Source organism: Pedobacter gandavensis (assembly GCF_032678745.1).
In the GTDB taxonomy this organism is placed as follows: Bacteria; Bacteroidota; Bacteroidia; order Sphingobacteriales; family Sphingobacteriaceae; genus Pedobacter; species Pedobacter gandavensis_C.
The window spans coordinates 346,029-403,699 of the sequence record NZ_JAVTST010000002.1 but is presented as its reverse complement, the minus strand read 5'-3'; the positions used below and the strand labels follow the sequence as shown (position 1 = coordinate 403,699).

The window sequence follows — 57,671 nt, the reverse complement described above, 5'->3', positions numbered from 1 at the left end:
GGGTGCAAAAGTTAAAAATCTCAATACCCTTGGCGAGCGTTCTGCAACAGGTATGGCTACCGAAACAGGTGTGTTGGTGGTAGAGGTGCCAGAGAAAAGCGTATTGTATGGATTGTTAAAGGCTAACGACGTATTGTTGATGTGCAATGACAAAGAGATTAAAAACTGGAAGGATCTGGCTACAGTTCAATCAGGATTCCAATTGGTACAGCGGGTTCCGGTATCAATATTTAGAAACCAGAGCTTGAAGAAAATGGAAATTCCAGTAAAATAAAAGGTAACAATATGATTCGGTTTTAAGGATACCTGAATGGCTTTCTTTAAGTTTGGGTGTTTAACCAAGCACCCAAACCCGGATTCCGATGTCAGATTTTCGCTTAGAAGTATTCTATACCGTAGCCAAACGCCTCAGCTTTACAAAGGCCGCCGAGAGTTTATTCATTACCCAACCGGCAGTGACGAAACACATCCATGAACTGGAGCAGCAGTATAATAATAAGTTATTTGTGCGTAAAGGAAATCGGATTGAGTTAACAGCCGCGGGGGAATTGTTATTGCATCATGCTGAAGAGCTATTTGCCATTTATAGGAACATTGATTTTGAGATGAATGCCCTGGTGGATAAAAAAGAAGGCTTGTTGAATCTTGGTGCCAGTACTACTATTGCCCATTACATTGCCGCTCCGCTACTTGCAGGTTTCAGGAAGAAGTTCCCGGAAATTAGACTAAACCTGATCAATGGAAATACAGAGCAGATTGAAAAGGCTTTGATTGATAAAGAAATTGACCTGGGCATTGTAGAAGGTAAATCCAAAAATCAGGAAATCAGTTATACGGAGTTCATTAAGGATGAAATTGTTCTGGTTTGCGGGAAGGATCACCCCCTGGCAAAAAAAGACCTGCTGAATCCGGAAACCTTAAAAGATTATGCTTTCCTCCTGCGGGAACAGGGATCTGGAACAAGGGAAGTGATCAGCCATGCGCTAAAATCTGTAGGCTTAAAAATGTCCGATCTGAAATTGGAAATCCAGCTAGGTAGTACGGAGAGTATGAAGTCTTACCTCATGAACTCCTCTTGTCTGGCTTTTATTTCTATCCATGCCTTAACCAAAGAACTCCAAAACGGCAGCCTGAGCGTGATTGATGTGAATGGATTGAGCATTGAGCGCTATTTTTACTTTATCCACCTTCAAGGTAAGCTGGATGGTTTGTCTGAAGTATTCTTACGTCATGCACAGTTTGCTTATAACCTAAAGTAATATCGGATCAGATTTTTCAATTTGACCAGTAGTTCCATTCTTCTCAATTTTGTGTCAGAAACAAGGGTGATTATGGAACTTAATGAGCAAAAAAGGAAGATTATATTTTTAATAGCAGCATTGTTTTGTCTGTTGCCATTTATGTCAGCACCATTAGCTTTATTACTAGGGTTAATAATGGCGCAGCTAATGAAGCATCCTTATCCTGAACTCAATCACAAGGCAACCAATTGGCTGTTAAAAGTTTCTGTTGTCGGTCTAGGCTTTGGAATGAACGTATTTGCCGCCATGAAAGCCGGAAAGGAAGGTGTAATGTTTACTGTTGCTTCCATAGTTGGTGTGCTGATCCTAGGTTATATCCTGGGGAAAGTTTTCAAAATCGGAGATAAAACATCTTACCTGATTTCTGCCGGAACTGCCATTTGTGGTGGTAGTGCCATTGCCGCATTATCTCCGGTTATGAAAGCAGAAGAAAAAGATATCTCTGTTTCTCTAGGGATTGTTTTTGTCCTGAACTCTATAGCCCTGTTTCTTTTTCCTATGGTTGGACATGCACTAGGTTTAACACAAAGTCAATTTGGAATGTGGTGTGCCATCGCTATTCATGATACCAGCTCTGTAGTAGGAGCCGCCAGTAAATATGGTACGGAAGCCTTGCAAATTGCGACCACAGTGAAACTCGCCCGTGCTTTATGGATAGTCCCACTAGCATTTGGAACCGCTTTTCTCTTTAAAAGCGACCGCTGTAAGGTACAACTGCCTTATTTCATAGGCTTATTTATCCTGGCAATGTTGGCCAATACTTACTTGCCTTTTATGGCAGCCTTATCGCCTTACCTTGTGAGTATTGCTAAATCAGGCTTGACCCTTACACTTTTTCTAATCGGTTCTGGCTTGTCATTTAAAGTAGTTCGGGTAGTTGGTGTAAAGCCATTCCTGCAAGGGCTGATCCTCTGGCTGGCCATATCTGCTGCTTCGCTCTGGGCGATTATGACACTATGCTAAATCTCTTGTTTTTTTTAAATTAATATGAGGTAAGATCAGCTGTTTTGACGATTTTTGAAGACATACCTAAAGATATCATGACAAAACAATACTATACCCATCTTTACGAAAGAGACCTTCAAAGATTGATTACAGAGATAGAGGCCTATCCTCAGTCAGAACAAATGTGGTTAACTGCTGCCGGAATTAGTAATACCTCAGGCCACCTGGCACAGCACCTGATCGGAAATTTAAGAACCTTCGTATGTGCGCCAATGGGCGGATTCCCTTACGAACGCGACCGCGAAGCAGAATTTAAAGCGGTAAGGTTTACTGATGAGGAATTACTAAAAGAACTTTATGCTTTAAAAGCAGATGTAAAGACGAGTATTGAAAAGCTGGAAGACCTGGATGCGGCGTATCCGATACTGATCAAAGAGGTATATGAAGGCCAAACGAACGATTTCATGTTGTGTCATTTATTAGCGCATTTGGCCTACCATACCGGTCAGATCAATTACCACAGGCGATTGCTGACTAGCCCTGTTATTCCAGTTCAAAAATAGCCTGAATCTCTACAGAAGAATTCATAGGGAGAGAGGAAGCGCCAACAGTAGCCCTGGTGTGCATGCCATTCTCTCCTAATATTTCTACCAGCAAATTAGAAGCCTCGTTCATCAATACGGCATGTTTGGTATAACCGGCAGCAGTGTAAAAGAATCCGGTTAGCTGTACCGCTTGTTTCACGTTATCCAAATCACCACCAGCAGCTTGTTTTAATACTGCAAGGACGTTCAGTAAAGTCTGGCGCGTAGCTAACTTTGCTTGTTCTTCTGTTACTTCAGTACCCACCATTCCCGGGTGATCAACTTTTCCAGCATTTAAAGCAATCTGGTTAATGAATACTTGTTTCCCTGAAAGGCGGAAAGGCTTGTAGTTTCCAACAGGAGCTGGCGCATCAGGTAAAGTCAGGTTCAATGCTTTCAAACGGGCTTCAATTTTACTCATTTTTGGGGCTAGGGAAATGGCTTTGTCAGTTGCGATTGGCCTGCTGTCTTTGGTTAGTTGGTAACCTTTAGCAGCTTTAGCAAGTGCATAGCCTTGAAGCGTCGCAATATGTAATTCTCCTTCAGAAGGTCTGCTTACTGCTGTTGCACCGGCAACTGAACTTGCGCCAAAAACAGTGTTTCCCTGAGGGATGGTTTTATCAATTTCGGATGTTCCCATAATTCCGGTTGGCACGATGACCATACCATGGACTGCTAGCGTACTCCAAAAAGATAGAATTGCAGCCTCACGTCCTGCACCACTTCCTGCCGACATAAACACGGTGGAAGGAATGCCTTCTAATTTATGAGCCGTCCAGATACCTACAGACTGGTCTAGGAAATAACGCATATCTGCCGACATATTTCCAAAATGAACTGCTGATCCAAATGCAATACCATCATAATCAGGTAATTCGGAGATGTTGGCATAAGGAATATTACCAAATATTTGTTTATCCTCGTTAGCAAGGGCTTTAATCCTCGGTACTTGTTTTAGTACGGCAGTTGCGCCAGGAAATTTTTCTATACCAGCAGCAATGGCTTTTGCCATTTTATAGGTACCGCCGCTTTCTGTATTAAATAAGACCAGAATTTTCATAGCTGAAGGTTTTTGGTTCATTTTAGGCTGTGCTTTTAAGATCGCGCTGCTCAAGAGGCTCAACAATACTAATAGACCTGTTTTTACGCGGATTGAATTTATGAAATTCATTGAATATCGATTTAATGATGTAATAAGAGCCCAAAGGTCGGTAAACCTGCTTGTCTTTAAATGTCTATATTTGCCAATAACATGTCATTTTACGACACATGAATAAAGCAAGATTTTGTCATCTAACCGTTGATTCGGTTAAAAAGGAAGCCTATGTATGGCACGAAGCAGATTGGAAGTTTTCTGACGAATGGCATACCCACCAGATGGGGCAATTGATTTTTGTAGAAAAGGGCTTGCAATATCTCCATACTGCAGAAAGAACTTATTTATTGCCCAGCCAGCATTGCGCCTGGATTCCTCCAGGCTTGGCGCACCGGACTTCAAGTCCGATCAAACAGGTGTATCTCCGTTGCATATTTATGAGTAAAACCAGCGACCACCAGTTTTTTAAAGAACTGAATATCTTCCATACTTCCAAAGTCTTAAGGGAGATGATTTTGTTTACGGAACAATGGTCGAGACTGGAAGAAGAAGAGCCTCTGGAGCAAGATTTTATAAAGGCACTCGTAGGAATTTTACCACTCACTTTTAATACGGCATTGCCTTTAGTACTCCCTGTACCCAGAGATCTAAGAATTGCCAATATGGTTGATTACCTAACCGCATGTGTGGACAATGGCGGGACAGAGATTAATGAACTCAAAATTCCTGAAGTAGCGGCAAAATTTAACCTCTCTGCAAGAACTATGGAAAGACTATTTAAGCAGGATATTGGAATTACGGTGGCCGGATACCTTAAATTGTATAAAATGATCAAGGCGGTAGAGTTACTATCAACCTCAGGTGAAAATGTGAAAAGCGTATCCATGAAAGTCGGATATGATAGTGTTTCTACTTTTAGCAATACCTTTCAGCAGGTTTTGGGACTTCGTCCACAGGAGATGATGTTGCCTTAGGATACCAATTCAATGATGAAATTTTGTCCTTTTTTTAAAATTTAAGGCTCAGCAGAGTGATCTGTGAGCCTTTATAAAGAGGGGGGTATTAACGTATTGAAATGATAGCAACCGATCTTTTAGACTTTGGAAGGGTCGTAATGTAATCCCGGAGATAACCAGTATAAAAGAACCATTCTGGAGTACCTGTAATTGAATGGCGAGAATAGAAACACACCTACCAGAAGGATGGCAACATAGTACCATAGATTTTCATAGGTTAAAGGCAAGCCTAAAACATAAGCCGCAACGCTCATAGAAATCATTTGTGCCACATTCATCGCATAACTCACAAACATCGCTACATAGAAATATCCTGGTTCGCGTTCAAATTTTAAACCGCAATGTGGGCAAAATTCATTCATTTTTTGCACTTTGAAGCCGTAAGTAGCGCCTGTGAAAACATTACCTGTGCGACATCTTGGGCATTTAGAATGGGTGATGCCATACCATTGGGAAACATGCGGTGTATGATTTAATTGGTCTGTGCTGCTCATATCTGTGTGTTTTATTTATCTTGTTTTCTAAATTTATCTGGGGTTGAACCCACTTGTTTTTTAAAGAATTTTATGAAATAGGAGGGGTCGCTAAAAGCCAGTTTCTCTGAAATTTCCGCAATGGAAAGCTCCATATTGATCAACAAACGCTTGGCCTCTAAAATCACCCGATCCCGGATGAGCTGACCTGCAGAAATTCCCAAAAGATCATTGCATAATGCGTTTAAATGATTTGGAGTGATATATAACAGTTCTGCATATTGTTTAGGAAACCTCAATTCTATAAAATTAGTTTCAATTAATCGTTTAAAACTCTTCAGCAGGGTCTGGTTATAGGAATTCGTTTGTGGTTGTTGTTTTAAACTCAATCCCCTGGACACCTGAATAAAAATGTTCAGCATTAATAACTTTACTAAATCCGCATCAAATGGCCTTGGTTCTTTTCCCTCATGTAGGATCTCCTCAAAAAGAGATACCACTTTTGCCATAGTCAGCTCTGGTAATACCAGCACTGCATCACCGGAATGCTCATCAAAGAAACTGAAATTCTCCAGGTATAGTGGATTGTATAAAAATGACTTGAAGTAACTTTCAGAAAAATTGATGATATATCCTTCTACTTCCGATTCAAAAGCCCAGCTGTGTACTTGTCCGGGGGTCATGAAATAAATCATTCCTGGTAATACGGGGTAGTTTTTGAAATCTATCGTCTGATGGCCACTTCCTTTAGTGAAACAAACCATGTGATAAAAGGAATGACGGTGTGCCGAATGTAAGTGTAAGTACTGTTTTGAATAATGGCCAAACCTGCTGACAAGAATACCTGCATTTTTGTATTCTTCAAAAGTACTGATGTCATATACAGGGATGTCATTCTTCATATACAAAGATACTGCTTCCCCTTGATTTCCAAGAGGTACTAATTCTTCATAAAATGGTACTTTTTACTGATTGAGATTCTGAGGCTGAGCTTCGATTGCTCAAATTAGCCTTTTACTTCCAGCCCTTGTGGTGTTTTTGAATCACCAGTCGTTTTTTTAAAGACCCAATACTTTTGTAGGGTGTAATTGAAACCTAGAGAAACCAAAATGTCTACCATGATCCGGGTTATTTTATAATCCAAACGCAGCAAGTTGGTGAAAAGATAGGTTCCTGATGATTTTAAAAGGATGCTTCCGGCAACAACAAAAACAAATTTTATCAATTGCTTACCTACTGGAAGCTGATTGGCCTGGTTGGCATTGAAAGTCCAGTAACGGTTGATAGAAAAGTTTACGATGGCACCAATGATGCCACCAATAGCTATAGAAATGGTATAATGAATGTGCAGTAATTCGGTGCAGGCGATCATGATCAGGTAATCAAGAACACCGCCTGAGAAAGCGGAAACCTGCGCTTTTCCAAAAACGTATACAGATTTCTTAATGCTCATTAACGCGCCTTTTGTTGTTTTGCCTCACGCTCTGCATTGTCCCTGATGTCGCCCAGTTTTAATAGTTTTCTAGTGTCAATGAAGTTAATGATGAACAATACCAAACAGATACCTGTAGCAAAATATTCAATTAAATGACCAAAAATGACTTCTAAAATAATGATGATGGCAAGAATAATACGGATCTCTGTAGGACCTACTACACCTGCATCAATGCTATAGATATCTGTAATTTTATAACGCAGTTGCGAGATAATCATAGCCCAGCCATATAAAGCTACAAATATAAAGGCAATCAGTTCATACTCATTTCTGGCATAAACAAGATAGCCCAAGCCAATCAGAACTGTACTTACCCAGTCCATAATAATGTCTAATGAAAAACCGTACCATTTACGGGGAGTATTTCTATAATAAGCCATTCTCCCATCTAAGGAATCACCAAACCAATTTATTGCTAAACCAATTGGACCTAATAATAGGTACTCTCTACCAAGGTAAGTACCGAGAATAAAGCCTAAAAGTACAATCACAGAACCTGCAGTACCTATAAACGTTAGCATATCTGAACTGATAAACGTAGGAATACGCTTTACCAGCCAGGAGATTGTGCTTTGCTCTACACCGCTTAAAATATTGGTTCTTTTTCTATCCTGGAATATTCTTTTTAAAATACTGTTGTCGCCAGTTACTTGATGCGCCTCTTCTCTCAATTTATTTTCTTCCATTCAGGTTGTGTAATTATACTCTTGTTAGAATATGCTGCAAAAATATGGAATTGAAACTTCAATTGAAGGGAAAATTCGTTATTTCTTAGGTAGAATTAGCAATTGTATGACTGAACATCTAAAATAGATAATAATTTCAATAAAGACTATTGAATTAGTAGACTTTATTGTATCTTTGCTGGCAGTAAAAGTTCATACATTTATTTACTTATCCAGAAAGACTGAGGGAAAGGCCCTGTGATGTCTTAGCAACCTGTTAAATTAATAAGGTGCTAATTCCTGTCCGCCATTGGCGGAAGAGATAAGTTGTTAGAAAACTATGTTTTTGATTTTCTAGGAAACTCATCCAATGCCTTATTCTTGTAAACTGATTAAGTAGGTTATTTTTTAATCTATTAAACCAATTCGCATGAGAATTTATTTAGACAATGCCGCAACCACACCTTTAAACAGAGAAGTATTCCTGGCAATGGAACCATATTTCTTTGAAAACTTTGGAAATCCATCCTCATCACACCATCACGGGAGAGGGGCGAAAGTAGCCATCGCTCAAGCCCGGGGAATTATTGCCGACCTGCTCAATGCCAGTCCAGACAATATTGTATTTACCTCCGGTGGATCCGAGGCAGACAATACCGCCATCATTTCCGGTATTCGTAGTAATGAAATCAAATTGGCCATCACTTCTGCTTTTGAACACCATGCCGTACTACATACTTTACAGGCGCTGGAAAAAAAGGGAGAAATCCGAATTGCCTATCTTCAACATGATGCTCAGGGAAACCTTTCCCTGTCGCATTTAGAACAATTGTTGAGTAAGAATGAAAAAGCTTTTGTTTCAGTAATGCATGGGAACAATGAGATTGGAAACCTGAATGACCTCGGGGAAATTGGTCTCCTCTGTGAAAGATACGATGCTGTTTTTCACTCTGATACAGTCCAATCTATGGGGCAATATCGTTATGATACCCCTAAACTGAACGCTGATTTTTTGGTGGGTTCAGCACATAAGTTCCACGGACCGAAAGGTGTCGGGTTTTTATATAGAAACACCAGACAGACGCTTTATCCTTTAATTAATGGTGGCTCCCAGGAGCAAAAGCAACGGGCAGGTACAGAAAATGTAACCGGGATTGTTGGGTTAGCAAAAGCATTAGAACTAAGTTATAGAAACCGGGAAACCTGCCAGCAGCATCTGATCCGCTTAAAGGAGCGCTTGATTTTTAAGCTTAGAGACAGGATTACTGATGTTGCTTTCAATGGGAATTCTGCAAATACAGAATTGAGTTTAAATAGCGTATTGAGTGTCTCATTACCAGATCCAAATAACGGAATTGATCTTTTATCTTATCTCGATCAACATCAAATCTCAGTATCTGGAGGAAGTGCCTGTAATAGTCGGTCTGCTGCGGGTTCTCATGTACTCAGTGCCTTGGGGACCCCTTTTGGCAGGTCAACAGTTCGCTTCTCTTTTAGCCGCTACAATACAGAAGACGAGATTGATTATGCGGTTGAAAAGCTAGCTAGATGTTATACAAAAGTAACCACGCCTGATTATGAGGCTGCATATTCCAGTTAATATTGCCTTCAGTTCCTAAAATATTACTGCTAGAATTAAAGAAAATGAAATTTACCTGTTCGTTTTCTTTAATTCTATAACGGTAATTTCTGGCCAGATGCCCACTCTCCCTGAAAAACCAAGGAAGCCAAATCCTCTATTGATATTCAGGTATCTACCGTTAGCACTGGTGATTCCTGCCCAGTGTGCATAACGGTATTTTACAGGACTCCATTTGATGCCAAAAGCTTCTATACCAAATTGCATCCCATGTGTATGACCTGATAAGGTGAGTTGTATTTTTGATGGCCATTTTTTTACTTCCGCATCCCAGTGTGTGGGATCATGCGAAAGCAAAACTTTAAAATCTTCCGGATTTACATCCTGTAATGCCTTTTTAAGATTGCCACGCTCCCCAAAACCAATCCCCCAGTTTTCTACTCCAGCAAGGATAATGTGTTGCCCGTTTTTTTCAATACGTACATGCTCATCTAAAAGCAAGCGGTAACCCATTTCCGCATGGTATTTTTTTAGCATCTGTAGGTTGGCTTGTTTGGCTGATTCGCTTTCCCATTTAATATAATCCCCATAATCATGGTTTCCAAGAATTGAGAATTGTCCCTGAGGGGCTTTTACCTGCGAAAAATGGCCCATCCATGGTACAATTTCTTCCGCTTTATTGTTCACCAGATCTCCAGTGAAAACAAAAAGATCCGCATTTTGAGCTTTGATGAGGTCGATGCCTTTTTGTACCGCTTTTGCATTTTTAAAGCTGCCAGCATGTACATCTGAAATCTGGGCTATGCGGAAACCCTCAAACTGTGCTGGCAATTCATCAAAAAATAAAGTGTGTTTGATCACGCGGTAGGCGTACTTCCCTTTAATAATGCCGTATAAGAAAATAAAAATGGTGATAAGGAATAAAATCAGTCCAAATTCCACCCAGTAAACACTTCTTGGACCACCGGCAATTAACCGATAACCATCTCCAATCATTAAAATTAGAATGAAGATCAGCTCGCTGCTGATCAATACAAGAAAAGTATGTGTACTGATCTTGAAAAAGATGTCCATACCATTTTCGCGCATACGCTGGATCGCATAACCGAGCGAGGCTATGATGAAAATGATAAAACCCCAGAACACCGGACTTAACCAACTGCTATTGGTTAACGTTTCAATTCCTGATAGGACATACCAATTGATCAAAAAGATAAAACTAATGATGATGGCAAAAGGTAAAAGGTTGATTTTTCTTTTCATAGTTGACTTACCTTATAAATGTAGGTTTTCATGTGGGATTTTGTTTTGATCCCAATCAATTTGACATTTTCAGGATGATTCGGAAATAGCATATCGCACCGAAGATCGCGTATTAGGAATGAAAATATGGCTGTAAAAGCTTTCGTGTAATATCTTTATAATCAGATGAATATAGGTTTTTGTAATTAATTCCATAGGATTGGTAGTAAATTAATTCATTGAAAAACAGCTACTTATATATTTTTTACTGAAGGTATGTACTACTAATCCTATATACTTTATATATTTGTTTTATGAACCAAACAACTTACAACGGAAATCTGATGTTAATCCACTGCATGTGTGGTTAATGATTTCGGCTGTAAAGAGTAAAAATATTTAAAAGCTTCTTCAGTCTCCCCGACAGAAGAAGCTTTTTTCAAATAAGACCAAACGTACTATGCAAAGTTTTAGAACAGAGTTAGAAAATCCTGTTGTTGAAAAGGATATTATTGATCTTGAGAAAAAGATCAGAGCCTTTCGCGAAGGAAAAATCCATGAGGAGAAATTTAGAAGCCTACGCCTTGCCCGTGGTGTTTACGGACAAAGACAGCCTGGGGTACAAATGGTGCGCATTAAATTGCCTTTCGGAAAAGTAACCTTCAAACAACTATTACGCATCGCAGATGTATCTGATGAGTATGGAAGTGGAAACCTTCACTTAACCACCAGACAGGACATCCAGATTCACTATGTAAGTCTGGACAGAACTCCTCAATTGTGGGAGGAACTGGAACGCGATGATGTAACGATCCGTGAAGCTTGTGGAAATACGGTAAGAAACGTAACCTCATCGCCTGATTCAGGAATCAATCCAAACGAACTGTTTGATGTTTCACCTTATGCTCATGCATTTTTCACTTATTTTCTGCGCAATCCAATTTGCCAGGAGATGGGAAGAAAGATTAAATTCTCTTTCTCTTCCGATGAAAAAGATACGGCTTACAGCTATATCCATGACCTTGGTTTTATCCCAAAAATCAATGAAAATGGCGAACGTGGTTTTAAAGTGATGCTTGGTGGTGGATTAGGTGCGCAACCTTTTCTAGCTAGTTTGGTACATGATTTTCTTCCGGAAGATCAGATTATTCCTTATGCTGAATCAGTATTGAGGGTATTTGATCGTTACGGAGAACGTACAAATAGAAACAAAGCACGTCTTAAATATTTAGTGCAAAAATTAGGATTAGAAGAATTATTGAGATTAATCGATGAAGAAAGAATCGCCAATAAGTCAAAATCCTTTAAAATAGATAGAGATGCAGTTCTTTCTCCTGAGCCTCCTGCTTTACTGGAGTACCCGGAATTAGACGTGGTTAATACCTTAGACTACCAACATTGGCGTGCTACAAACGTTGTGGAGCAAAAGCAATCAGGTTTTTATGGCGTGTATGTTAAGGTGCCCGTAGGAGATATTAAAACTGATCGTGCCCGTAAATTGGTAGCAGGCATTAGTCCATATGTAGCAGATGAAATTCGCATTACCCAAAACCAGGGTTTACTCTTGAAATTTGTTAGAGCAGGTGCTTTACCAGCCTTGTATGTTGAATTAAAGGCATTAGATTTTGCTACCCCCGGATTCGACAGCATTGGTGACGTAACCACCTGCCCTGGAACAGATACCTGTAATCTTGGGATTTCTAACAGTATGTCACTTTCTGTGGCACTGGAAGAAGTGATCTACGAAGAGTTTCCAGAATTGATTTACGATAAAGACATCAAAATCAAAATCAGTGGATGTATGAATTCTTGTGGTCAGCATGGTTTGGCGCACATCGGATTCCATGGTAGTTCAGTGAAAGCAAATGGAAAAGTAGTACCGGCAGTACAAGTTATGTTGGGTGGTGGTACGGTAGGAGATGGCGCAGGTAGAGTTGCAGAAAGAGTGATTAAAGCACCTTCTAAGCGTGCAACAGGAGTACTAAGAACATTATTAAATGATTTCAGTGCCAACAGCAGTACCGAAGAGAGTTTCCATAGTTATTACGACAGACAAGGGAAAGATTATTTCTACCAGTTGTTAAAACCATTGGCCGACTTAACAACCCTTAAAGATGAAGAATATGTAGATTGGGGTCATGAAGAGATCTTCAATACTGCGATTGGAGTTGGAGAATGTGCAGGTGTGGTGATCGACTTAGTAGCTACTTTACTTTTAGAAGCAGAAGAAAAGTTGGGTTGGGCAAAGGCTTCTTTCGAAGCAGGAGCATGGTCTGATTCTATTTACCATACTTATGCGGTATTTGTGAACGCTGCAAAAGCATTGTTACTGGATAAAGCGGTAAACAGCAGTACACAAATCGGTGTGATCCGTGAGTTTGATACCCATTACGTGGAAACAGGAGAATTTGAGCTGAAAAGCACTTTTAATGAACTGGTACTACAAATCAATAAGCATGAGCCTACAGCCGAATTTGCTGCCGCTTACCTGGCTGATGTAACAGCGTTTTTTAATCAGATTAATGCAAAAAGAGAGGAGAAAATCTAATGAGTACTAAAAATATAAATAACAAAGAGCCAAAGATTACTTTGGTAGGTGCTGGCCCTGGTGATCCTGAATTGATTACCATGAGAGGTGCAAATGCATTGAAATCTGCAGATGTGGTTTTATATGATGCTTTGGTGAATGAAGGTGTGTTGGATTATGCCAATCCTGAGGCCATCAAGGTATATGTAGGAAAACGCTCAGGCGAACACTCTTACTCACAAGATGCTGTGAACAAGCTGATGATTGATTATGCCCTGAACTACGGTCACGTGGTACGTTTAAAAGGCGGTGATCCTTTTGTATTTGGAAGAGGTTATGAAGAATTGGATTTTGCTGCGGGTTATAGCATCCCGGTAACGGTAATTCCAGGCTTATCGAGTTCTATCTCTGTTCCTGGCTTACAACAAATTCCGGTTACACATAGAGGCTTAAGCGAAAGCTTCTGGGTGGTTACAGGAACTACTGCTTCTGGAAAGATTTCTAACGATTTGTATGAAGCAGCAAGATCTAAAGCTACTGTTGTGGTATTAATGGGCTTAGGGAAATTGAAAGAAATCGTAAAACTTTTCCAAAATGAGGGGAAAGGAAAATTACCTGTTGCAGCGATTCAAAGTGGTTCTACTCAAAATGAAAAACTGGCAATCGGTGTGGTAGATACGATCCTGGAAACTGTAGAAGAAAAAGGAATTGAAGCACCGGCACTATTGATTTTTGGTGAGGTTGTATCCTTACATCCTTCTTTTCAACCCATCAAGGAGTTTTTCAATGCACTTAAAGAAGAACTATAATTAATATGGAAGGCAACCAGTTATTTCCTGTCTTCATCAAATTGAATACCATTCGCACTGTGCTGATTGGTGCAGGTCCTGTTGGACTGGAAAAATTAGCAGCCATCTTGTCAAATAGTCCGGAAGCCCGCGTTAGGGTTATAGCAATTGATGTTTTACCGGAACTGAGAACACTGGCAGCGGCTTATCAGGGAGTGGAAATTATCCAAAGGGAATTTATTCCTGAGGACCTGGATGATGCGGATCTGGTGATAGCCGCCACAAATAATGCGGACTTAAACCAGCAGATCCGCGCCGAATCTGATCAGCGGAATTTATTAGTAAACTTTGCCGATAAGCCGGATCTGTGTAATTTTTACCTGGGTTCAATCGTGAAAAAAGGTGACTTGAAAATTGCGATATCAACCAATGGAAAGTCGCCAACAATTGCGAAACGCTTAAAAGAAGTACTGAATGATAGTCTGCCGGAAGAACTGAATGATACTTTAGGAAACATGGAGGCTTTAAGAAGCACTTTAAACGGTGATTTCGCAGCGAAAGTGAAAAGACTGAATGAGGTAACATCTATTTTGGTGACTGAAAAGAAGGTCGACAAAGTGAAAAAGAACTTCAAATGGCTGATCTGGACCTCAATTGTTCTTTCTTTTCTAGTAGTGATTACAGCATTCTGGCATAAAGAACCTGAATTTCAGGCCTACCTGACGCAATTGGATCCGCTATTTTACTGGTTCCTGATTGGTGGATTTGTGTTTGCAATGATTGATGGTGCAATAGGAATGTCGTATGGAGTTACCTCCACCTCATTTTCTCTGGCAATGGGCGTTCCCCCGGCCTCAGCGAGTATGGGTGTCCATTTATCAGAAATCCTGAGCAATGGTATTGCCGGTTGGATGCATTACCGTTTTGGAAATGTAAACTGGAAGTTGTTCCGGATGTTGTTATTACCGGGGATTGTAGGAGCGGTAGTGGGTGCTTACCTGCTGTCTTCTCTGGAACATTATAACCATTATACAAAGCCAATCATATCCTTGTATACCCTGATTCTGGGTGGGGTGATCCTGTCCAAAGCCTACAAGATCAACCGTAAGGTGAAAAATCCGAAAGGTAAAATCAAAAAGATCGGTCTTCTAGGCTTGTCCGGTGGTTTTATTGACGCTGTTGGTGGTGGTGGATGGGGATCAATTGTATTGTCGAGCTTAATTGCCGGTGGAAGAAATGCAAGGTTCTCTTTAGGAACGGTAAAAATTACCCGTTTCTTTATCGCTTTGATGAGTTCCCTGACCTTTATCACCATGTTAAATGGTGCCCATTGGGAGGCTGTAGCAGGTTTAGTAATTGGTAGTGCATTGGCATCGCCGATTGCAGCAAGGGTATCCAACAAGATCTCTGTGAAAACAATTATGGTATCGGTAGGCGTGTTGGTGGTATTGGTTAGCTTACGTAGCATCATCAACTTCGTCCTTAATGAATTTTAGTTATGAAAGAAGATTTAGCAGCAATAGCCGCACAAATAAAAGATAAAGATCCGGTAGAGGCACTACGATATTTCGCAGCTACCTACCCCGGAAAGATTGTGTTCTCTACCAGTTTCGGTTGGGAAGATCAGGTGATCACGCACATGATATTTTCAAATGATATTCCCATTGAAGTGTTTACCCTGGAAACAGGCAGGCTCTTCCCGGAAACCTATTACGTATGGAACAGAACTTTAGAAATTTATAAAAAGCCAATTCTGGCCTACCATCCACAAGCAGAAGCTTTGCAGGAAATGGTGAATGCCAAAGGACCAAACAGCTTTTATGAATCAGTAGAAAATAGAAAAGAATGTTGTCATATTCGTAAGTTAGAGCCTTTAAAAAGAGCAATTGCCGATAAAGATTGCTGGGTAACGGGCATCCGTTCCGAGCAATCGATAAACAGAACTGATATGACCAATCTGGAATGGGATGAGCAGAATAATCTGCTGAAATTTCACCCCATATTTTTCTGGTCGCTGGAAGAAGTAAAGGCTTACATAAAGGAACATAATATCGTATACAATACCCTGCACGATAAAGGCTTTCCGAGCATCGGATGTGCCCCTTGTACCAGAGCGGTACGCGAAGGGGAGGATTTCAGAGCCGGACGCTGGTGGTGGGAAGATCAATCAAAGAAAGAATGTGGTTTACATGCCACCAAGTAAAAGATAAGAAAATGAGTAAGTATAATTTAGATTATTTAGACGAACTGGAGGCCGAAGCGATTCACATCTTACGTGAAGTAGCAGGGCAATTTGAAAAGCCAGCATTGCTATTCTCCGGAGGAAAAGACTCTATTACCCTGGTGCGACTTGCTGAAAAGGCATTCCGACCAGGAAAGTTTCCTTTCCCTCTGGTACATATCGATACCGGACATAACTTCGAAGAAACAATTGCCTACCGCGATCAGATGGTAGAACGCCTTGGCGAAAAGCTGATCGTTGGCCATGTACAGGAATCTATCGATCAAGGGAAAGTAGTAGAGCAAACAGGGAAAAATGCAAGTAGAAATTCCCTGCAAACGATCACTTTACTGGATACGATTGCCAAACATGGTTTCGATGCCTGTATCGGTGGCGCACGTCGTGATGAAGAAAAGGCGAGAGCCAAAGAAAGAATCTTCTCCGTAAGGGATGAATTCGGACAATGGGATCCTAAGCGTCAGCGTCCGGAATTGTGGAACATCTATAACGGTAAAATCCATAAAGGTGAAAATGTTCGCGTTTTCCCAATCAGTAACTGGACTGAGCTTGACGTATGGAACTATATAAAAAGAGAAAATACTGATCTTCCTTCCATCTACTTCGCGCATCGCAGAGATGTGATTACCAGAAATGGTCAGCTGATGGCCGCATCGCCATTCCTGAACATGGATGCTGACGATATCGTAGAAAATAAAATGGTTCGTTTCCGTACCGTAGGTGATATGAGCTGCACCGCAGCCGTAGAATCGGAAGCCGATCAGATCGAAGACATCATCAGAGAAATCAGTGCATCAAAAATTAGTGAACGGGGAGCCCGCTTGGACGATAAGGTATCGGAAGCTGCGATGGAAGACCGTAAAAAAGGAGGGTATTTTTAATGAATTTATTGAAATTTTTTACAGCAGGAAGTGTAGACGACGGAAAGAGTACACTTATCGGAAGACTGCTTTACGATACAGATTCTATTTTAGCGGATCAACTGGAAGCCTTACAGCAATCCAACCGTAAAAATGACGATGGTACCATCGACCTTGCCATCTTAACAGACGGACTAAGAGCAGAAAGAGAACAAGGAATCACCATCGATGTGGCCTATAAATATTTCCAGACGGAAAAGCGTAAATTCATTATCGCCGATACTCCTGGTCATATTCAATACACCCGAAATATGGTTACAGGTGCCTCTACCGCCAAACTGGCCATCATCTTAATCGATGCCAGAAACGGGGTAGTAGAACAAACCATCAGACATTCCTACCTGGTTTCTTTATTAGGTATTGAGCATGTAGTAGTGGCCATTAATAAAATGGATATGGTGGATTATAGTGAAACAGTATTTAATGCAATCACAGAGAAGTATGCCTTACTGGCTGCCGAATTGGATCTGAAAGAAGTAACTTTTATTCCGGTAAGTGCATTAAAAGGGGATAACATCGTTCATGAATCTCAGCACATGATTTGGTATCAGGGACGTAGCCTTTTGCATTTCCTGGAAACGGTTGATGTAGAAGATAAACAAAGCTATAACCTGGCCAGAATGCCAGTACAATGGGTAGTGAGGCCTCAGACTGATGAACTTCATGATTACCGTGGTTATGCTGGTCGCGTGTTGAGTGGTTCTTTTAAACTGAATGATAAGGTTACGGTATTGCCTTCGGGAAGTAGCTCTGTAATTGATAGAATCGAAATATTTGACCTTAGACCGGAAGAGGTTCATGCCGGACAGTCGGTTACCCTTCACCTGAAAGACAATATTGACATTAGCAGAGGTGATGTTCTGGTAAATTCGGATCATTTACCGCAAAATGCTAAACTGATTGAAGCAGATGTTTGCTGGATGGATAGTCGTCCGCTTGATGAGAGTATTACCTATTTATTGCAACACAATAGCAAGGTTACAAAAGCGAAGATCAGTGAAATCATCTATAAAGTGGACATCAATACTTTAGAGAAGCAGAATGCAATTGACTTTAAGCTGAATGATATTGGCCGGATTTTAATTAAAACAGCTGATGAGTTGGCTTTTGATCTTTATACGGAGAATAAAGCGAATGGTGCAGCGATTTTGATCGACAGCAGAACGAATTTAACGGTTGCAGCGTTGATGTTTAGAGCGGTTGCTAACTAATTCATTTTCTGAACTAAAAAAAGAAGCATTACTAATAAAAGGTTGAAATCTTTTGCGCTGAAGGGCACAAAATTTTCTATACCTTTTCTTAGAACGCTTCTTTTTTTTTATTAATCCTGCCAACAACAGTACAAGACTTTCCTGATGCTTTTCCTCTAGCATCCAGTTCAGTTTCCCTCTTCACTAGCATTTTGTCTCAACTTTCCTTAGTCCATTCCCTTTAAGCATCCTGTTCAGCCTCCCTCTTCACTAGCATTTTGTCTTAACTTTCCTTAGTCCCTTCCCTTTAAGCATCCAGTTCAGCTTCCCTCTTCACTAGCATTTTGTTTCAGCCTCCCTCTTCACTAGAATTTTGTCTCAACTTTCCTTAGTCCCTTCCCTTTAAGCATCCTGTTCAGCCTCCCCCTCCACTAGCATTTTGTTTCAGCCTCCCTCTTCACTAGAATTTTGTCTCAACTTTCCTTTTTCCCTTCCCTTTAAGCATCCAGTTCAGCTTCCCTTTCCACAAGTATCTCCTGCCTTAATTTTGCTCCTGTTAAAAAATTATTGCTGTGGAGAGACCTAGAAAATTTTGCGCCCTTCAGCGCAAAAGATTTCAGGCTCGAACAGCAAAATTTTTTAAGTAAAATTATTTGCAGGAATAATTGCCTTTTCACCTTGTATTACCTATTTTAAGATACTTTTTAACCCCTTGAAAATTATGGAGATTATCCACCTGAGTGCAGAATGTTACCCTATTGCTAAAGTAGGTGGTTTAGGCGATGTAGTTGGCGCTTTGCCGAAATATCAGAACAAGCTTGGCCATGTTGCTAAAGTGGTAATGCCCGCCTATCAGACCAAATTTATGCAGGAAAATGAGTTTGAGGTGGTCTATGATGGATGGGGAAAGTTGGGCTTTCATGATTTTCCAGTCAGGATATTTAGGGAGTTAACCAATAAATTGGGCTTTGATTTATACCTCGTTCATATTTCCGGGTTAATGGACCGTCCAAATGTTTACGGTTATGACGATGATACAGAGCGTTTTTTAGCTTATCAGATTGCCGTATTGGATTGGATCACGCAATGGGAGCATAAGCCAGATGTCATTCACTGTCATGATCACCATACCGGATTAGTTCCTTTTATGATGGCATATGGGCATCAGTTTAAGAAGTTAAGTCATGTGCCTACGGTTCTTACCATTCATAATGCACAGTATCAGGGACAGTTTGGCTGGGATAAACTTCATTACCTACCGCCATTTGATTTATGGAAATCCGGGCAGTTAGACTGGAAAGGATCAATAAATCCATTGGCTGCGGCTATTAAGTGTGCATGGAGAGTAACGACAGTATCCCCGAGCTATTTGGAAGAAATCAGTTTTAAAGCCAATGGACTGGAAGACCTACTTGCTCAGGAACGCTCCAAATCAGTAGGTATTTTAAATGGAATAGACAATGAAGTATGGGATCCGCAGCAGGATCCTATGCTGGAAAAAAAATATACGGTACGTACGGTAGAAAATGGAAAGAAGGCTAATAAAGCAGCTTTATGTCGGGTGTTTAACTTGGACCCTGAAAAGCCACTCTTTACTTTTATAGGGCGCTTAGTAGGAGAAAAGGGGGCCGATCTCTTGCCGGAAATTTTTTATAATGCGTTATCAAAAGCAAATGGCGCAATTAATGTACTGGTATTAGGATCTGGTGATCCACAGGTAGAAGGTCGATTGATGCAACTCAAAGACGCTTTTACAGGGAATTATAATACGTATATTGGTTACAATGAACAGTTATCACACCAGATTTATGCTGGGGCCGACTTTTTGCTGATGCCAAGTAGAGTAGAGCCATGTGGACTGAATCAGATGTATGCCTTACGTTATGGAACTGTTCCTATTGTCCGTAGGATTGGAGGATTAAAAGATACGGTGGTAGATATAGGTGATGGAGGTTTTGGGATTTGTCACGATCAGACCAGTGTTTGGGACGTAGGACATGCGATTGGTAGAGCTTATGAACTGTATCAGAATCAGGAGCAACTGAAAGAAATCCGTAAGTATATGATGCAATTAGACCACTCATGGGATAGAGCGGCACAACAATATATTGATTTGTACCACATATAAACTGAATATTTATGACTGATAAAGTATTAGGCGTCATCCTCGGTGGTGGCCAGGGATCAAGGCTTTCCCCACTAACACAAACGCGATCCAAGCCTGCTGTTCCTATTGCGGGAAAATACAGATTGGTCGATATTCCTATTTCTAACTGTTTAAATTCAGGCATTCACCGAATGTTTGTACTCACGCAGTTTAATTCTGCATCGCTGAATAAGCACATTAAGAACACCTATCATTTCAGCCATTTTAGCGCTGCTTTTGTAGACATTCTGGCGGCCGAACAAACTCCTGATAATCCGACCTGGTTTCAGGGAACTGCCGATGCCGTTAGACAAGTGATGCACCATTTGCTGAACCATGAATTTGAATATGTACTCATCTTATCAGGTGACCAGTTGTATCAAATGGATTTCAATAAAATGGTGAATGCTCATATTGAAAGTGGAGTGCAAATTACTTTGGCGACGATTCCGGTAACAGCCAAAGAAGCGCCAGACTTTGGGATTTTGAAAGCCAATTCGGACAATATCATCACCTCATTTATTGAAAAACCAGCAGCAGAACTTTTGGACGAATGGACTTCTGATACTGGAGAAGAAATGCGTGCAGAAGGACGTGAACACCTGGCTTCTATGGGTATTTATATCTTTAACAGAGACCTATTGATAAAGATTTTCGCAGAGAATGCAGATGAAAAGGACTTTGGGAAAGAAATCATTCCGCGATTATTAACATCGAATCATGTGTTGAGCTATCAGTATGAAGGGTATTGGACTGATATCGGAAATATATCTTCTTTCTTTGAAGCAAATCTTGGCCTCACAGATGACCTGCCTAAATTCAATCTTTTTGATAGTAAGCATAGCATTTTTACCCGTGCAAGGATGCTGCCTCCCTCCAAGATATTGGGTACCACATTAGATAAAACCATTATTGCCGAAGGTTGTATTTTACATGCCAAATGTATCAAGCATTCTGTGATTGGTATTCGTGCCAGAATAGGTAAAGGCACCACGATAGACAGCTGTTATATTATGGGCAGTGATAAGTATCAGGTATTGGAAGATTTGGAAATGGACCTGGAGAATAAAAAGCCATGGATCGGAATCGGCGACAATTGTACCATTACCAATGCGATTCTGGATAAGAATTGTAGAATTGGTAATGATGTTCAGATTATCGGTGGGGCACACCTCCCAGATAGCGATCATTCCTTGTATACTGTTAAAGATGGTATTGTAGTGGTTAAAAAAGGAGCTGTGATTCCTGATGGTACCGTAATTTAAAATCATCAGTAAAAACACATTGACTTAATATAAAATGAAAAAGCTTTGTCAGGATAAATTGTCCTTACAAAGCTTTTTTTATGGAACTCGAAACACGGAGTTTTATTGATATCGGAAGATTAAAGAGAAGACGGTCTTTTCGAAAGGAATAGAGTTCACCTCCAGACTTCCATGGTGCATTTTCATTATATTTCTAGTGATGGTGAGACCGATACCAGAACCGTTCTTTCTAGTGGTAAAGAAAGGGACAAAGATCTTTTCAATTAATTCGCTATCAATTCCTTTTCCGTTGTCACTTACTTCCAGGTAAAGCTTATTCTGGTCTAAGCGGTAATTGATTTCTATGACCGGATGTTCCACTCCATCCAGTGCATATATACTATTCGTAACCAGGTTGATCAATGCCTGCTCCACTAATTTTAAATCTATTTGAATGGTGATCTTGGAAGAAGTTTGCTCTACTTTAAGCATGATGTTTCTGCCGTTGGCAAATGGCTGCATCAATACTTTTATGTGTTGTAAGATTTCCCCGATGGTATGGTACTCCAAATCTGGAGTGGGTAACTCTGCAATCAGACGATAATCCTTTACAAAGTCTAACAGGCCTTCAGATCTTCTTTTGATTGTTTTTATAGCTGGTTTTAAATCCTCTAGGTCTTCATGGTTCAAGGATTCTTTATCAGCGATCATGCTGTTTACAGTATCAGATAATGAACTGATCGGGGTAATAGAATTCAGGATTTCATGAGAAATCACACCGATCAAGCGGTTCCATGCTTCCGATTCCTTTTGCTCAATCTCGTCTTTGATATTCTGGAAAGAAATGATGGTGTAATCTGTCAGGTAAAGGTTCAAAGGGATTACTTCTGTGGAAAGCTGGATCAGTTTATCCTGGATTTTTAATTCCATAAAGCGTTTTCCTCCCTTACCGATATTCTCAATTTCTTTAGCAAACTGCGGACTGTGCTGCGCCAATCGATGCCAGTATTTATAGGAGGGAATACCTAGTAAGCTAGTCGCAGCCTGGTTGAAGAACACAATTTCTGCCTGTCTGGCATCCTGCTCATTGTCTTTGACCACAATCACACCTACCGGCACTTGTTCTAATATGGTTTTGATCAGCTGAAACATGGAATCTTTTTCCAGTTGCATATCTTTTTGCGTCTGGATGATGTCGTTGAACGATTCGTAAAGCTCCGGGAAACTTCCTTTTGTGGCTTTATTTCTGAAGTTTAAAGTGCTGTCACGGGTTTTTACGGCAAGGATAAAGCGTTTGATGTCTTCCCTGATTTGGTTGATATAGAAATACAGGTTCATTACCGCAGTGATCAAAAGAATAGTCAGACCGGAAATCGTAAACCAAAGTTCTGTGTTTTTTATCAAATGAAACAACAGAATAGCCATTACATTGATTAAAACCAATCGGTAGAGCAGGCGGAAGGTAAATCGGTTATAAAAGGTCATAGGTCAAACTTTTCTATGCGTCGATAAAGTGCGGCACGGGTGAGGCCCAATTCCAGTGCAGCTCTGGAGATATTTCCCTTATGTTTATCGATCGCTTTTTGAACCATCAATTTCTCCATTTCCTCTAATCCCATTTCAGGCTGGATCTGGGTACTGCCACCAAATTTCTGCGGACTCAGCTGTAAATCATGTGTAGAAATCTCCATTCCATCCGCCATAATTACTGCACGCTCAACCACGTGTTGTAACTCCCGTACATTTCCCGGCCAGTGATAGCCGAGTAACATGCTTTCTGCTTTTGGCTCAAATTTGTACAGGTTTTTATGGTATTTAGTGCTGAAACTATGTAGGAAATGATTTGCCAACAGCGTGATGTCTTCGCCACGTTGCGCCAATCCGGGTAATAACAATTCCACGGTATTGATGCGGAAGAGTAAATCCTGTCGGAAAGTCCCCTTGGCCACCATTTCATTTAAAGGCATATTGGTGGCGGTAATCAACCTTACATTTACCTTTCTTTCTTTACTTTCTCCAAGCCTGGTAACCGTTCTGTTTTGTAGTACGCTCAATAGTTTTGCTTGCAATGGCTGAGACAAATTCCCGATCTCATCAAGAAATATCGTTCCCCCTTCGGCAAGCTCAAATCTGCCGGGCTTATCTTCTTTTGCATCTGTAAAAGCACCTTTTGCATAGCCAAATAGCTCACTTTCAAAAAGATTCTCATTCAGAGAGCCAAGGTCAACGTGCATGAAGATCGCGTTTTTCCTTAACGAATGCTTATGAAGTTCGTAGGCAAATACCTGTTTCCCCGTTCCATTTTCGCCCAAAATCAGCACGTTGGCATCAGTTGGTGCAACCTTTATTAAGGTGTTTTGTAAATGTTTGATCGGTGCAGAATTTCCTACGATATGTTCAAATTGCCTGGCCTGGTCTTTTTGCAAAGAAGAGTGAATTTTTTCCAGTTTCTTTACTTTCTTATTAGACTGTCTTAATCTTGAAGCAGAAGAAAGTGTAGCAAACAGTTTTTCATTTTCCCATGGTTTAAGGATGAAATCTGTCGCGCCTTTCTTGATGGCCTGTACGGCTAACTCCACATTTCCATAAGCAGTCATCAGGATCACCACATAATCTTTATCTATGGATAAGATATGCTCGAGCCAGTATAACCCTTCACGGCCATCACTAGCACCTTTTTGATAGTTCATATCCAGTAAAATCAAGTCTACTTCATTATGACTCAGCAATACATTGATTTCTTTTGGTGATTTACAGGTGATCACCTGACTGAAATGTTGCTTTAGAAACAATCGGGCACTTAGTAAGATGTCGTCATCATCATCAATTACTAAAACATTGGCATCTATCATTATGGTATGAATTTAAGCTTTTCTATATTCTCTGGCCCGCCATGGGAATCTATAGATTCCTTTCCTACCTCATTACGAACAAAAATAAAAGAAACTGTTCGATGCTGTACAGCTACTGTCCGATTATGAACGCTTTTTAATACTAGTTTGACTTAATTGCCTGATAATTAGTGTGATAAAAGTGTTTAATGGGATTGGCACAGCCTTGGCTTATGGCTCAGCAATAAGCGCAATACAAAAATGGATAAGATCATACAGAAAAAACGATTCAATAAAAAAACGATACTAACTATTGTAGGGGCAGTTGTTTTGGTAAGCCTGGTAGCTTACGGATATAGCTTGTCGCTAAACAAGGTGTACAAAGCGGATGCAGAAAAGCTAACGATCAACCAGGTGTCTTTCGGTGATTTCGAAGATGTGGTTTTATTGAATGCCAGTGTGGTTCCTTTGACCTCTGTAATTGTGAGTTCGCCAGAAGGTGGAACTGTTGCAGAGATCTATACAGAAAATGGAGCATCGGTTGTAAAAGGAACTCCTTTGTTGAGAATCGCCAATCCAAATGCTTTATCGAATTATACCGCCAGCGAAACCAGCATCACTGAACAGATCAATCAATTGAGAAAGCTGAGATTAGATCTGGAGCAAAACCAACGTGTAATGGGGCAGGATATGATGGATATTGAAAACAGTTTGAGAACTGCAACCCGTAAATACAAAATAGATAGCGCCTTATTCAAGAAGAGTGTGATCACAAGAGAAGAATTCAATACCTCTAGTCAGGATTATGAATATTTTCAGGGCAGAAGAGGGATTTTAAGACAAGCCATCAAACAGGAAAATCAGGGTAGGGTGATGCAATTGAAACAAATTGATATCTCTATTGGCAGAATGAATGAAAGTCTGGAGACCATCCGACAAAATATAGAAAATATGACTATTAAGGCACCTGTGGCTGGTCGTCTCTCCTCTTACGATCCGGTCATAGGTAAGTCTTATAGTCCTAATGAAATGCTGGGTAAAATTGATGTGTTGCAAGGGTATAAACTTCAAGCCAGTGTAGACGAATATTATGTGAACAGGGTGAAAGAAGGACAAACTGCTAATGTAGAATTCAATGGAAATACTTATAAATTGCTGGTCAGAAAAGTAATTCCTGAAGTTACTGCCGGGCAGTTTCAGGTGGAACTGGTCTTTGATGGCAAATCACCGGAAGACTTAAGAAGAGGTTTGTCGATGCAAGTGAAATTAACGCTATCTGATAATAGTAAGTCGCTCCTGATTGCACAGGGACAGTTTTTCCAAAGCACCGGCGGTACCTGGGTATTCGTTTTAAAAGACGGTAAAGCCAGCAAGAGAAATGTGAAAATCGGTCGTAAAAACCATAAATACTATGAAGTATTGGAAGGATTACAAAAAGGTGAAGAGGTGATTACTTCTTCATACGACCAGTTCAATCAGTACGATATTGTAGAAGTAAGTAAATAACCTGAAAAAATATAGCCATGATAAAAATTGAAAACCTGGAGAAAGTCTATAAAACTGAAGAAATTGAAACCACTGCTTTAAATGGAATCAACCTACATGTTAAAGAAGGAGAATTTGTATCCATTATGGGACCATCAGGATGTGGTAAATCTACCCTCTTAAATGTGATGGGTTTATTGGATAAACCTGAAAGTGGAAGCTACAAATTCATAGATACAGAATTGTTGAAACTAAACGATAAAGAGCGCTCTAATTTCAGGAAACGCAACATGGGTTTTGTGTTTCAGAACTTTAACCTGATTGATGAACTGACCGTTTTCGAAAACATTGAACTGCCATTAATTTATAACAAAGTAGCAGCAGCAGAGCGCAAGCGCTTGGTTAATGAGATCATCGAAAGGATGAATATTGTAAACAGGAGTGGGCACTTTCCGCAGCAACTTTCCGGTGGACAACAACAAAGAGTAGCAGTTGCCAGAGCTTTAGTTACCAAACCTAAATTGGTGCTTGCCGATGAGCCTACTGGTAACCTGGACAGTTCTCATGGTAATGAAGTGATGGAATTGTTATGCGAGCTAAATGAAACAGGAACCACCATTGTGATGGTAACTCACTCCTCACATGATGCCAGTTTCTCTAACCGCATCATCAATTTAAAAGATGGACATGTGATCTCTGAGAAGATTAACAAGACCCGTACAGAAGAATTAATTTAACACAATAGCTCCAGGAAGATGTTCAAACTAAACCTTAAAATCGCAATACGAAACCTTTGGAAAAACAAAGCTTATACCCTGATCAATGTAGGTGGCCTTGCCATTGGTCTGGCCAGTTGTATGCTGTTGTTGTTGTATGTAGCTTACGAATGGAGTTACGATAAATATACTGAAGGTAACGATCGTACTTATGTGGTGTATAGCCATGTAAAGAACGCCGATGATCTGGTGAGTTATGCCTGGACCTCTGCAATTATGGCACCGTACCTGACCAGCACAATGCCAGAAGTCGCTTATGCTTCCCATTCTACTTACCCTCAGGAACTTTTGATTACCAATCTGGATAAATCTTTCAAGAAGCCCGGTGTATTTGCTGATCCCGCCTTCCTTAAAATCTTTCCTTATAAAATGATTAAAGGAAATAAAGATCAGGTATTGAAATCTCCGAATGGGATCATTCTTACCGAAAAGTTCGCTAAGATTCTGTTTGGGAACGAAGATCCAATCCATAAAACAGTTAAACTAAGTGGTAAAGAGTTACTAACTGTAGAAGGAGTTATGGAAGATGTACCACATAACAGCAGTATTCAGTTTGATTACCTGGTATCATGGGGAATGTATGAGCAAACAAATCCTTGGGTTAAAAGAGCAGGTTGGGGAAATGGTCACTGCTTAACGGTACTTCAATTGCGGGACAATAGTTCTTTTGAAAAGATTAATGCATTGTTCAGTGGTATTTTCAAAAGAAATCAGAAAGGCAATGATAATACTGGTTCCATACACCCGATTTCAAAATGGCATTTATATGATCAATTTGAAAATGGGAAATCTGTTGGTGGTAAGATAGATACGCTTAAGATTTTCTTTATCCTCGCTTTTTGTATTTTATTGATTGCCTGTATCAATTTCATGAACCTTTCTACTGCAAGATCAGAAAAGAGAGCAAAAGAAGTTGGCGTGAGAAAGGCTATTGGTGCCGCAAGAAAATCACTGATTGGACAGTTTATGCTGGAGTCTATGTTACTTGCTTTTTTTGCGATGATCGTCGCTTTTATCCTCATCGAAATTAGCCTTCCTTATTTTAATGGATTGTTAAATACAACGCTGACTATCAATTATATCGATTGGAAATTCTGGTCTGTATTGCTGGGACTAACGCTGTTTACCGGTTTTATTGCCGGCAGTTATCCAGCATTTTATCTATCTTCTTTTGAACCGATAAAAGTATTAAAGGGGTTCAGCAGGGTGGGAGGCGCCTCCTTATCTATAAGAAAAGTATTGGTGGTCTTCCAGTTTGTCTTTGCTTCCAGTCTGATCATTTGTACCGCAGTAATTTATCAACAGCTTACTTTTATCAAAAACAAACCTATTGGCTATGATAAAAATGGATTGGTAGAAATTCCTATTGAAGGTGTATTGGGAGAGGCCTCAAAAGTAATCTTGCTTCGCGATAAATTGCTGAAATCAGGTGCAGTAAGTCATGTGAGTACTTTTAGTCGAAGCCTGAGTCAGGGTGGTAACAATACGATCGATGTGAGTTGGCCAACGAAAAACCCAGAGGAAAAAATCATGTTCAATATCAGGTATGCTTATTATGATTTTGCCGCTACACTTGGTTCAGATTTACTGATGGGCAGAGATTTTTCGCCCCGTTTCAATGATTCTACGAATGTAGTGATCAATGAGGCTGCGGTTAAAGCGATGGGGCTCACAAAACCGATTGGGTCGTTGATTAATTTTGGTGATGATCAATTGACAGTAATTGGTGTAATGAAAGACTTTGTAATGGACAATCCTTACCAAAGTGCCGCACCTATGCTGATCAGGAATGAGCAGGTTGGGGATGGAGTGATGGCCATGCGTTTAAATCCTGCGCAAAATATCAGTTCTTCTATGGAGGAAATGAGAGCCATCATAAAGGAGATCAATCCTGATTATCCAGCTGAAATTACTTTTCTGAGCGACAGTATGGAAGCGAAGTTCAATAATGAAAAACAACTGGGTACCCTGGCCAATTGGTTTGGTGGTTTCGCCGTCTTTATTTCTTGTCTTGGACTATTGGGACTGACGCTATTCATGGCCGAACAACGCAAAAAAGAAATCAGTATCAGAAAAGTATTGGGGGCAAATACGCTTCATATCCTCACTTTGCTCAACAAAGACTTTATTAAACTGGTCATCATTGCCAATTTAATTGCCTTTCCTATCGCTTACATTGTCATAAATAAATGGCTTTCTAAATATGAATTCCGGGTGGGTATTTCCTTAATTCCCTTTGCCATTGCCATTGTTTTATCCCTGCTGATCGCCTTGTTTACAGTCTCCATACAATCGATGAAGGTGGCGAAAGCAAATCCTGTTGATGCCCTTAAATACGAATAAACTATGTTCAGACTCAATCTAAAAATCGCCTTTCGTAACCTTTGGAAAAATAAGGTTTATACTGCCATAAACATAGGCGGATTGGCAATTGCATTGGCTGCTTTTATTTTAGTCGCCATTTATGTGCGCTTTGAAACCAGCTTTGACCATAATATTCCTAACTATAAACAGATCTATCAGGTAGGAAGAATATTACCTGACAGAAAAACGACTTATACTTCTTTATCCATGGCTAAAGCGATGAAGGAAGCCATTCCGGAGATTGAAAGTGTGGGTAGAAGCAGGAAAACTGATTTTGAATTTGCATTCAGTACTCCTGATGGCCGTGTATATGGAAAAAATGTGCTTTCTATAGATTATAGCTTAGCTAAAATGTTTCATATTGAACCAGAAGGAGGGCTGATTAAGCCAATAGGAGATGCCCTTAATGTGTATATGCCGAAAGAATTTATTTCGACCATGTTCCCAAAGAAAACACCTGCGTTCCCTGCGAGGGTGAGCATTGGCCCATTAAATGCAGCCCAATCTGGTGATGTTACAGGAATCATCAACCACAACTCTGCACATTCAAATCTGACTTTTGATGCTTTAATCATTACTGCGGATGTTGGGAAAGATCAGGATCCTACTGCCTATAATTATGCTACTTATATTGCGGTTAAACAAGGTACTGATCTTGATCTGCTACAGAAAAAGGTGGATGCTGTTTTCAAAGAAGAAATGAAAAAAGAGAAGTTGGCAGCCAATCTTGAAAGCGGGACTGCCGATGTCAAGGCTACTGATAAATCTGGTATCTTTTTAGATCCTTTGGATAACCTACATTTAAGACCTGTTGCCGGGAACAATACCAATTATAAAATTGTGATGGCATTGTCGGTACTTACCATATTGGTTATGGTGATAGCCTGCATCAATTTCACCAACCTAACGATTGCGCAAACAAATAAGAGAGCGAAAGAAGTAGGCGTGAAAAAGGTGTTGGGGGCTTATCGCATCAATTTGATGTTCCAGTTTCTGATGGAAATATTTATGCAGTGTCTGCTGGCATTGGTTATCGCGATGGTGCTTGCCGAATTGTTTTTGCCATTATTTAATGATGTCTTTAGTGTTTCATTTTCAATATGGAAAGACAACTATGAGCTGGCCTGGCAACTCCCATTGGTATTGTTGATCATTACCTTAATTTCCGGTATTTATCCTGCATTAATCTTGTCAGGGTTTAAACCGGTATCGGTATTAAAGGGGAATCTTCAAACGAGCTATAAGACGTTATGGTTGAGAAATGCGCTATTGGTGACTCAGTTTGCTATTGCCATTATTTTCATGACCGGATTACTGATTGTGAGTAGTCAGCTGAAATATATGCGCACAGAAGATACTGGTTTCAAATCCGGACAGGTGGTCTACATCAAAAGTATGGTCTGGTTTGATCGAAACTATTTTGAAAATATGAAAGCCCGGGTCATGGAAATCCCCGGTGTTAATTCTTTTACAGTGGCTTCCGACGTTCCTGATGGTTCCCGTCCAGGAAGAGTTAGTTACACTATGGAGGGTAAGGAATTGGGAATGGACATTATTCATGTAGATTTCGACTATTTTGAAACCCTTGGATTGAAACTCAAAGACGGTCGGTTTTTCTCGAAAACTTATCCTGCAGATGCAGAAAATGGAATTGTGTTAAACGAAGCTGCGGTGGCGGCCTATGGTCTTACACATCCCGTAGGAAAGACGATTCGTGGTTGTGATATGGATTATCGCATTGTCGGGGTCATCCAGAATGCCAAAATGCAAGGCTTTGAATCGGCGGTGGAACCCACAGTTTATACGGTTAAAAGTGAATGTGCTAACGGTAAAATGAAGTTGATGGTCAATATTGATGCTGACCGTATGGCAGGAGTTTTGGCGGCGTTAAAATCAGGCTGGAAGGATATGAATAAAATGGACAGCGACGACTTCAGATATGAATTTGTAGATGAATTGTACGGGCGGTTGTTTAAGAAACAAGAGCAGTTACAGGCCGTTTTTTATGGTGCTGCGATGCTCACGATTTTCATCGCTACACTCGGTCTTTTCGCATTTTCAGCCTTTACTGTGAGTGCCAGGATGAAAGAGATTTCGATCAGAAAGGTATTGGGAGCTACGGATTTTAGTATCCTCAGTTTGCTGAATACTTTCTTTGTTCGGATTGTGTTGGTAGCTAACCTCATCGGTTGGCCTATTGCTTATATCGCCGCACAAAGATGGCTGGAAACTTTCGCCTTTAGAATTGATATGCCAGTGTTGCCATTTATTGTGGTCGGTTTGATCAGCATCCTGCTGACCTTACTTACGGTTAGTTTTCAGTCAAGAAAAGCAGTGAAAGCCAACCCTGTTGACGCTTTAAAATACGAATAATAAAAATCTCAGTTATGTTTAGACTTAACCTTAAAATCGCCCTGCGCAACCTTTGGAAGTACAAAGGCTATACTGCAATTAATGTGGTTGGATTGGCAATAGGATTGGCAAGTTGTCTTTTGATCTTTCTTTTTTTAAGATTTCAGACCAGTTTCGACAATAGTTATGCTCAACAAGACCGGATTTTTAGGGTGGTTTCATCCTGGACCTATCCTGATGGAGAATTCTATTCGAATGGCGTCCCTGTTCCTTTGGCACCAGCTTTACGAAATGACTTTTCACAATTAGATAAGGTAGCTGCAGTGCGCAGTACCAATGGGGTGATTTTTGTAAAAGGAATTCCAGGAAATATGGATGTCAAACGAAAAGAACAGGTCTTTTACGTGGAACCACAATTCTTTGATATCTTCAATATTGAATGGTTGAGCGGGCAACCCGCTACTGCTTTATCTGCTCCAGGAATGATGGCAATGTCTGAAAAGACGGCGACAAAATATTTCGGTTCCTGGCAAAATGCCATTGGAAAAAGTGTCAGCTTCAATAAAAAGATCGATTATAAGATCACTGGAGTTTATAAAGATTTTCCTCAAAATAGCGATTTCCCTTTTCAGCTGGTGGCATCCTATGCATCCTATGCAGACAAAGATTCAAAAGCCTGGGGACATGTCACGAACCGATCAGAGTGTTTTGTGTTATTAAAATCCGGCCTAAAGCCACATGATCTCGAGCAACCTCTGCAAAAGTTCATGGATAAATATTATACAGGGAATGGGCCTGGAAAGGAACACCATATTTTTCAACCCATGACTGAAGTTCACCACGATGAGCGTTTTGGAAATTTTAGATTTTCTACCATTTCTTATAAAGAATTAGCTGGTTTAGGGGTGATTGGTGTTTTTCTATTGATCACAGCCTGTATCAATTTTATTAACCTGGCTACTGCACAGGCAATCAGCAGATCTAAAGAAGTTGGTGTACGGAAAGTAATGGGCAGCAGACGCAGTCAGTTGGTTTGGCAGTTTCTAAGTGAGACTACTTTGATCACCGTTATTGCCTTGTTATTGGCTTGCATAATGACAGAACTGGCCATTCCGGGGATGGAAGGTTTGATGGATAACCAGGTTTCTTTTCATCTTTTCTCAGAGCCCGCCATATTTATTTTTATGCTGCTATTGGTGGTGCTGGTGAGCTTTCTTGCTGGTCTTTATCCGGCTTTTGTGATTTCTGGATTTAGTCCGGCATTGGCCATTAAAAATAAGATCAGCGCAGCAAATGCAGGAGGGTTAGGATTAAGGAAAACATTGGTGGTGCTACAATTTGCCATCACTGCGATATTGATCATCGCCACATTGGTGGTGGTCAGACAAATGGAGTTTGTGAGGACAAAATCTTTGGGTTTTGATCATCAGTCTGTTGCGGTGGTTGATGTGCCCTCTGATAGCTTAAACCTGGCTAAGTTGAATGGTTTTAGAGAAAGAATAATGCAAATACCCGGGATTAAGGAGAGTAGCTATTTCAGTGCAGCACCATTGTCGAATGGTAACAATGAAATCAATTTTTCTTTTGATCATCGTGGGAAAGATGAAGAGTTTCAATTGAATGTCAAGGACGCAGATGAACATTACCTGAAAACCTTCAACCTGACACTACTGGCCGGACGCGGCTTGTCAAAAAGTGATACGATCAAGGAGTTTATGGTCAATGAAAAATTATTGAAAATGTTAAACGTGCTGCGCCCGGAGGATGCAATAGGAAAAAGATTATCTGTTTATGGGATTGAGGCACCTATTGTTGGGGTCATAAAAGATTTCAATAACAAGTCGCTCAAAGAAGCAATTTCTCCAGTAGCCATTTTCAGCAACTTCGATAAATATAATGCGCTTGCCTTAAAAGTTGATCCTGCAGAGTTGAATAAGACCATGCGCGAGGTAGAACAATTGTGGAATGCCACATTTCCTGATCGGGTATATGATGTAGAATTTATGGACCATAGCATAGAAAACTTTTACCGCACAGAAAAGGTGATGGGGGTACTTTTTAAAGTTTTTGCCGGGGTAATCATTTTCATCTCCTTTATTGGTTTGTTTGGATTGGTTTCATTCATTGCTACCCAAAAAACCAGAGAAATAGCCATCCGAAAAGTATTGGGCGCCTCTACGATGGAACTGGTAAAAATGTTAAACCGTTCTTTTTTGTATATGGTACTCATCGCAAATCTGGTAGCCTGGCCACTGGCATATATTCTAGCCTCTAAATGGTTGGATGGATTTGCCTACAGAACGGCGCTGAGCGTATGGCCTTTTATTCTGGCAATGCTGCTTTCAGTACTGATTACCCTGATTACTGTAACCTTACGATCACTAAAAGCAGCGCGGACAAATCCAATAGACGCGTTAAAATATGAATAACAAGAAATTTAAAACCAAAAGAATATCATGATCACACTTAAAAATATAGAGAAGTACTACGCAAATAAAGGAGTTAAAAGTTACATCCTTCGTCATGTGAGTACAGAGATCAAACAAGGAGAGTTTGTTTCCATAATGGGGCCCTCCGGTGCAGGGAAGTCCACTTTACTCAATATCCTGGGGATGTTGGAAGAGCCTACTTATGGGGAATACGAGTTCATGGGGGAAGATGTACTTTCTCTCAATGAGCGAAAACGAATTGAACTTTACAGAAACCATATCGGCTTTGTATTTCAGGCGTATCATTTGATTGATGAGATGACCGTAGCAGAAAATATTGAAGCCCCATTGTTGTACAAAAAGGTTAGTGGAGCAGAGCGTAAAAGTAGGGTAGCTGATGTATTGGATCGTTTCAATATGGTGGCTAAAAAAGACTTATTTCCGAACCAGCTTTCAGGAGGTCAGCAACAATTGGTGGGAATTGCGAGAGCCTTAGTGGCACAGCCTTCAATTATTTTGGCAGATGAACCTACCGGAAATCTACAGTCCGCACAAGCACTTCAAATTATGGATCTGTTTAAGAAACTAAATGAAGAAGAGGGGATTACGATTATTCAGGTCACACATTCGGAAGTTAATGCGGCATATGGTAGTCGGATTCTGCATCTCTTAGATGGGGTAATTAAAGAAGATATTGCAGTTGAGCAAGGTGTTTAACCATTGTCAAATTCCCTTACTGAGTAAATCAAATGAACTCCAGATTAGCGTAAATGCGACTGGTTTTACCATTAATTCATACCGCAGATGTTTAAATTGAACTTTAAAATTGCCCTTAGGAATTTATTGAGAAACAAAACGGCATCGCTGATCAACATCAGTGGTCTGGCCATAGGTCTTGCCGCATGTTTGATGTTGTTATTGTATGTGGCCTATGAGTGGAATTATGACCGGGGTTATAAGAATAACATCTACCAGGTAATGGTAAACTTCGCTGATGAAAACAAGCAGGTGACAGCTACCGGCGATCAGGCACCAAATGTCCTGGCAAAAACTTTAAAACAAGAGCTACCGGAAATTGATCATATTGCCAGGGTTTTATGGCCTGTAAAACGCCTCCTGGCAAATGGAGAAAACACTTTTAAAGTAGAAGGTAGGTATGCCGATGCTGAAATCTTAAAAATCTTTGACTACCAGTTTATCAGTGGTAGTCCGGATAAAGCATTTAGTGATCCGAATTCTGTGATCCTTACTGAAAGTACTGCGAAACGATTGTTTGGTACTGCAGATGCGCTGAATAAAGTGTTGAAATACGAAAACCAGGTAGCGCTGAAGGTAACCGGGGTAGTTAAAGACCATGCGCCAAATACCACTTATAAATTTGATTGTTTAACACCCTGGACTTTATATGAAAAACTGGATGACTGGGTTGCTAAACCAAATTGGGGAAATTTTGCTTTTTATACCTTATTAACCTTGAAAAATGGTGTTAATGTGGCGCATTTTAATGAAAAAATCAGCAACATTATTGATCAACACGCGCCAAGCGAGCGTGTTGATCCTATTGTTTTTGTCCAGCCATTGGTAAAGCTTCATTTGTATGGGAAATTTGAAAACGGAATTCCTAGCGGTGGGAAAATTGAACAGGTACGGTTTTTAATCGCATTGGCTGTAGGGATTCTAATCATTGCCTGTATTAATTTTATGAACCTTGCGACAGCAAGGTCTCAAAAGAGAGCAAAAGAAGTTGGTATAAAAAAGACCATCGGAGCTTCCAGAAAATCATTGATTGGGCAGTTTCTTTTGGAGTCTTTATTGCTCACGTTTGTGAGCGTAGTATTGGCGGTGATCCTGATAGAACTGGCCATGCCTAAGTTTAACCACTTGATGGATGTTGAACTTCAATTGAATTATGCGAATCCTCTGGCCTGGTTGGGTGCAATTGTCTTGATTTTGTTAACGGGAGTATTGGCGGGTAGTTACCCTGCTTTTTTCCTTTCTTCTTTTAATCCGATACAAACGATGAAAAAGGGGGTAAATACGAAAACAGGCTTTTCATTAAATTTCAGACAAGTACTGGTGGTGGTTCAGTTTAGCTTTGCAATTGTGTTGATTGTGGGGACTTTAATTGTTTATCAGCAACTGCAATATATTAAAGATAAACCCCTGGGCTATGAACTGAATTCCTTATTGGAAATGCCGCATGAGGGAAATCTTTATCCAAAATTTGATTTATTAAAGGAACGTTTACTGGCTTCAGGTGCAGTAACGAGTGTATGCCAATCTTCCGGAAGTATTTCCACACCTAATTCGAATGCCTCGGGAATGGAGTGGAAAGGGATGACGGAGGCGGGTAAACGAATGCCTTTCAATCAGATTTATACGTCCTATGATTTCATTAAAACAAATGGAATAAAATTATTATCAGGTCGGGATTTTGATCCTGGAATAGCTTCAGATCATCAGGCTTTGATGTTGAGCGAAACTGCGATTAAGACTATGAATTTAAAAGACCCTATTGGACAGATCATCAAACTCTGGGGGATGAATAGAACTGTTGTAGGGGTGTTTAAAGACATTACCTGGGGTGATCCTGCAAAGAGAGATCTTCCGATGATGATTGGCTTTAATCCGCAGAATAGCGATGTGATTATCATGCGAATGAATCCGGATAACGCTACAGCTGATAACCTGGAATTGATTAGTCGGATTACAAAGGAAATTAACCCGGAATTCCCTGTCGACATCAAGTTTGTAGATACTCTGGTTGCTGCAAAATTTGAAAATGAAAAGATACTAGGCATATTCTCTAATTTGTTCGGTGGACTTGCGATCTTAATTTCCTGTCTAGGTTTATTCGGGTTATCTGCTTTTTCTGCAGAGCAACGTACAAAAGAGATCGGTGTACGTAAAGTACTAGGTGCTTCTGTAAGTGGCATTGTGAAGTTATTATCATTGAATTTCGTGAAATTGGTACTCATTGCCTTGATCATTTCGATGCCTGTTGCCTATTGGATGATGGATCAATGGTTGTCCAAATTTGATTATCATGTAGCAATCAGTTGGCATGTTTTCATGTTAACGGCGCTATTAACCCTAATGGTTGCATTTTTAACGGTAAGCTGGCAGGCCTACAAAGCCGCAAAAACAAACCCGGTAGATGCGCTGAAATACGAATAGATTTTTAAGGAATGGCATGTATCTTTGTAAAATGCAACGCAGTTTTACAGATCAGCTTAATCGTACCATAACTATTAATTATCCTCCCAAAAGGATCATCTCTCTTGTTCCATCTCAGACAGAATTATTGTTTGAGCTGGGACTGGATGCAGAAGTGATTGGCATCACGAAATTCTGTATTCATCCTGAGGAAAAGTTCCGGGAAAAGACAAAAATTGGAGGAACAAAGAAATTGAATCTGGAGCTGATCAGGAGTTTGAAACCGGATTTGATTATTGGTAATAAGGAAGAGAATGAGCGTGATCAGATCGAAGAACTGATGGCTGAATTTCCAATATGGATGAGCGATATTTATGACCTGGATGGCGCGAAGAAAATGATTACAGCAATAGGGGGATTAGTTGATCGGGAACCCGAGTCTGCCTACCTCAACCATCTGATCACTGCAGGCTTCAATGATTTACAAACCTTAGCCTTACAAAATGGCCTTAATAAATCCGTAGCTTATCTGATTTGGAAAGGACCTTATTTATTTGCAGGAAGGCATACTTTTATCAATCAGATGTTGGCGATGAATGGGCTGAATAATGTGGTCAAAGAAAATCGTTATCCTGAAATGGACTTGGAGACACTCGCTGCGTTGAATCCAGACTTGGTATTTCTGTCCTCAGAACCTTATCCTTTTAAAGAAAAACATATTGAAGAAGTTCAACACGCCTTGCCTAATGCAAAAGTGATGCTGGTAGATGGTGAAATCTTTTCCTGGTATGGCAGCAGATTGGTAAAAGCAGTTCAATATTTGTTTCAGTTGCAAAAAGAATTGTACTAAATCTATTGAATTTAACTGGGGCATTGAGTCCCTGAAAAAAAGATTAAAAATTAAATACTGTAAGATCAGTAGGTTAGCTAAAAGGGCTCTGAATAAATGAAAAAGAGTTTTTAAGTATAAAAACAATATCTATATTTGCAATCCCGAAAGGGAACATCCTAACTGCGGAAGTGGCGTAATTGGTAGCCGCACCAGACTTAGGATCTGGCGCTTCACGGCGTGGGGGTTCGAGTCCCTTCTTCCGCACAACAATTTAAAAGCAGCCCCGAAAGGGCTGTTTTTTTTTGCCCAAAAATAGGCCGCACATTTCAGGAGGCTCCCGGGGGGGGGTGGATCCTGTTTTTCTTTCTGGTGATACCAACTTCGGTATGAGTTCGGATTGCTTTCGGGATGAGTCTTAATCTTATTGATCTTCAGTAGGTCATTGATAGGTGGTTGATAGGTCCTTCATAGGTCTAAATGACCTTTCAAGGACGGTGTAAAGACCTAGTAAGATTGGTATATATATGGATTTTATACGGCCGCAACTCGAAGGTATATAAAGCTGAGCTAGTACGGAGGATCTATTTGTTTGCTATTTGCGATCCCTAAATGGGGTGTTTTTGGAGGTAAATGATTGATTATTTGGTGTTAAAGGGGTTGACTGTTTCTGCTGATCAAAAAAACCTTTATTTTTATTTTAAATATTTATGAGTTTTTAAAAAACTATTCTATCTTTGCAATCCCGAAAGGGTAATCCTAACTGCGGAAGTGGCGTAATTGGTAGCCGCACCAGACTTAGGATCTGGCGCTTCACGGCGTGGGGGTTCGAGTCCCTTCTTCCGCACAAAAAAGGTGATAGATTGAAAAATTTATCACCTTTTTTATTTTCCGGGAATTTTTTTACTCATCGCGCTTTTCCGGATTCTAGGTCTGCGCTAACACTACCCGATTTTAAACGTTATCTATTTGCTGTAGGCTGTATGTGGGCCTGCTGGTTACAGAAGTATTGCTGATCTATGCTTATGGACGCTTTAACCAGACCTTCGGTCAGTTGTAGTTTTACCTGGATTTTATAGTAAAAAGACAGGTTAACAGTTGTTTCGGAATAGATTTGGTATTTGCTTTTTTTGATTGCTTAGGAGTGCTGAGATTCAGACCCTCAACAGCGTAATATTTTCAATTATAAGCTTTGAAATCAACAAAAAAGAATATATTTGCGCCCTCGAAAGGGAAATTTGAGTGGTAGAATGGAGTCCTTTCTACCGCAATAAATTTCCTCCGCCACGCGGGGGATTTTTTGTATATAGACATTAATAATTATTGATTCAGAAAGATGAACATTACACAGGAAAAAATTAACGACTTAAACGCGGTTGTAAAAATTAAGATTTCACCTGAAGATTATACTGAAAAGGTTGATAAATCTATAAGAGAACAAGCTAAAAAATCAAACCTTCCAGGTTTTCGTAAAGGAATGGTTCCTGTTGCACACATTAAGAAAATGTTCGGCAGAAATATTTTAGTGGAAGAAATCAATACCCTATTGAGCGAAACTTTAAGCAAGCACCTTGCTGATAATAAAGTGGAAGTTCTTGGTCAGCCATTACCAATCATGGATGATACTAAAGAATACAAATGGGATGGTACTGACGAATTCGAGTTTGACTATGAAATCGGTCTTGCACCAGCAGTAGAGGTAAAAATCACAGCTAAAGATAAATTTACTCAATACGTAGTTAAAGCGGATGCAGAAACATTAGCTTCACGTATCAAAAATATCAGAAGAAGCTATGGCAAAATGACAAACCCTGAAGTTTCGGCAGAAGATGACGTCCTTTATGCCGATTTAGCACAACTTTCTGCTGATGGTTCAGTTTTTGAAGGTGGCATCACTAGCACAGGTTCTATTCGTTTAGATCAGGTTGCTGATAAAAAGATTTTGAAAACCTTAGTTGGTTTGAAAAAAGACGATGTAGTTGAATTAGATGTTCAGAAAGCGTTTGACAACAATGAAGTGATTGTCGCTAAATTGTTGAACATTCCTGAAGAAGAAGCTAAAGAACTGAAATCGAAATTCCAGGTAACGGTTAAAAATGTAAACCGTTTAGAGGAGTCTGATTTAAACCAGGAGTTCTTTGATAAATTATTTGGTGAAGGTGTAGTAACTGATGAGGCTGGCTTTACTGCTAAAATCACAGAAGAAATAGAAGGTATGTTCAAGCAGGATGCAGATCGCAAATTGCAGAATGACATCTATACTAAACTAACTGAATCCGTGAAAATGGAATTGCCAGATGAATTTTTACGTAAGTGGTTAAAAGCTACTAACGAAAAATTAACTGATGCAGAACTAGCTGAAGGATATGAAGATTTCGCTAAAAACCTTAAATGGACTTTAATTGAGAACAAATTAATTAAAGACAATAGCATTGAAATCAAATATGAGGATGTATTCCAAACTGCTAAACAACGTTTAGATGCTCAGTTCAGAATGTACAGCCCAAGCCCAATGCCAGAAGATCAATTGGCACAGTATACGGCTACTTTCTTGAAAGAGAAAGACAATGCAAACCGTATTTTTGATGAAGTAAAAGCGATTAAAGTTTTTGAATACATCAAATCTGTTGCTACTATTGAAGAAAAAGAGATAGCTTATAACAAATTTATCGAAATGAAGTAATCCCGGGGTCACCCAGATACTTTTAATAGATATTAGAATAAGGCGGCTTTATTAAGGCCGCCTTATTTATATAAAGACATTATAGAATTTTACAATACCACAATAATTTACCAATTTAGTTTCACTAATTTGGTAAAAATTAGAAGGGTAGAATTAATATAAAATAGACATACTGATGAAAATAGACAAAGACGAATTTAGAAAATACGCTGTTAAACACCATCGTATTAATGGTTTAAACGTGGATCGTTTTATTGGTGCTACCAATAACTCTCCAAAAAGTATGACTCCTTATATTATTGAAGAGCGTCAGCTTAACGTGGCACAAATGGATGTGTTCTCACGTTTAATGATGGACCGTATCATATTTTTAGGTGATGCGATCTATGATGGTAACGCAAACATTATACAAGCACAATTGCTGTTTTTACAGTCTACCGATAACAATAGAGACATTCAGATTTATATCAATTCACCAGGTGGTTCTGTATATGCAGGATTAGGTATCTATGATACCATGCAATACATCACACCAGATGTGGCTACAATCTGTACAGGTATGGCTGCTTCTATGGGAGCTGTATTATTAGTAGCAGGTGCTAAAGGGAAACGTGCTGCATTGCCACACTCACGTGTGATGATCCACCAACCTTCAGGCGGCGCTCAAGGTGTGGCTTCAGATATGGAGATCAACTTGAGAGAGATGTTGAAACTGAAAAAAGAATTATATGATATCATTTCTAACCACTCCGGACAATCTTACGACTGGGTAGAAAAAGCTTCAGACCGTGATTACTGGATGAAAGCTGATGAAGCCAAAGGCTTTGGAATGATTGATGAAGTGCTGGGAGCGAATAACAAAGAAAAAAATGGCTAAACAAAGTAAAGAATCCCGTTGTTCTTTTTGCGGATCAGGTAAGCAGGATACTTTAATGCTTATTGAAGGTCTTGATGCCTACATTTGTGATAAATGTGTGACTCAAGCGAATCAGTTACTGGCTCAGGAACTGGGAAGCAAAAAAGGTAAACCAATGGATACCTCGGTTACCTTATTGAAACCAATGGAAATCAAAGCACATATTGACCAATACGTAATCGGTCAGGATGATGCCAAGAAAGTACTTTCTGTAGCGGTGTATAACCACTATAAGAGATTGGGACAAACGGTAGACCAGGCAGATGAGGTGGAGATTGAGAAATCAAACATCATGTTGGTAGGGGAAACCGGTACCGGTAAAACCTTATTGGCGAAAACTATCGCTAAGATCTTACATGTTCCTTTTTGTATTTGTGATGCTACGGTATTAACCGAAGCAGGATATGTTGGAGAGGATGTAGAAAGTATCTTAACACGACTATTGCAAGCTGCGGATTACGATGTAGCTTCCGCAGAACGTGGAATCGTTTATATTGATGAGGTGGATAAGGTGGCGCGTAAAAGCGATAACCCTTCTATTACCAGAGATGTATCGGGAGAAGGCGTGCAGCAGGCTTTATTGAAGATCTTAGAGGGTACAATAGTGAATGTTCCACCTCAGGGCGGACGTAAACACCCGGATCAGAAAATGATTCCTGTAAATACCAATAACATTCTGTTTATCTGTGGTGGAGCTTTCGATGGTATCGAACGTAAAATCGCAAACAGATTGCGTACACAGGCGGTAGGTTATAAAGTGAAAAAGGACGAGGAAGAACTGGACCTTAAAAACCTTTATAAATACATTACCCCTCAGGATTTAAAATCTTTTGGTTTGATTCCTGAATTGATTGGTCGTGTACCCGTATTGACACACTTGAATCCTTTAGATAAAGCAGCATTACGTAACATCCTGACTGAGCCTAAGAACTCTTTGTTCCGTCAGTACGTGAAATTGTTTGAATTTGAAGGTGTGAAGTTGACTTTTGAAGATGATGTTTTAGATTTCATCGTTGATAAAGCAATGGAATACAAATTGGGTGCAAGGGGCTTACGCTCCATTTGTGAGGCAATTATGCTGGATGCCATGTTTGATATCCCTTCCGACCCTAGCATTAAGGAGTTGAGCATTACGCTCGAATACGCGCTGGAGAAATTCGAAAAGGCTGATTTTAAAAAGCTGAAAGCTGCTTAAATAATTTAATCCCCGTTTTACGGGGATTTTTTTTAACTTGTTATTTTAGGATGTGATTGGTTTTCGACCAATTGCGCTTCTTAAACAAATCGTGGCAGGTTCCTTGCGGAATAATAATACTATTAACTATACTAGAAAAAGGAGAATTTATGAATGAAGAATTAGAAGTAAACAAAGACGGGCAAGAGGAAAAGAAAACTAAGAAAAAGAAAGAAATAGAAACTCCCGTAAAATCTGGTTTGAAATCTAAAGGCGATATTGTTAAAAACTGGCTTCCAAGATATACAGGTAGAGCATTAGAAGATTTTGGACATTATATCTTATTGACCAATTTCAGCAAGTATGTACAGATGTTCTCCGAATGGCATGATGATGCGCCTATTATGGGGCTGGATAAACCAATGCAAAGTGTAACAGCTAATGGCATTACGATTATCAATTTCGGTATGGGAAGTCCTATGGCAGCGACCATGATGGATTTATTAACTGCAATTGCGCCTAAAGCAGTTTTGTTTTTAGGGAAATGTGGTGGTTTGAAAAAGAAAAACCAATTGGGTGATTTGATTCTGCCAATCGCTGCAATCAGGGGAGAAGGAACATCAAATGATTACCTGCCTGCTGAAGTACCGGCATTACCTGCCTTCGCCTTGCAAAAAGCAATCTCTACCACCATTCGTGACCATTCAAGAGACTATTGGACTGGAACTTGTTATACCACCAACCGCAGGGTTTGGGAGCATGATAAAGCTTTTAAGAAATATCTGAAAACCTTACGTGCCATGGCAGTAGATATGGAAACCGCTACGATTTTTACGACAGGATTTGCCAATAAGATTCCTACCGGAGCATTGTTACTGGTTTCTGATCAGCCAATGATTCCTGAAGGTGTGAAAACTGCAGAAAGCGATAGCTCAGTAACCAGCAATTATGTGGATACGCACCTAAGAATTGGAATTGATTCCTTAAAGCAGTTAATTAATAACGGATTAACCGTGAAGCACTTGCATTTTTAATCTTCGTCTGCGCTTTTAGGAAAATCAAAAGCTAATAAATTACCGGTATGGTGGCTTATCTGTTCCCATTTTTCAAATGGAAATTCTATAAGCACTGTACCACAAGTAGGGATATTATAGATGTTCGCATTACTCAGGTAATTGGCGAATTCTGTAAGTCCCGGATTGTGACCAAATAAAGCAACACTTTGCTGCTTATTGCTGAGGTTGTTGACCACTTTTAATAAGGCCATTACATTGGCTTCATAAATGCTGGTTTCTTCCTGAATCTGAGCCAGTGGCTTATTCCATACTTCTGCGAAATTTCTGGCGGTGGTTAAGGCACGAACAGCCGGACTACTCACTAATAATTGAGGAACCTGGCTATTTTTCAATATTCTGCCTGCCATTTCTGGCGCATTTCTAAGCCCGCGGGCATTTAGTGGTCTTTCAAAATCGGAAATATGGCTATTTCCCCAATCAGATTTTCCGTGTCGTATCAATAGAAGTTGCTTGCCCATGAATTAGTTTGTTTAAAACACTATTTATAACAGTTGATTCGGTTAAATTGTTCATGCAGGCAAAATCACCTCTGTAGCATGGAATATTGCCATAAACAGAGCATGGGCGACAATACAAATCGATTTGTACCGCGTCATTTATAGATTGTCCATAGCCTAAAAATCCGGCATAGGGATGTGTTGCACCCCAAACAGAGACTACAGGGATGTTTTTCAGGGAAGCCAGGTGCATACCTGAAGAATCCATACTGAGCATCACATCCAGGTTCGAAATAAAATCTAATTCTTCTTCCAGCTTAATTTTTCTTACCAGAGAGCTGATGTTTTTATGTTTTGAAGCCCAGCTATTGGCTATTGCTTCTTCTTCCGGGGATCCACCAAAAATAAACAGGTGATGCCCCATCTCTGCTAACTGTAGCACAACCCTTTCCATTTTATGTAGCGGATATACCTTTTGCAAATGCTGTGCAAAAGGACTTACACCAATCCATTTCTGAGTTTTCTCAGGGAAAAGAGGGTTGTTTATTGCTGCCGGATTCTTTTCTTTTAACGTATTGGAGAGCGGAAAAGGAAAACCTAATTTCTGAAATACCTTAGCATAACGTGCAACCGTCAATTCTAGTGGTACCAGGATTTTATTGGTTTTTCTGGTCAGCGCTGATTTCTCTTTTCTTCCTTTGTCGACAGACACAGATTTAACCCCCTTTAGCATAAAAAGGAAACAGAGAATTTTACTTCTCAGGTTGCTGTGTAAATCTGCTATGGCGGTAATGTCTTGCTTACTCAGTTCCCGGAAGAGTTTTAAGATTCCGAAAAAGCCTTTATGACTTCCTTTAGGATCAAAAGGATGGAAACTAAGGCGACTTATTTCATTAAAAAAAGGTTTGAAAAATGGTCTGCTTACGACCAGCAATTGATGGGTAGGGTAATGTTCACTGAATTCTTTTAGAATGGGGGCAGTCATAGCGACATCCCCCATTGCTGAGAAACGGATTACTAAGATCTTAGCAGTTTCTTTAGGCATTAATTACTTGTTGTTATAAAGCACAGGGTTCATGCTTGGATCATTATACATTTTCATTTGCTTGTAAACCTTCATGTATTTTGCACCACTTTCTATATCAGCGATCAATTCATCTAAACTACCAGAAAGATCGGTTCTTTGGTTTAACAGAATGTTAAGTTTTGTGGTACAGCTCATTTTATGTTCTTCAGAAGCATCCTCACGAAGGGTTTCTTCCGTCATATGATAAATCTTTAAAGCAAGGATTGATAACCTATCGATTACCCATGCCGGACTTTCAGAATTGATCTTTGCGTTTGCTGCCGGTACAATGTTTTTATACTCTTCCAGGAAGTAGCTATCGATATATTCTACTACATCTGTACGCTCCTGATTCGAGGCATCAATACGACGTTTCCATTGTAAAGCTACTACCGGATCAATTTCCGGATTACGGATCACATCTTCCATATGCCATTGAGCAGTATCGATCCAGCATTTCATGTATAGCAAATGCTCCAGAGTACCCATAGGGTAAGGATTTTGAATGGGTTGATCTATATTGTTGTGAACGTGATAATCATTGATCACGTCCTGAAATATTTTATTACAAAGCTGACTAATCATGGCTCAAAGGTAAGGATAACTATTTTTTATTGTTGAAGTATTCTGAGATATCTTGGAGCGTCATAGCGTTTAAACACTGTTTTGCAGTTAGTCCACCTTTTCTGCCAATCAATGTACCATAGTGCATATCGTAGAAACCTTCCATTCTATGTGCATCTGGATTGATAGACAATAACACGCCTTTTTCCAATGCGTAACGGTGCCAGCGCCAGTCCAGATCTAAACGTAATGGGTTGGCATTGATCTCGATAACTACTTTATTTGCCGCACAGGCGTCGATTACTTTTGCATAATCTATAGGATAACCTTTTCTGCTCAATAGTAATCTGCCGGTAGGGTGCCCTAGAATCGTTGTATAAGGGTTCTCTATCGCTTTAATTAGTCTGGCTGTGGCTTTCTCTTCATCCATTCTTAAATTGCTGTGTACAGAAGCTACCACAAAGTCGAATGTTTTCAGGATATCATCACTGTAGTCTAGTGATCCATCATTTAAGATGTCACTTTCAATCCCTTTAAAGATTTTGAAAGGAGCCAGTTTGGCGTTTAATGCATCGATTTCCAGATGTTGGGCATAGAGGCGTTGCTCATTTAATCCATTGGCATAAAATGCGGATTTGGAGTGGTCGCAAATCCCGAAATATTCCATCTTCAGGTTGTCTTTGCAGAAGCTTGCCATTTGCTCCAGGGTATGTACACCATCGCTCCAGGTAGAGTGGTTGTGTAAACTTCCTTTCAAGTCTTCGTATGTGATCAATGTTGGCAGTTTATTTTCTTTTGCCAATTGGATCTCATCCAATCCTTCTCTGATTTCAGGAGCTACAAAGGCTAGTCCTGCAGCTTTGTAAATGGCTTCTTCTGTTTCAAAAGGGCCATTTCCTGCCAGGGCAAGCACTTCCTGGACGTGTTGCTCATTGCCGGTAAGTTTAAACCAATTGAAGTAGAAGCTGTCTTTTGGACAGATATGTAAGTGTATTTTTAATCCCGAAAGGGTGGTCGCCTGATAAGTACCATCTGCTTGTGCTTCAAAAGCAAGTCCATCAAATGAGCTGATTTGCTCTTGAACTTCTTCGACTGCTGTGGCACCAATCAGGAAAGGAACGTATTCAACGATTTCCATGCAGCGTCTGTATTCGCCGGCGATGCCCAATAGGGGCTCTCCAGAGATCTGGTTTAACCAAACCGCCAGGTCTGCATAAAGTTTATTTACAGTGCTTTCCGCATGGGCGTATAGGAATTTCCCTAGTCCTGCCATCCTGAATTCAATGATCTTTTTAATCTCCTCCTGGGTTTTTAATCCGAAGCCTTTAGCTTCAATCAGGCGGTTTTCATTACAGGCATAATAAAGTTCTCCGATATTTTCAATACCAAGGTCTTTCCAGATCACCAAGATCTTTTTTGGTCCGATGCCTTTGATGCCCAGCATTTCGACAATACCTTCCGGTGTTCTTTCCAGTATTTCCTGTAAATCGGTCATGGTGCCTGTTTCCAATAGCTCCCAGACTTTCGCAGAAATGCTCTTTCCAAGTCCGTCAATCTGTGCGATCTCTTCCAGTGTTTTGCCTTGAATGGAAAATGGAAGTTTATCTACTTTTAAACCAGCATTAGCTACTGATTTGATTTTAAAGGGGTTCTCATTGTGTAACTCCATCAATTGAGAAAGCAGTCGCAAGCTGCGTGAAATGGTCTTATTTTCCATGGGATGCTAAATTAAATAAAAAGCCCCGATTTTCCGATTAAACTGGTAGAGGGAAAGCTTTCTTACTTTATAATGATCAGGGCTTCGATGCTAAGCCAGCGGAATATGGGTATGAAAAAGGCCTAAATTTTAATCTTCCTGGAGAAGACAAAAATTTAGGCCTTTAGTATTATAAAAGGAATCTAGTTTACCGTGATTTCAAATGGCATTCTGGCTTGTATGCCAGATTTTGAGATCGCAGCTTTAACCTGCTGATAGATCAGGTAATTGGCACCTAGTTCCTGTTTAGCATAATAGGTTTTTATTTTATCGGTAGAGTTTTCCAGTAAGGCTTTGATCGGATCAATCATTTCCGGATATTCTACGATTCTATATTCTGAGATTTTTGCTTTTTTAGCAGCAGCTTTGATGGCGTCGTCGAAGCTACCTGTTCTATCGGCAAGGCCAATTCTAACGGCATCTGTTCCAACCCATACACGACCACCTCCAATGCTATCGATATATGCTTTACTTTTCTTACGTCCATTTGCCACACGGGTGATGAAGCTATCGTACACATGGTTTACGCCATTCTGAATGATCAGTCTTTCTCCGGCAGTCATTGGACGGACAGTACTCATAATGTCTGCATATTGTCCGGTTTTCACCCCGTCAAATGTAATTCCAAGCTCTTTGTTTAATAATTTCTGGAAGTTAGGAATGATTCCGAATACCCCGATCGAACCGGTAATGGTATTTGGCTGTACAAAGATAGAGTCTGCAGCACAAGCGATATAATATCCACCGGATGCGGCTACGTTACCAAAAGAAGCGATCACTGGTTTCACTTTTTTGGTCAGTACAACTTCTCTCCAGATCACATCGGAAGCAAGGGCGCTACCACCTGGGGAGTTTACTCTCAAAACAATGGCTTTAATATTGGTATCGATTCTGGCTTTTCTGATCGCTCTGGAAATTCTTTCCGAACCGATCTGGTCATTGTTACCTTCACCACCCATAATATCGCCATTTGCATAAATTATGGCAATTTTAGTTTTGTTGGTATTTCCTTTACTGTTGAAAATAACATTTTTCGCGTAGTCATTGATGGTAACAGTTGTTAAATTGCTGTTTTTACCTGTTCCGCTTAAGGACTTTAATTCATCAAGGATTTCATCTTTATACTTTAAGCCATCCACCATTTTATACTTTTCAGCATCTTTAGGTTGTTGGATTTTATAGTCGTTTGCAATCATGAAAAGACTGTCCTTGGCAATGTTTCTGCTTTTTGAGATGTCGCTAAGGAAGGTCGAATATAACCCATTCACGTAAGCGGTTACCTGCTCACGGTTTTTATCACTCATTTTGGTATCAATGAAAGGTTCTACCGCACTTTTGTAAGTACCTACACGGATAATTTGGGCTTCAATACCTAATTTATCCAATGCTCCTTTAAAGAAGGCCGATTGAGAACTTAGTCCTTTAAATTCTAAGGCACCTTCAGGATTGATATATACTTTATCAGCAACAGACGCTAAATAGTAAGCACCTTGTGTGTAGACTTCGCTATAAGCGATGATTTTCTTTTTACTGGTTTTAAAATCGATCAGTGCTTCTCTGATTTCTCTCATATTCGCAAAACCAGCATTTGGAGAAGAAACGCTCAGATAAACACATTTAATGTTATCGTCGTATTTAGCGGATTTAAGTGCTTTAATGACATCCGTAAAACCGATGCTTTTTTTACCATCATCACCTACGATAGGCAATTCCGAAAGCGGATCGCTATAAGTACGCTCAGTAATGGCCTGGTCCAGGTTGAGGTAGAGTACAGAGTTATTGTCAACCAGTACCGTTTTATCGTCACCGATAGAAGAGACGATTCCTACGATAATTGCAATAAACAGGATGAAAAACACGCCTATTGATATAATAACTCCTACGACAGTTGCAAAAACATACTTAAAAAATTCTTTCATTTGCTGGTTAAATATTTAATTTGTAAATAAAGGTAGAAAAAATGCCTGAGGCTTTTGTATGGACTTGGATAGTAAAAATGTTTATTTGTTACTGGGAAGTAATTTAGGGGATAGGGAAGAGCTGTTAAGAGATGCTGTTTTGCAGCTTGGAGAACAGGTCGGTGAGGTATTTGCACAATCCTCATTTTATGAGACTGCTGCCTGGGGAAAGACGGATCAACCGGCTTTTATCAATCAGGCTGTAGGACTGAAAACAACGCTTAGCCCGCTGGAAGTTTTGAAAACAGTGCTGGGTATTGAAGCAGAACTGGGCCGGGTGAGAAAAGAAAAATGGGGTGCCAGACTGATTGATATTGATGTGATACTTTATGCCGATGAGGTAGTGGATCTTGGGGAAGAATTACAAGTCCCTCATCCTCAGATGCAGTATCGGAAATTTGTCCTGATTCCCTTAGCAGAGATTGCAGGAGGGTTAATTCATCCCGTTATAGGTAAACGTGTATCAGAAATATTAGCTATATTAGAGGATAATTTAACTGTAACAAAAATTTAATTTATTAGATTTGTTTGATGATCGATCCAAATAAGAATAACGAACCTCTTGACCTTACTTATCTGAAAGATATGTCTGGGGATAGCGCAGAATTTATTATAGAGATGTTAGACCTTTTTAAGGCCCAAACTCCTACTTATGTAGCAGACTTAGGTAAGGCGATAGCAGATGAAGATTGGGCTAGGGCATCGAGCTGTGCGCATAAAATTAAGCCTACCTTTGCTTATGTAGGGCGTGAGGATGCGAAAGATCATATGCAGATGATGGAAAGAAATGCCAGAGAGCTGACTAAGATAGAAGAACTGCCAAAGGCATTTAATGAGCTTTGTGATTTCACCCAGGTCTTATACAGACAACTGGATGAAGCTAAAGCCGATCTTAAGAAACGGCTTTAACTTTTGTCGTTCTATTCTCAATAATGGATAGAACGATATACAATACCAAAATAAGTGGGATCGCCACAAATTTAAAGATCAATAATAATAATACGGAAGCGATAATAAGGATATACCTGAAGGTGTTTTCAGCGAAGCCGAAGCTTTTGAATTTTAAAGCGATCAGCGTAATCTCACTCACTAGTAAATAGCATGCCAGGGGAATAAACGCCAGGTATAGCAATACTGTAGTGGTAGAACTGTCAAAATAAAATACATCACTTTCATAGATAAAAGGTACGGATGCGATCACTGCGGATATTGCCGGAGTAGGTACACCTATAAATTTATCAGTTTGCCTGGTATCCAGATTGAACTTAGCAAGGCGATAAGCGGAAAATACCGCGATAAAGAAGGCCAGGTAAGAAAGGATAGGGAAGGCTTCATATCCGAAAAATGATTTTGGTGCCATATGGAACAGGATCACCGATGGCAATACGCCAAAGCTCACCATATCTGCCAAAGAATCCAGTTCTTTGCCCATAGGTCCGCTTACCTTTAAAAGGCGCGCGGCAAAACCATCAAAAAAATCGATGAACAGGGAGATCAGAATGCATAGCGCAGCCGATCTTAAATCCTGGTTAAATGCGAAAACAATGCCAATACATCCGGTAAACAAGTTAGCGGAGGTAATGGCATTGGGTATTTGTTTTATGATCATTTCTAAATTAGCTATTCATTGAAATCAAAAACTCTTCGTTGGTTTTTGTATTTCTGATTTGCTGCTGTACAAACTCCATGGCTTCCTGAGCGTTCATATCTGCCAGGTGGTTACGTAAGATCCAAACACGTTGTAAAGTGTCTCTATCGTGCAGTAAATCGTCTCTACGTGTACTTGATGCAGTGATATCAATAGCAGGGAAGATACGTTTGTTAGATAATTTACGATCCAACTGTAATTCCATGTTACCAGTACCTTTAAACTCTTCAAAGATCACCTCGTCCATTTTCGAACCAGTATCCGTTAAAGCAGTGGCAAGGATGGTCAATGAACCACCTCTTTCAATGTTACGGGCCGCACCGAAGAAACGTTTAGGTTTGTGTAATGCATTGGCATCCACACCACCTGATAAGATTTTTCCTGAAGCAGGAGCAGTGGTATTGTAAGCTCTGGCTAATCTGGTGATAGAGTCTAATAAGATCACTACATCATGACCACATTCTACCAGACGTTTTGCTTTTTCCAAAACGATATTGGCAATTTTAACGTGTCTTTCTGCAGGCTCATCAAAAGTAGAGGCAATCACTTCAGCTCTTACACTTCTAGCCATATCTGTAACCTCTTCCGGACGTTCATCGATCAATAGAATGATCAGGTATACTTCCGGATGGTTTTTAGCAATCGCATTTGCAACTTCTTTCAGTAAATTGGTTTTACCGGTTTTAGGTTGTGCCACGATCAGACCACGTTGTCCTTTACCAATTGGAGTAAATAAGTCGATGATTCTGGTCGAGTAGTTATTGCTTTCCGTGAACAGGTTTAATCTTTCTGTAGGGAATAATGGAGTCAGGTAGTCGAAAGGAACACGGTCCCTTACATCAGCAGGTAAACGTCCGTTGATGGTTTCTACCCTTACCAATGGGAAATATTTCTCGCCTTCTTTTGGAGGACGGATACTTCCTTTTACCGTATCACCAGTTTTCAAACCAAATAATTTGATCTGAGATTGTGATACGTAGATATCATCCGGAGAAGACAGGTAATTGTAATCCGCAGACCTTAGGAAACCGTAACCATCAGGCATAATCTCTAATACCCCTTCGTTGGTGATGGTATTGTCGAAATCCAGATTAGAATAACTGTTTTCGCTTTGTTTCTGATTTGCGTGTTGGTTAGGCGCTTTCTGTGGCCTGTTGTCTTCTCTTGGCGGACGTTGTTTTTTATTTTCCGTTTGAGGGTTTGCTACCGTTTCAGTTTTTACTTCTGCAACAGTTTCTGTAGCTACTGCTGCAGGTTGTTCTGAAACTGCTTCTGGAGCTTTAGTAATTTTCTCTTCTGCTACTACCGGGGCCGGAGCCTGTGCCTGTGAAGGCTCATTGTCAAATAATGCAGCTCTGTTAAAGTTGTTGCCTTTACTTTCTTCTTCCTCTTTAGGAGTTATTCTGATCCTTTTTCTGGTAGACTTTTCAGTAGAGCTTTCTTTTACAGTCTTTACTTTTGGCGCTTTTGCAGGTGCTTCACCTTCAACAGGTGCAACATCAGGTTGTTGCTCTGTGATTTGAGAGATGATTTCAACCAGTTCAGCTTTACGCAACTCATCGGCATTTAGGATACCTTGAGTTTTAGCTATCTCCCGCAATTCGGCGGTGAGCTTTTCATTTAATTCTGTTTTGTTAAACATTATATGGGTGTAGAGAATATTTTAAATAAAATTGTTTATCCAATTGAACAGAGCAAAAAATGCATTTATAAAAGATGGTATGGAACAAAATTTTATGGGATTTTCTGGAATGGTCAGATAAACTTTAGGGAATTATGCCACAATTGTATGTATTTGTAAATTAATCTCCAAGAAAAACTTTCAAATGTTTATAAAAATTACATTGAAAAGTTTAAAAACACGGTTGAAATCCCTATGAAATTTGGCATCTTTGCACACAAAATTACGCATAGATGAATAAAAAACAGCTATTTGAGCAGATCCAGATCAAAAAATCTTTTTTGTGTGTTGGCCTTGATCCTGTATTAGAAAATATCCCTCCGCACCTTCTAAAATACGAAAATCCGGTTTTAGAATTCAATAAGCAGATTATTGATGCCACCAAAGATTTGTGTGTGGCTTATAAACCGAACACCGCTTTCTATGAATGTATGGGATTGAAAGGTTGGGAGACATTGATCAAAACCTGGCAGTATATGCCTGAAGATATTTTCAGTATTGCAGATGCAAAAAGAGGAGATATTGGCAATACTTCTGCGATGTATGCGGATGCTTTTTTCAATGAAGCCAAATCAAATATGAGTTTTGACTCGGTTACGGTGGCTCCATATATGGGGAAAGATTCAGTTAGTCCCTTTTTAAATTACAAAGATAAATGGGTGATTTTGTTGGCACTGACCTCAAATGCTGGTCATAGTGATTTCCAATTACACCAGACTCCAGAAGGGAAATTATACGAAGAAGTGATTCGTATTTCTTCTCAATGGGCAGATAGTGAGCAATTGATGTACGTAGTAGGTGCAACCAGAGGACTGGAGTTTAAAAACATCAGAAGATTGGCACCAGATAATTTCCTATTGGTTCCAGGTGTTGGAGCGCAAGGTGGAAGCTTAACGGATGTTTGCGAATATGGCTTAAACAAAGAATGTGGTTTGTTGGTGAATTCTTCCAGAGGCATTATTTATGCAAGTAAAGGGGAAGATTTTGCAGAACGTGCAAGAGAAGAAGCATTGAAGTTACAGCAGGAAATGGAAGCAATTCTATTGGCAGCTAAATTAATATGACCCAAAAGACCGATTTAAAGCTTATTGGGGCGTTATTGGTAGTCGCCATTGTATGGGGGACTACCTATCTCAGTATTCGTGTGGCGGTGGAAACAATTCCCGCCTGGTTTGTGGCGGCCATGCGGCAAACCATTGCTTCCCTGATTCTGATGATGATTTTGATCTATAGGAAAGAACTGGCCTGGTTGGGCTGGCCTTACCTCAGACGTCAAATTATGTTGTCTACTTTGATGGTGGTGATGGCTAATGGCATGGTTACCGTGGCAGAAGAGACTATTCCGAGTGGCTTAACGTCCTTACTGAACTCCTTAAATCCGCTGGTGGTATTCTTGGCATGTGTAGCGGTTGGTTTGCAGAAACCAAGTTGGAAAGGCTTTTTAGGCGTGGTTATCGCTTTTTTAGGCGTAGTTTTTATCTTTAGAGATGGCATCAGTGAGTTGCTGGATCCGAATTATAAAACTGGGATTATGTTTCTGTGTTTTGCCATCAGTGGTTGGACTATAGGAACCATTTATACCAAGAAAAATAGCCATAAATCAGACCATATTTTACTGGATTTGTTTTACCAGTTTGCATTTTCTGCAGTTGCACAATTTGCATTGGCTTTCCTGTTTTCTGGACCTACTTCTGTGAGTAACTGGAGTTTGCACAGTTTGTTGGCTGTGGGGTATCTGGCGGTTTTTGGTTCGGTATTCACTTTTTTCTGCTACCATTATGCTTTGAAAAGGGTTTCCCCAACAGAAGTTTCCATTCTTACTTATTTCAATACCGTGATTGCCCTGTTCCTCGGCTGGCTAGTGTTAGATGAGGTCATCACAGTGGATATTTTAATCGCAACGGTGTTAATTATTGCGGGGGTATTTATTACCAATTATAGAAGGAAATAATAATTATACAATCTTATAGTGATAATTTAATTCTTTTGAATCAAATTAGACTTCATGAGATTTCCTGAAAGTTTCCTTCATTTTATCTGGCAATTCCGATTGTTCCAGGCACTAAACCTGTTTTGTACAACTGGTGAACCCCTAAGTATTTTGGGAGTGGGAATGCCCAATAAAAACGCAGGACCGGATTTTAGTCAATCTAAATTGAGTATTGGAGGCCGGACCTGGATCGGTGATGTGGAAATTCATCTGAAGTCTTCCGACTGGTTCTTACATGGCCATCAGGATGATCCTGCTTATGCTGCGGTGATTTTACACGTGGTCTATGAGCATGACCGGGCAATTTATCGTAAAGACGGAAGTTTGATCCCCGTCTTGATTTTGAAAGACTTATTCCCGGAAAGTCTTTTAACTCATTATGAAAGGTTGGTCAATTCAATGCATACTTTTCCCTGTGAAAAGCAGATCCATTCCATAGATCCGGTAATTGTTAATGGGTTTCTATCAAGAATGATGGTTGAGCGTTTGGCACAAAAATCAGCATTGGTATATCAGTATCTGGCCAAAGTGAATGGGGATTGGGAGCGTACGTTTTATCATTTTTTAGCGAAGAGCTTTGGTTTTAAGGTGAATGAAATTCCTTTTGAACTTTTAGCTGATTCCTTACCCTTGTCTATCATCAGGAAGCATTTGGACCGTCCGATCCAGATAGAAGCGCTGGTATTTGGGCAAGCTGGTTTTTTATCGGGTGCTTTCAAGGATGCTTATCCCCGGCAACTAAAAAAAGAATATCGATTCCTGCAAAAGAAGTATGGCCTGGTTCCTATCGGAGTAGGAGCCTGGCGGTTTTTAAGAATGCGTCCGCAGAATTTTCCAACTTTAAGGTTAGCACAGTTTTGCGCTTTATTATTGAAATCTGATCGTTTATTCTCCAAAATATTGGAGTTGGAGGATTTAGCAGAGCTGAAGAAATTATTGCAGAATCTGCCTGTCAACCTTTATTGGGAGCAACATTTTCATTTTCAAAAGGAAACAAAAAAGGTGGAGGTCCAACTCGGGGCAGGTTCGGTTTTTCATTTGATCATTAATACAATTTGTCTTATCATATCAGCGTATGGGAAGTATTCCGATCAGGCCGATTTAATCAATCGCGGACTGCAGCTGCTCGAGCAGATGCCTGCAGAAAATAATGCGATTACCAGGTCTTACCTGCAAGCAGGGGTCGCTATAGACAATGCTTTTTTCTCGCAGGGAATACTTCAAATTAATAAATACTATTGTGCTGAAAAAAAATGCTTAAATTGTGGTATCGGAATCAAGATATTAAACCAATAAGATGTTCCAACGTATCATTACATTTTTTGAAAAGCAAAGTTTTGGGGTATGTACTTACCTTGCTGAGCGACTGAATATTTCAATCAGCAAAATCAGGCTGTTTTTCATTTACTCTTCTTTTTTAGCGGTTGGTTTTCCAATTATCTTTTACATTCTAGCTGCATTGGTGCTGGATGTGAGACATTATGTGAAAAAAATCAGGTTGCGCATCTGGGATGTCTAAACTTTTAAGATAGCGGCTATCTCTGCGAAACCTTTTTCTTCAGCAAGGTCTGTTGGTAATTTACCACCTTCCATTCTGATGTCCAAAGCTGCTCCATGTTCTAATAACAGGATGATAATTTCAATATTTCCAATTTGTGCAGCGGCATGTAATGCGGTTAGTCCGGCTTGTTGCTTTGCATTCACATCAGCACCTGCTTCTAAAAGCATTTTGGTAATGGGAAAACTTTTCGCCGCAACAGCAGAGTGAATAGGAAAAACATTAAATCCATTACTTGCTGGAATGTTCGCGTCTGCCCCCTTGAAAAGTAATAACCTGGTGATTTCCTCATGGCCGAAATAAGCGGCCAATCCTAAAGCAGTGAAACCATCTTTCGATGTGGTATTGAGCAATTCCGGTTGCTGTATCAGTAGTTGATCAGTTTCTTGAAACTTGCCTAATGCGCAGGCTTCAAAGAGGGTAATGGTTTTTGCGAAACCAGCAATTATTCCTGCAGTCACCGGTTTTTTATAATAACAAGCAAGGAGTAGTGGTGATATCCCATGGCTGGTTTCCTGGCTGGTTAGTTCCGGATGCATGGTCAGCAAATCAGAAATCTCTTGTTTATTGTCTGTTTCTATTAGTGTTTCGAGCTGAGAGATGTCCATTGTTAGATTTAGAGTCTTAAAATACGGGAATAAATTAACAAATTTTAAATGATATCAGCATAAAAAAAATCCCGGCAGATAAAAATACCTGCCAGGATTAACCTTAAAACAAAACTTATCTATAATTAAAACTTAAACGCTATGAGTATGACTATGATGGTGTTAGAAGGTTTAATGATGTCCCTGAAATCGGTTGATTTTATTTATTTAAGGAGCTAAGAATTTTTGTTGAATAAGTATACGTTTAAATGTATTTATAATAACTTAGTACATACAAGGATATGTTTTATATTTGTTGTGTATAATATTAGTCACGAAAAATGTCGGTAAGGGGAAATCAATTCAGGTCCAATTCGTTTAAAAACGAATCTGGCGATAAGCAAAGCTCGAAGTCAACAGCGTCCAGACCATCCGCAGAAAGATTTAACATCATGCCTCGATTGGACTTCCAAAATGGTAGGTTGTTTAAGATCATAGGGTTAGTGTTTGTGGTTTTGTCGTTGTATTTTCTCATCGCTTTTACTTCTTACCTTTTCACCTGGCAGGAAGATCATAGCTATGTGATTGATGCAAATGGTGGATGGGGGAACCTTTTCAAAACCTACGAGGAACTGCAACAGGTAAATATTAATCCGGTAGTGTCTAACTGGCTGGGTAAAATCGGTGCTTTATTAGCGCATCAGTTCATTTATGAATGGTTCGGTTTAGCCTCTTTCTTATTCATTTTTGTGTTTTTTGTAATCGGATACCGTCTCCTGTTTAAGGTGAAAATATTCTCTATTGAAAAAACACTTGCGTATAGCTTGTTCTTTTTATTATTCATTTCCTTAACCCTTGGTTTCGCACATTCTTTTATCAGCGATGCCCCTCATTTCCTCGAAGGA

The 57,671-nt window shown here is 39.9% G+C and carries 48 protein-coding genes, 2 tRNA genes, 1 pseudogene and 1 riboswitch (2 of these 52 cut by a window edge); of the genes and pseudogenes, 35 read left to right on the top strand and 16 right to left on the bottom strand.

The window, feature by feature from the left end; genetic code table 11:
- The 4 genes and pseudogenes from R2S10_RS09440 to R2S10_RS09425 all read left to right on the top strand — a co-directional run.
- On the top strand, positions 1-274 hold the 3' portion of the coding sequence (locus R2S10_RS09440; RefSeq protein WP_316840197.1) for a right-handed parallel beta-helix repeat-containing protein. It extends 2,093 nt beyond the left edge of the window; the window shows 274 of its 2,367 coding nt (coding positions 2,094-2,367); its start codon lies off the left edge, out of view; its stop codon occupies positions 272-274.
- An 88-nt stretch (positions 275-362) separates the two neighbouring features.
- Complete coding sequence (locus tag R2S10_RS09435) at positions 363-1,259, top strand: LysR family transcriptional regulator (RefSeq protein ID WP_316840196.1); 897 nt, start codon at positions 363-365, stop codon at positions 1,257-1,259.
- Between the two features lie 72 nt (positions 1,260-1,331).
- A complete protein-coding gene (locus R2S10_RS09430) occupies positions 1,332-2,264 on the top strand; it encodes a YeiH family protein (protein ID WP_316840195.1) in 933 nt (310 codons plus the stop codon).
- A 38-nt stretch (positions 2,265-2,302) separates the two neighbouring features.
- A pseudogene (locus R2S10_RS09425) lies at positions 2,303-2,809 on the top strand (DUF1572 family protein); the annotation flags it as partial.
- Here the strand turns inward: R2S10_RS09425 and wrbA are convergent.
- Positions 2,790-4,001, bottom strand: a complete 1,212-nt coding sequence (gene wrbA, locus R2S10_RS09420; RefSeq protein ID WP_316840193.1) for an NAD(P)H:quinone oxidoreductase — start codon at positions 3,999-4,001, stop codon at positions 2,790-2,792. The pseudogene R2S10_RS09425 and the gene wrbA sit on opposite strands and share 20 nt — an antisense overlap.
- Positions 4,002-4,099: 98 nt before the next feature.
- On the opposite strand from wrbA, the gene R2S10_RS09415 reads away from it, so the two are divergent.
- Complete coding sequence (locus R2S10_RS09415) at positions 4,100-4,900, top strand: AraC family transcriptional regulator (RefSeq protein WP_316840192.1); 801 nt, start codon at positions 4,100-4,102, stop codon at positions 4,898-4,900.
- 119 nt (positions 4,901-5,019) lie between these two features.
- On the opposite strand, the gene R2S10_RS09410 is transcribed toward R2S10_RS09415, so the two are convergent.
- The 4 genes from R2S10_RS09410 to R2S10_RS09395 form a co-directional block, all read right to left on the bottom strand.
- Positions 5,020-5,436, bottom strand: a complete 417-nt coding sequence (locus tag R2S10_RS09410) for a DUF983 domain-containing protein (RefSeq protein WP_316840191.1) — start codon at positions 5,434-5,436, stop codon at positions 5,020-5,022.
- An 11-nt stretch (positions 5,437-5,447) separates the two neighbouring features.
- On the bottom strand, positions 5,448-6,317 hold the full coding sequence (locus R2S10_RS09405; RefSeq protein WP_316840190.1) for a helix-turn-helix transcriptional regulator: 870 nt from the start codon (positions 6,315-6,317) through the stop codon (positions 5,448-5,450).
- 104 nt (positions 6,318-6,421) lie between these two features.
- Positions 6,422-6,868 (bottom strand): GtrA family protein, encoded by a 447-nt coding sequence (locus tag R2S10_RS09400; RefSeq protein ID WP_316840189.1) that lies wholly within the window; start codon positions 6,866-6,868, stop codon positions 6,422-6,424.
- Entirely contained in the window at positions 6,868-7,596 is a 729-nt protein-coding gene (locus tag R2S10_RS09395; protein WP_316840188.1) for a CDP-alcohol phosphatidyltransferase, read from the bottom strand. The genes R2S10_RS09400 and R2S10_RS09395 overlap by 1 nt, the downstream gene beginning before the upstream one ends.
- Before the next feature lie 205 nt (positions 7,597-7,801).
- Positions 7,802-7,904, top strand: a riboswitch (SAM riboswitch).
- Positions 7,905-8,005: 101 nt separating this feature from the next.
- Between R2S10_RS09395 and R2S10_RS09390 the strand changes: the two genes are divergently transcribed.
- Positions 8,006-9,175 carry a cysteine desulfurase family protein gene (locus tag R2S10_RS09390; protein WP_316840187.1) on the top strand — a complete coding sequence of 390 codons (1,170 nt, stop codon included), beginning with the start codon at positions 8,006-8,008 and terminating at the stop codon, positions 9,173-9,175.
- Positions 9,176-9,226: 51 nt separating this feature from the next.
- On the opposite strand, the gene R2S10_RS09385 is transcribed toward R2S10_RS09390, so the two are convergent.
- The gene (locus R2S10_RS09385) at positions 9,227-10,417 is read right to left on the bottom strand and encodes a metallophosphoesterase (RefSeq protein WP_316840186.1); all 1,191 of its coding nucleotides are present in this window, start codon (positions 10,415-10,417) and stop codon (positions 9,227-9,229) included.
- Between the two features lie 439 nt (positions 10,418-10,856).
- Between R2S10_RS09385 and R2S10_RS09380 the strand changes: the two genes are divergently transcribed.
- From R2S10_RS09380 to R2S10_RS09345, 8 genes are all read left to right on the top strand, one after another.
- The gene (locus tag R2S10_RS09380) at positions 10,857-12,944 is read left to right on the top strand and encodes a HEPN domain-containing protein (protein ID WP_316840185.1); all 2,088 of its coding nucleotides are present in this window, start codon (positions 10,857-10,859) and stop codon (positions 12,942-12,944) included.
- Complete coding sequence (cobA, locus tag R2S10_RS09375) at positions 12,944-13,732, top strand: uroporphyrinogen-III C-methyltransferase (protein ID WP_316840184.1); 789 nt, start codon at positions 12,944-12,946, stop codon at positions 13,730-13,732. The genes R2S10_RS09380 and cobA overlap by 1 nt, the downstream gene beginning before the upstream one ends.
- A 5-nt stretch (positions 13,733-13,737) precedes the next feature.
- On the top strand, positions 13,738-15,207 hold the full coding sequence (locus tag R2S10_RS09370) for a TSUP family transporter (RefSeq protein ID WP_316840183.1): 1,470 nt from the start codon (positions 13,738-13,740) through the stop codon (positions 15,205-15,207).
- 2 nt (positions 15,208-15,209) lie between these two features.
- A complete protein-coding gene (locus R2S10_RS09365; RefSeq protein ID WP_316840182.1) occupies positions 15,210-15,914 on the top strand; it encodes a phosphoadenylyl-sulfate reductase in 705 nt (234 codons plus the stop codon).
- A gap of 11 nt (positions 15,915-15,925) precedes the next feature.
- Positions 15,926-16,831: a sulfate adenylyltransferase subunit CysD gene (gene cysD, locus R2S10_RS09360; protein WP_316840181.1), complete on the top strand. Its 906-nt coding sequence runs from the start codon at positions 15,926-15,928 to the stop codon at positions 16,829-16,831.
- A complete protein-coding gene (locus tag R2S10_RS09355) occupies positions 16,831-18,081 on the top strand; it encodes a sulfate adenylyltransferase subunit 1 (protein ID WP_316840180.1) in 1,251 nt (416 codons plus the stop codon). Before cysD ends, R2S10_RS09355 begins: the two co-directional genes overlap by 1 nt.
- 700 nt (positions 18,082-18,781) lie before the next feature.
- Positions 18,782-20,188 carry a glycogen synthase gene (locus tag R2S10_RS09350; protein ID WP_316840179.1) on the top strand — a complete coding sequence of 469 codons (1,407 nt, stop codon included), beginning with the start codon at positions 18,782-18,784 and terminating at the stop codon, positions 20,186-20,188.
- Between the two features lie 11 nt (positions 20,189-20,199).
- Entirely contained in the window at positions 20,200-21,471 is a 1,272-nt protein-coding gene (locus R2S10_RS09345; protein WP_316840178.1) for a glucose-1-phosphate adenylyltransferase, read from the top strand.
- Between the two features lie 102 nt (positions 21,472-21,573).
- Here R2S10_RS09345 and R2S10_RS09340 read toward each other — a convergent pair whose 3' ends face one another.
- Positions 21,574-22,935, bottom strand: a complete 1,362-nt coding sequence (locus R2S10_RS09340) for a sensor histidine kinase (RefSeq protein WP_316840177.1) — start codon at positions 22,933-22,935, stop codon at positions 21,574-21,576.
- Positions 22,932-24,302, bottom strand: coding sequence for a sigma-54 dependent transcriptional regulator (locus R2S10_RS09335; protein ID WP_316840176.1), 1,371 nt, complete (start codon positions 24,300-24,302; stop codon positions 22,932-22,934). Before R2S10_RS09335 ends, R2S10_RS09340 begins: the two co-directional genes overlap by 4 nt.
- A 240-nt stretch (positions 24,303-24,542) precedes the next feature.
- On the opposite strand from R2S10_RS09335, the gene R2S10_RS09330 reads away from it, so the two are divergent.
- From R2S10_RS09330 to R2S10_RS09265, 14 genes are all read left to right on the top strand, one after another.
- Positions 24,543-25,787 carry an efflux RND transporter periplasmic adaptor subunit gene (locus tag R2S10_RS09330; protein WP_316840175.1) on the top strand — a complete coding sequence of 415 codons (1,245 nt, stop codon included), beginning with the start codon at positions 24,543-24,545 and terminating at the stop codon, positions 25,785-25,787.
- A 17-nt stretch (positions 25,788-25,804) separates the two neighbouring features.
- On the top strand, positions 25,805-26,503 hold the full coding sequence (locus R2S10_RS09325; RefSeq protein ID WP_316840174.1) for an ABC transporter ATP-binding protein: 699 nt from the start codon (positions 25,805-25,807) through the stop codon (positions 26,501-26,503).
- Positions 26,504-26,521: 18 nt separating this feature from the next.
- Entirely contained in the window at positions 26,522-28,885 is a 2,364-nt protein-coding gene (locus R2S10_RS09320) for an ABC transporter permease (protein ID WP_316840173.1), read from the top strand.
- A 3-nt stretch (positions 28,886-28,888) separates the two neighbouring features.
- Entirely contained in the window at positions 28,889-31,279 is a 2,391-nt protein-coding gene (locus R2S10_RS09315) for an ABC transporter permease (RefSeq protein ID WP_316840172.1), read from the top strand.
- A 14-nt stretch (positions 31,280-31,293) separates the two neighbouring features.
- Positions 31,294-33,687: an ABC transporter permease gene (locus R2S10_RS09310; protein WP_316840171.1), complete on the top strand. Its 2,394-nt coding sequence runs from the start codon at positions 31,294-31,296 to the stop codon at positions 33,685-33,687.
- Between the two features lie 27 nt (positions 33,688-33,714).
- Positions 33,715-34,404, top strand: coding sequence for an ABC transporter ATP-binding protein (locus R2S10_RS09305; RefSeq protein WP_316840170.1), 690 nt, complete (start codon positions 33,715-33,717; stop codon positions 34,402-34,404).
- A gap of 87 nt (positions 34,405-34,491) precedes the next feature.
- Complete coding sequence (locus R2S10_RS09300; protein ID WP_316840169.1) at positions 34,492-36,864, top strand: ABC transporter permease; 2,373 nt, start codon at positions 34,492-34,494, stop codon at positions 36,862-36,864.
- Positions 36,865-36,895: 31 nt separating this feature from the next.
- Entirely contained in the window at positions 36,896-37,693 is a 798-nt protein-coding gene (locus tag R2S10_RS09295; protein ID WP_316840168.1) for a helical backbone metal receptor, read from the top strand.
- Positions 37,694-37,857: 164 nt separating this feature from the next.
- Positions 37,858-37,939 (top strand) — tRNA-Leu (locus R2S10_RS09290).
- A gap of 498 nt (positions 37,940-38,437) precedes the next feature.
- A tRNA-Leu gene (locus R2S10_RS09285) sits at positions 38,438-38,519 on the top strand.
- Between the two features lie 489 nt (positions 38,520-39,008).
- A complete protein-coding gene (gene tig / locus R2S10_RS09280) occupies positions 39,009-40,355 on the top strand; it encodes a trigger factor (protein WP_316840167.1) in 1,347 nt (448 codons plus the stop codon).
- A gap of 175 nt (positions 40,356-40,530) precedes the next feature.
- Positions 40,531-41,232: an ATP-dependent Clp endopeptidase proteolytic subunit ClpP gene (clpP, locus tag R2S10_RS09275; protein ID WP_316840166.1), complete on the top strand. Its 702-nt coding sequence runs from the start codon at positions 40,531-40,533 to the stop codon at positions 41,230-41,232.
- Complete coding sequence (gene clpX, locus R2S10_RS09270; protein WP_316840165.1) at positions 41,225-42,466, top strand: ATP-dependent Clp protease ATP-binding subunit ClpX; 1,242 nt, start codon at positions 41,225-41,227, stop codon at positions 42,464-42,466. Before clpP ends, clpX begins: the two co-directional genes overlap by 8 nt.
- 149 nt (positions 42,467-42,615) lie before the next feature.
- Positions 42,616-43,479 carry an AMP nucleosidase gene (locus tag R2S10_RS09265; protein ID WP_316840164.1) on the top strand — a complete coding sequence of 288 codons (864 nt, stop codon included), beginning with the start codon at positions 42,616-42,618 and terminating at the stop codon, positions 43,477-43,479.
- On the opposite strand, the gene R2S10_RS09260 is transcribed toward R2S10_RS09265, so the two are convergent.
- The 5 genes from R2S10_RS09260 to sppA all read right to left on the bottom strand — a co-directional run bounded on the left by R2S10_RS09260 (position 43,476) and on the right by sppA (position 49,263).
- Entirely contained in the window at positions 43,476-43,979 is a 504-nt protein-coding gene (locus R2S10_RS09260; RefSeq protein WP_316840163.1) for a SixA phosphatase family protein, read from the bottom strand. The genes R2S10_RS09265 and R2S10_RS09260 overlap by 4 nt on opposite strands.
- Entirely contained in the window at positions 43,939-45,003 is a 1,065-nt protein-coding gene (locus R2S10_RS09255; protein WP_316840162.1) for a glycosyltransferase family 9 protein, read from the bottom strand. Before R2S10_RS09255 ends, R2S10_RS09260 begins: the two co-directional genes overlap by 41 nt.
- A 3-nt stretch (positions 45,004-45,006) precedes the next feature.
- A complete protein-coding gene (locus tag R2S10_RS09250) occupies positions 45,007-45,609 on the bottom strand; it encodes a DUF4254 domain-containing protein (protein ID WP_316840161.1) in 603 nt (200 codons plus the stop codon).
- Positions 45,610-45,628: 19 nt separating this feature from the next.
- The gene (locus tag R2S10_RS09245) at positions 45,629-47,305 is read right to left on the bottom strand and encodes a helix-hairpin-helix domain-containing protein (protein ID WP_316840160.1); all 1,677 of its coding nucleotides are present in this window, start codon (positions 47,303-47,305) and stop codon (positions 45,629-45,631) included.
- Between the two features lie 182 nt (positions 47,306-47,487).
- The gene (gene sppA, locus R2S10_RS09240; protein ID WP_316840159.1) at positions 47,488-49,263 is read right to left on the bottom strand and encodes a signal peptide peptidase SppA; all 1,776 of its coding nucleotides are present in this window, start codon (positions 49,261-49,263) and stop codon (positions 47,488-47,490) included.
- A 58-nt stretch (positions 49,264-49,321) separates the two neighbouring features.
- On the opposite strand from sppA, the gene folK reads away from it, so the two are divergent.
- Both folK and R2S10_RS09230 read left to right on the top strand, forming a co-directional pair.
- Complete coding sequence (gene folK / locus R2S10_RS09235) at positions 49,322-49,816, top strand: 2-amino-4-hydroxy-6-hydroxymethyldihydropteridine diphosphokinase (protein WP_316840158.1); 495 nt, start codon at positions 49,322-49,324, stop codon at positions 49,814-49,816.
- A gap of 17 nt (positions 49,817-49,833) precedes the next feature.
- Positions 49,834-50,211: an Hpt domain-containing protein gene (locus tag R2S10_RS09230; protein ID WP_316840157.1), complete on the top strand. Its 378-nt coding sequence runs from the start codon at positions 49,834-49,836 to the stop codon at positions 50,209-50,211.
- Here R2S10_RS09230 and pssA read toward each other — a convergent pair.
- Together pssA and rho are read right to left on the bottom strand one after the other, a co-directional pair.
- Positions 50,195-50,911 (bottom strand): CDP-diacylglycerol--serine O-phosphatidyltransferase, encoded by a 717-nt coding sequence (gene pssA / locus R2S10_RS09225; RefSeq protein WP_316840156.1) that lies wholly within the window; start codon positions 50,909-50,911, stop codon positions 50,195-50,197. The genes R2S10_RS09230 and pssA overlap by 17 nt on opposite strands.
- 7 nt (positions 50,912-50,918) lie before the next feature.
- A complete protein-coding gene (gene rho / locus R2S10_RS09220) occupies positions 50,919-52,592 on the bottom strand; it encodes a transcription termination factor Rho (RefSeq protein ID WP_316840155.1) in 1,674 nt (557 codons plus the stop codon).
- 272 nt (positions 52,593-52,864) lie between these two features.
- Here rho and pyrF point away from each other — a divergent pair, with 272 nt between their 5' ends.
- From pyrF to R2S10_RS09200, 4 genes are read left to right on the top strand one after another with little or no spacing between them, the layout of a single operon-like run.
- Positions 52,865-53,695: an orotidine-5'-phosphate decarboxylase gene (gene pyrF / locus R2S10_RS09215; protein ID WP_316840154.1), complete on the top strand. Its 831-nt coding sequence runs from the start codon at positions 52,865-52,867 to the stop codon at positions 53,693-53,695.
- Positions 53,692-54,582 (top strand): DMT family transporter, encoded by an 891-nt coding sequence (locus R2S10_RS09210; RefSeq protein WP_316840153.1) that lies wholly within the window; start codon positions 53,692-53,694, stop codon positions 54,580-54,582. The genes pyrF and R2S10_RS09210 overlap by 4 nt, the downstream gene beginning before the upstream one ends.
- Positions 54,583-54,636: 54 nt before the next feature.
- Positions 54,637-55,917, top strand: a complete 1,281-nt coding sequence (locus tag R2S10_RS09205) for a DUF2851 family protein (protein WP_316840152.1) — start codon at positions 54,637-54,639, stop codon at positions 55,915-55,917.
- Between the two features lies 1 nt (position 55,918).
- Positions 55,919-56,140: a PspC domain-containing protein gene (locus R2S10_RS09200; RefSeq protein WP_265841423.1), complete on the top strand. Its 222-nt coding sequence runs from the start codon at positions 55,919-55,921 to the stop codon at positions 56,138-56,140.
- Here R2S10_RS09200 and R2S10_RS09195 read toward each other — a convergent pair.
- Positions 56,137-56,787, bottom strand: coding sequence for an ankyrin repeat domain-containing protein (locus tag R2S10_RS09195; protein WP_316840151.1), 651 nt, complete (start codon positions 56,785-56,787; stop codon positions 56,137-56,139). The genes R2S10_RS09200 and R2S10_RS09195 overlap by 4 nt on opposite strands.
- A gap of 320 nt (positions 56,788-57,107) precedes the next feature.
- Here R2S10_RS09195 and R2S10_RS09190 point away from each other — a divergent pair, with 320 nt between their 5' ends.
- Positions 57,108-57,671, top strand: the 5' portion of a protein-coding gene (locus R2S10_RS09190) for an FtsK/SpoIIIE family DNA translocase (protein WP_316840150.1). 2,115 nt of this gene lie beyond the right edge of the window; 564 of the gene's 2,679 nt are visible here — the first part of the coding sequence; its start codon is at positions 57,108-57,110; the stop codon falls past the right edge of the window.

Bases quoted from the DNA above. Each gene is read 5' to 3' on its own strand.
- R2S10_RS09435 (WP_316840196.1), top strand. From the start codon at position 363: ATGTCAGATTTTCGCTTAGAAGTATTCTATACCGTAGCCAAACGCCTC.
- R2S10_RS09430 (WP_316840195.1), top strand. From the start codon at position 1,332: ATGGAACTTAATGAGCAAAAAAGGAAGATTATATTTTTAATAGCAGCA.
- wrbA (WP_316840193.1), bottom strand. From the start codon at position 4,001: ATGAATTTCATAAATTCAATCCGCGTAAAAACAGGTCTATTAGTATTG.
- R2S10_RS09415 (WP_316840192.1), top strand. From the start codon at position 4,100: ATGAATAAAGCAAGATTTTGTCATCTAACCGTTGATTCGGTTAAAAAG.
- R2S10_RS09410 (WP_316840191.1), bottom strand. From the start codon at position 5,436: ATGAGCAGCACAGACCAATTAAATCATACACCGCATGTTTCCCAATGG.
- R2S10_RS09405 (WP_316840190.1), bottom strand. From the start codon at position 6,317: ATGAAGAATGACATCCCTGTATATGACATCAGTACTTTTGAAGAATAC.
- R2S10_RS09400 (WP_316840189.1), bottom strand. From the start codon at position 6,868: ATGAGCATTAAGAAATCTGTATACGTTTTTGGAAAAGCGCAGGTTTCC.
- R2S10_RS09395 (WP_316840188.1), bottom strand. From the start codon at position 7,596: ATGGAAGAAAATAAATTGAGAGAAGAGGCGCATCAAGTAACTGGCGAC.
- R2S10_RS09390 (WP_316840187.1), top strand. From the start codon at position 8,006: ATGAGAATTTATTTAGACAATGCCGCAACCACACCTTTAAACAGAGAA.
- R2S10_RS09385 (WP_316840186.1), bottom strand. From the start codon at position 10,417: ATGAAAAGAAAAATCAACCTTTTACCTTTTGCCATCATCATTAGTTTT.
- R2S10_RS09380 (WP_316840185.1), top strand. From the start codon at position 10,857: ATGCAAAGTTTTAGAACAGAGTTAGAAAATCCTGTTGTTGAAAAGGAT.
- cobA (WP_316840184.1), top strand. From the start codon at position 12,944: ATGAGTACTAAAAATATAAATAACAAAGAGCCAAAGATTACTTTGGTA.
- R2S10_RS09370 (WP_316840183.1), top strand. From the start codon at position 13,738: ATGGAAGGCAACCAGTTATTTCCTGTCTTCATCAAATTGAATACCATT.
- R2S10_RS09365 (WP_316840182.1), top strand. From the start codon at position 15,210: ATGAAAGAAGATTTAGCAGCAATAGCCGCACAAATAAAAGATAAAGAT.
- cysD (WP_316840181.1), top strand. From the start codon at position 15,926: ATGAGTAAGTATAATTTAGATTATTTAGACGAACTGGAGGCCGAAGCG.
- R2S10_RS09355 (WP_316840180.1), top strand. From the start codon at position 16,831: ATGAATTTATTGAAATTTTTTACAGCAGGAAGTGTAGACGACGGAAAG.
- R2S10_RS09350 (WP_316840179.1), top strand. From the start codon at position 18,782: ATGGAGATTATCCACCTGAGTGCAGAATGTTACCCTATTGCTAAAGTA.
- R2S10_RS09345 (WP_316840178.1), top strand. From the start codon at position 20,200: ATGACTGATAAAGTATTAGGCGTCATCCTCGGTGGTGGCCAGGGATCA.
- R2S10_RS09340 (WP_316840177.1), bottom strand. From the start codon at position 22,935: ATGACCTTTTATAACCGATTTACCTTCCGCCTGCTCTACCGATTGGTT.
- R2S10_RS09335 (WP_316840176.1), bottom strand. From the start codon at position 24,302: ATGATAGATGCCAATGTTTTAGTAATTGATGATGATGACGACATCTTA.
- R2S10_RS09330 (WP_316840175.1), top strand. From the start codon at position 24,543: ATGGATAAGATCATACAGAAAAAACGATTCAATAAAAAAACGATACTA.
- R2S10_RS09325 (WP_316840174.1), top strand. From the start codon at position 25,805: ATGATAAAAATTGAAAACCTGGAGAAAGTCTATAAAACTGAAGAAATT.
- R2S10_RS09320 (WP_316840173.1), top strand. From the start codon at position 26,522: ATGTTCAAACTAAACCTTAAAATCGCAATACGAAACCTTTGGAAAAAC.
- R2S10_RS09315 (WP_316840172.1), top strand. From the start codon at position 28,889: ATGTTCAGACTCAATCTAAAAATCGCCTTTCGTAACCTTTGGAAAAAT.
- R2S10_RS09310 (WP_316840171.1), top strand. From the start codon at position 31,294: ATGTTTAGACTTAACCTTAAAATCGCCCTGCGCAACCTTTGGAAGTAC.
- R2S10_RS09305 (WP_316840170.1), top strand. From the start codon at position 33,715: ATGATCACACTTAAAAATATAGAGAAGTACTACGCAAATAAAGGAGTT.
- R2S10_RS09300 (WP_316840169.1), top strand. From the start codon at position 34,492: ATGTTTAAATTGAACTTTAAAATTGCCCTTAGGAATTTATTGAGAAAC.
- R2S10_RS09295 (WP_316840168.1), top strand. From the start codon at position 36,896: ATGCAACGCAGTTTTACAGATCAGCTTAATCGTACCATAACTATTAAT.
- tig (WP_316840167.1), top strand. From the start codon at position 39,009: ATGAACATTACACAGGAAAAAATTAACGACTTAAACGCGGTTGTAAAA.
- clpP (WP_316840166.1), top strand. From the start codon at position 40,531: ATGAAAATAGACAAAGACGAATTTAGAAAATACGCTGTTAAACACCAT.
- clpX (WP_316840165.1), top strand. From the start codon at position 41,225: ATGGCTAAACAAAGTAAAGAATCCCGTTGTTCTTTTTGCGGATCAGGT.
- R2S10_RS09265 (WP_316840164.1), top strand. From the start codon at position 42,616: ATGAATGAAGAATTAGAAGTAAACAAAGACGGGCAAGAGGAAAAGAAA.
- R2S10_RS09260 (WP_316840163.1), bottom strand. From the start codon at position 43,979: ATGGGCAAGCAACTTCTATTGATACGACACGGAAAATCTGATTGGGGA.
- R2S10_RS09255 (WP_316840162.1), bottom strand. From the start codon at position 45,003: ATGCCTAAAGAAACTGCTAAGATCTTAGTAATCCGTTTCTCAGCAATG.
- R2S10_RS09250 (WP_316840161.1), bottom strand. From the start codon at position 45,609: ATGATTAGTCAGCTTTGTAATAAAATATTTCAGGACGTGATCAATGAT.
- R2S10_RS09245 (WP_316840160.1), bottom strand. From the start codon at position 47,305: ATGGAAAATAAGACCATTTCACGCAGCTTGCGACTGCTTTCTCAATTG.
- sppA (WP_316840159.1), bottom strand. From the start codon at position 49,263: ATGAAAGAATTTTTTAAGTATGTTTTTGCAACTGTCGTAGGAGTTATT.
- folK (WP_316840158.1), top strand. From the start codon at position 49,322: ATGGACTTGGATAGTAAAAATGTTTATTTGTTACTGGGAAGTAATTTA.
- R2S10_RS09230 (WP_316840157.1), top strand. From the start codon at position 49,834: ATGATCGATCCAAATAAGAATAACGAACCTCTTGACCTTACTTATCTG.
- pssA (WP_316840156.1), bottom strand. From the start codon at position 50,911: ATGATCATAAAACAAATACCCAATGCCATTACCTCCGCTAACTTGTTT.
- rho (WP_316840155.1), bottom strand. From the start codon at position 52,592: ATGTTTAACAAAACAGAATTAAATGAAAAGCTCACCGCCGAATTGCGG.
- pyrF (WP_316840154.1), top strand. From the start codon at position 52,865: ATGAATAAAAAACAGCTATTTGAGCAGATCCAGATCAAAAAATCTTTT.
- R2S10_RS09210 (WP_316840153.1), top strand. From the start codon at position 53,692: ATGACCCAAAAGACCGATTTAAAGCTTATTGGGGCGTTATTGGTAGTC.
- R2S10_RS09205 (WP_316840152.1), top strand. From the start codon at position 54,637: ATGAGATTTCCTGAAAGTTTCCTTCATTTTATCTGGCAATTCCGATTG.
- R2S10_RS09200 (WP_265841423.1), top strand. From the start codon at position 55,919: ATGTTCCAACGTATCATTACATTTTTTGAAAAGCAAAGTTTTGGGGTA.
- R2S10_RS09195 (WP_316840151.1), bottom strand. From the start codon at position 56,787: ATGGACATCTCTCAGCTCGAAACACTAATAGAAACAGACAATAAACAA.